The 57,671-nt window shown below is 67.2% G+C and carries 41 protein-coding genes, 1 tRNA gene and 1 pseudogene; 23 read left to right on the top strand and 20 right to left on the bottom strand.

Annotated elements, in window-relative coordinates:
* Positions 1-153, top strand: a 153-nt coding sequence (locus ACGVWT_RS12335; RefSeq protein WP_394426719.1) for an SDR family oxidoreductase, incomplete at its 5' end; no start/stop codon positions are given.
* 19 nt (positions 154-172) lie between these two features.
* Here the strand turns inward: ACGVWT_RS12335 and ACGVWT_RS12340 are convergent.
* Positions 173-2,245: a TonB-dependent siderophore receptor gene (locus ACGVWT_RS12340; protein WP_315462695.1), complete on the bottom strand. Its 2,073-nt coding sequence runs from the start codon at positions 2,243-2,245 to the stop codon at positions 173-175.
* Between the two features lie 187 nt (positions 2,246-2,432).
* Between ACGVWT_RS12340 and ACGVWT_RS12345 the strand changes: the two genes are divergently transcribed.
* From ACGVWT_RS12345 to ACGVWT_RS12365, 5 genes are all read left to right on the top strand, one after another.
* Positions 2,433-4,910 (top strand): glycoside hydrolase family 3 protein, encoded by a 2,478-nt coding sequence (locus ACGVWT_RS12345; RefSeq protein WP_315462696.1) that lies wholly within the window; start codon positions 2,433-2,435, stop codon positions 4,908-4,910.
* A 107-nt stretch (positions 4,911-5,017) separates the two neighbouring features.
* Positions 5,018-5,884 (top strand): cytochrome ubiquinol oxidase subunit II, encoded by an 867-nt coding sequence (locus tag ACGVWT_RS12350; RefSeq protein ID WP_315462697.1) that lies wholly within the window; start codon positions 5,018-5,020, stop codon positions 5,882-5,884.
* On the top strand, positions 5,881-7,980 hold the full coding sequence (locus tag ACGVWT_RS12355; protein ID WP_315462698.1) for a cbb3-type cytochrome c oxidase subunit I: 2,100 nt from the start codon (positions 5,881-5,883) through the stop codon (positions 7,978-7,980). Before ACGVWT_RS12350 ends, ACGVWT_RS12355 begins: the two co-directional genes overlap by 4 nt.
* Positions 7,977-8,603 (top strand): cytochrome c oxidase subunit 3, encoded by a 627-nt coding sequence (locus tag ACGVWT_RS12360; RefSeq protein WP_315462699.1) that lies wholly within the window; start codon positions 7,977-7,979, stop codon positions 8,601-8,603. The genes ACGVWT_RS12355 and ACGVWT_RS12360 overlap by 4 nt, the downstream gene beginning before the upstream one ends.
* Positions 8,600-8,914, top strand: coding sequence for a cytochrome C oxidase subunit IV family protein (locus ACGVWT_RS12365; protein WP_315462700.1), 315 nt, complete (start codon positions 8,600-8,602; stop codon positions 8,912-8,914). Before ACGVWT_RS12360 ends, ACGVWT_RS12365 begins: the two co-directional genes overlap by 4 nt.
* Positions 8,915-9,043: 129 nt before the next feature.
* Here the strand turns inward: ACGVWT_RS12365 and rpoD are convergent, their stop codons facing one another.
* The 3 genes from rpoD to ACGVWT_RS12380 form a co-directional block, all read right to left on the bottom strand.
* Positions 9,044-11,080, bottom strand: coding sequence for an RNA polymerase sigma factor RpoD (rpoD, locus tag ACGVWT_RS12370; RefSeq protein ID WP_063688196.1), 2,037 nt, complete (start codon positions 11,078-11,080; stop codon positions 9,044-9,046).
* Positions 11,080-12,960 (bottom strand): DNA primase, encoded by a 1,881-nt coding sequence (gene dnaG / locus ACGVWT_RS12375; protein WP_315462701.1) that lies wholly within the window; start codon positions 12,958-12,960, stop codon positions 11,080-11,082. Before dnaG ends, rpoD begins: the two co-directional genes overlap by 1 nt.
* 381 nt (positions 12,961-13,341) lie before the next feature.
* Positions 13,342-13,794, bottom strand: coding sequence for a GatB/YqeY domain-containing protein (locus ACGVWT_RS12380; protein ID WP_315462702.1), 453 nt, complete (start codon positions 13,792-13,794; stop codon positions 13,342-13,344).
* 142 nt (positions 13,795-13,936) lie between these two features.
* Between ACGVWT_RS12380 and carA the strand changes: the two genes are divergently transcribed.
* The 4 genes from carA (at position 13,937) to greA (ending at position 19,378) form a co-directional block, all read left to right on the top strand.
* Entirely contained in the window at positions 13,937-15,118 is a 1,182-nt protein-coding gene (gene carA, locus ACGVWT_RS12385) for a glutamine-hydrolyzing carbamoyl-phosphate synthase small subunit (RefSeq protein WP_315462703.1), read from the top strand.
* The gene (locus ACGVWT_RS12390; protein ID WP_394426594.1) at positions 15,115-15,498 is read left to right on the top strand and encodes a hypothetical protein; all 384 of its coding nucleotides are present in this window, start codon (positions 15,115-15,117) and stop codon (positions 15,496-15,498) included. Before carA ends, ACGVWT_RS12390 begins: the two co-directional genes overlap by 4 nt.
* Positions 15,498-18,821 carry a carbamoyl-phosphate synthase large subunit gene (gene carB / locus ACGVWT_RS12395; RefSeq protein WP_315462704.1) on the top strand — a complete coding sequence of 1,108 codons (3,324 nt, stop codon included), beginning with the start codon at positions 15,498-15,500 and terminating at the stop codon, positions 18,819-18,821. Before ACGVWT_RS12390 ends, carB begins: the two co-directional genes overlap by 1 nt.
* 80 nt (positions 18,822-18,901) lie before the next feature.
* Positions 18,902-19,378, top strand: a complete 477-nt coding sequence (gene greA, locus ACGVWT_RS12400; protein ID WP_017978083.1) for a transcription elongation factor GreA — start codon at positions 18,902-18,904, stop codon at positions 19,376-19,378.
* A gap of 465 nt (positions 19,379-19,843) precedes the next feature.
* On the opposite strand, the gene ACGVWT_RS12405 is transcribed toward greA, so the two are convergent.
* The 5 genes from ACGVWT_RS12405 to ACGVWT_RS12425 form a co-directional block, all read right to left on the bottom strand.
* Positions 19,844-20,074 (bottom strand): DUF4170 domain-containing protein, encoded by a 231-nt coding sequence (locus ACGVWT_RS12405; RefSeq protein ID WP_017978084.1) that lies wholly within the window; start codon positions 20,072-20,074, stop codon positions 19,844-19,846.
* A gap of 299 nt (positions 20,075-20,373) precedes the next feature.
* Positions 20,374-20,799 (bottom strand): hypothetical protein, encoded by a 426-nt coding sequence (locus ACGVWT_RS12410; protein WP_116460663.1) that lies wholly within the window; start codon positions 20,797-20,799, stop codon positions 20,374-20,376.
* A gap of 36 nt (positions 20,800-20,835) precedes the next feature.
* Positions 20,836-21,165, bottom strand: coding sequence for a DUF3618 domain-containing protein (locus tag ACGVWT_RS12415; RefSeq protein WP_315462705.1), 330 nt, complete (start codon positions 21,163-21,165; stop codon positions 20,836-20,838).
* On the bottom strand, positions 21,162-21,533 hold the full coding sequence (locus tag ACGVWT_RS12420) for a phage holin family protein (protein ID WP_315462706.1): 372 nt from the start codon (positions 21,531-21,533) through the stop codon (positions 21,162-21,164). The genes ACGVWT_RS12415 and ACGVWT_RS12420 overlap by 4 nt, the downstream gene beginning before the upstream one ends.
* 7 nt (positions 21,534-21,540) lie before the next feature.
* Positions 21,541-22,002, bottom strand: coding sequence for a hypothetical protein (locus tag ACGVWT_RS12425; RefSeq protein ID WP_116460665.1), 462 nt, complete (start codon positions 22,000-22,002; stop codon positions 21,541-21,543).
* A 145-nt stretch (positions 22,003-22,147) separates the two neighbouring features.
* Between ACGVWT_RS12425 and eno the strand changes: the two genes are divergently transcribed.
* Both eno and ACGVWT_RS12435 read left to right on the top strand, forming a co-directional pair.
* On the top strand, positions 22,148-23,425 hold the full coding sequence (gene eno / locus ACGVWT_RS12430) for a phosphopyruvate hydratase (protein WP_315462707.1): 1,278 nt from the start codon (positions 22,148-22,150) through the stop codon (positions 23,423-23,425).
* Positions 23,426-23,457: 32 nt separating this feature from the next.
* Positions 23,458-23,814, top strand: a complete 357-nt coding sequence (locus ACGVWT_RS12435) for a septum formation initiator family protein (protein ID WP_116460667.1) — start codon at positions 23,458-23,460, stop codon at positions 23,812-23,814.
* 289 nt (positions 23,815-24,103) lie between these two features.
* On the opposite strand, the gene ACGVWT_RS12440 is transcribed toward ACGVWT_RS12435, so the two are convergent.
* Positions 24,104-24,487 carry a hypothetical protein gene (locus ACGVWT_RS12440; protein ID WP_315462708.1) on the bottom strand — a complete coding sequence of 128 codons (384 nt, stop codon included), beginning with the start codon at positions 24,485-24,487 and terminating at the stop codon, positions 24,104-24,106.
* A 342-nt stretch (positions 24,488-24,829) separates the two neighbouring features.
* Between ACGVWT_RS12440 and ACGVWT_RS12445 the strand changes: the two genes are divergently transcribed.
* Positions 24,830-25,243 carry a hypothetical protein gene (locus tag ACGVWT_RS12445; protein WP_315462709.1) on the top strand — a complete coding sequence of 138 codons (414 nt, stop codon included), beginning with the start codon at positions 24,830-24,832 and terminating at the stop codon, positions 25,241-25,243.
* 95 nt (positions 25,244-25,338) lie between these two features.
* Positions 25,339-26,916 carry an alpha-N-arabinofuranosidase gene (locus ACGVWT_RS12450; RefSeq protein ID WP_315462710.1) on the top strand — a complete coding sequence of 526 codons (1,578 nt, stop codon included), beginning with the start codon at positions 25,339-25,341 and terminating at the stop codon, positions 26,914-26,916.
* 125 nt (positions 26,917-27,041) lie between these two features.
* Here ACGVWT_RS12450 and map read toward each other — a convergent pair whose 3' ends face one another.
* Entirely contained in the window at positions 27,042-27,869 is an 828-nt protein-coding gene (gene map, locus ACGVWT_RS12455; RefSeq protein ID WP_043059971.1) for a type I methionyl aminopeptidase, read from the bottom strand.
* A 50-nt stretch (positions 27,870-27,919) separates the two neighbouring features.
* On the opposite strand from map, the gene ACGVWT_RS12460 reads away from it, so the two are divergent.
* Positions 27,920-28,678 (top strand): molybdopterin-binding protein, encoded by a 759-nt coding sequence (locus tag ACGVWT_RS12460; protein ID WP_315462711.1) that lies wholly within the window; start codon positions 27,920-27,922, stop codon positions 28,676-28,678.
* 72 nt (positions 28,679-28,750) lie between these two features.
* On the opposite strand, the gene ACGVWT_RS12465 is transcribed toward ACGVWT_RS12460, so the two are convergent.
* The 7 genes and pseudogenes from ACGVWT_RS12465 to ACGVWT_RS12495 all read right to left on the bottom strand — a co-directional run bounded on the left by ACGVWT_RS12465 (position 28,751) and on the right by ACGVWT_RS12495 (position 45,291).
* Positions 28,751-30,664 carry an alpha-L-fucosidase gene (locus ACGVWT_RS12465; protein WP_315462712.1) on the bottom strand — a complete coding sequence of 638 codons (1,914 nt, stop codon included), beginning with the start codon at positions 30,662-30,664 and terminating at the stop codon, positions 28,751-28,753.
* 172 nt (positions 30,665-30,836) lie between these two features.
* Positions 30,837-33,173, bottom strand: a complete 2,337-nt coding sequence (locus ACGVWT_RS12470) for a GH92 family glycosyl hydrolase (RefSeq protein ID WP_315462713.1) — start codon at positions 33,171-33,173, stop codon at positions 30,837-30,839.
* Positions 33,170-34,543: pseudogene (locus ACGVWT_RS12475) on the bottom strand (glycoside hydrolase family 125 protein). The gene ACGVWT_RS12470 and the pseudogene ACGVWT_RS12475 overlap by 4 nt, the downstream one beginning before the upstream one ends.
* 206 nt (positions 34,544-34,749) lie before the next feature.
* Positions 34,750-37,293, bottom strand: a complete 2,544-nt coding sequence (locus tag ACGVWT_RS12480) for a glycoside hydrolase family 3 C-terminal domain-containing protein (RefSeq protein ID WP_315462715.1) — start codon at positions 37,291-37,293, stop codon at positions 34,750-34,752.
* Positions 37,294-37,478: 185 nt separating this feature from the next.
* Positions 37,479-40,016 (bottom strand): glycoside hydrolase family 2 protein, encoded by a 2,538-nt coding sequence (locus ACGVWT_RS12485; RefSeq protein ID WP_315462716.1) that lies wholly within the window; start codon positions 40,014-40,016, stop codon positions 37,479-37,481.
* The gene (locus ACGVWT_RS12490) at positions 40,013-42,394 is read right to left on the bottom strand and encodes a beta-N-acetylhexosaminidase (protein WP_315462717.1); all 2,382 of its coding nucleotides are present in this window, start codon (positions 42,392-42,394) and stop codon (positions 40,013-40,015) included. The genes ACGVWT_RS12485 and ACGVWT_RS12490 overlap by 4 nt, the downstream gene beginning before the upstream one ends.
* Before the next feature lie 170 nt (positions 42,395-42,564).
* Positions 42,565-45,291 (bottom strand): TonB-dependent receptor, encoded by a 2,727-nt coding sequence (locus ACGVWT_RS12495; protein ID WP_315462718.1) that lies wholly within the window; start codon positions 45,289-45,291, stop codon positions 42,565-42,567.
* 266 nt (positions 45,292-45,557) lie between these two features.
* Here ACGVWT_RS12495 and ACGVWT_RS12500 point away from each other — a divergent pair, with 266 nt between their 5' ends.
* The 8 genes from ACGVWT_RS12500 (at position 45,558) to ACGVWT_RS12535 (ending at position 56,713) form a co-directional block, all read left to right on the top strand.
* On the top strand, positions 45,558-46,328 hold the full coding sequence (locus ACGVWT_RS12500; protein WP_315462719.1) for a copper homeostasis protein CutC: 771 nt from the start codon (positions 45,558-45,560) through the stop codon (positions 46,326-46,328).
* Between the two features lie 78 nt (positions 46,329-46,406).
* Positions 46,407-47,144, top strand: a complete 738-nt coding sequence (locus ACGVWT_RS12505; RefSeq protein WP_020486424.1) for a GntR family transcriptional regulator — start codon at positions 46,407-46,409, stop codon at positions 47,142-47,144.
* A 38-nt stretch (positions 47,145-47,182) separates the two neighbouring features.
* A complete protein-coding gene (locus ACGVWT_RS12510; RefSeq protein WP_315462720.1) occupies positions 47,183-48,217 on the top strand; it encodes an SIS domain-containing protein in 1,035 nt (344 codons plus the stop codon).
* A complete protein-coding gene (gene nagA / locus ACGVWT_RS12515; RefSeq protein ID WP_315462721.1) occupies positions 48,214-49,389 on the top strand; it encodes an N-acetylglucosamine-6-phosphate deacetylase in 1,176 nt (391 codons plus the stop codon). Before ACGVWT_RS12510 ends, nagA begins: the two co-directional genes overlap by 4 nt.
* On the top strand, positions 49,386-52,298 hold the full coding sequence (gene galA / locus ACGVWT_RS12520) for a beta-galactosidase GalA (RefSeq protein WP_315462722.1): 2,913 nt from the start codon (positions 49,386-49,388) through the stop codon (positions 52,296-52,298). Before nagA ends, galA begins: the two co-directional genes overlap by 4 nt.
* 96 nt (positions 52,299-52,394) lie before the next feature.
* Positions 52,395-54,893 (top strand): phosphoenolpyruvate--protein phosphotransferase, encoded by a 2,499-nt coding sequence (gene ptsP, locus ACGVWT_RS12525; RefSeq protein ID WP_315462723.1) that lies wholly within the window; start codon positions 52,395-52,397, stop codon positions 54,891-54,893.
* Positions 54,894-54,913: 20 nt separating this feature from the next.
* Entirely contained in the window at positions 54,914-56,593 is a 1,680-nt protein-coding gene (gene nagE, locus ACGVWT_RS12530) for an N-acetylglucosamine-specific PTS transporter subunit IIBC (protein ID WP_315462804.1), read from the top strand.
* A gap of 46 nt (positions 56,594-56,639) precedes the next feature.
* Positions 56,640-56,713: transfer RNA gene (locus tag ACGVWT_RS12535), tRNA-Gly, on the top strand.
* A 113-nt stretch (positions 56,714-56,826) separates the two neighbouring features.
* Here the strand turns inward: ACGVWT_RS12535 and ACGVWT_RS12540 are convergent.
* A complete protein-coding gene (locus ACGVWT_RS12540) occupies positions 56,827-57,168 on the bottom strand; it encodes a hypothetical protein (protein ID WP_394426617.1) in 342 nt (113 codons plus the stop codon).
* 113 nt (positions 57,169-57,281) lie between these two features.
* Positions 57,282-57,551, bottom strand: a complete 270-nt coding sequence (locus ACGVWT_RS12545) for a hypothetical protein (protein ID WP_315462724.1) — start codon at positions 57,549-57,551, stop codon at positions 57,282-57,284.
* Positions 57,552-57,671: the final 120 nt, after the last annotated feature.

Below are 57,671 nucleotides of genomic sequence, written 5' to 3' on the forward strand. Positions count from 1 at the left end.
GCCCGCAACGCCGCGATCCTCGATCGCATCCCGGCGGGGCGCTGGGGCGACGCCGCCGACCTCGGCGGCGCGGCGGTGTTCCTCGCCTCCGACGCCGCGGCCTATGTCCAGGGCCATATCCTCGCCGTCGATGGCGGGTGGCTGGCGCGCTAGGTCGCGCCAGCCGATACCGTCAGATGCCGTAGCGCAGCGACAGCATCACGTTGCGCGGCGCGTTGGCGAAACAGTCGCCGCGGACCAGGCACGATGCATAGCCCCGCCGGTCGAACAGATTGGTCGCGTTGAGCGACAGCCGCCAGCGTTCGCGCGTGATTTCGGCAAGGGCATCGACCATCGCACGGGCCGGCGTCACGATCGACCAATTGGCGTCGCTCGTCACCTGCCGGCCGGCATAGCGCACGCCCGCGCCCAGCCGCAGCGTGCCGAGCGGCGCGTCGAAGCTCTTCGTCGTCCACGCCGATGCGGTGGTGCGCGGAAAATATCCCGCCGCTTCCTCGTCGCCGGTAATCGTGTTGTGGCCATAAGCGAGCGACAGGTCGAACCGGCCGGGCAGGCTATGCGTCGCCTCGACCTCGAACCCCTTGGTCATCAGTTCGCCGGTCTGCGTGATGCGCATGCCGGGGCCGGTGATCGGGCGGCCGTTTTCCTTTATGCGGAAGGCGGTGGCGGTGACCATCGTATTCGGGCCGGGCTGCCATTTGGCGCCCGCTTCGAATTGCGTGCCGGTCTGCGGACGGAACGGCGTGCCGTCGCTGGTGGTCCCGGCGATCGGCTGGAAGCTTTCGGTATAACTGAAGAAGGGCGAGATGTTCGCCGCGACCTCGCCGATGATGCCGGCGCGGAAGGTGGTGGCGCTGTCCGAGGTGCGGGTTGCGCCGCTGTGGCCGATCACATGATCGCGGCGGACGCCGAGGACGAGCGACACGCGATCGTAGAAGCGCAGCTGATCCTGCGCATACAGGCCCAGCTGAGACTGGGTATCGCGCGAATAGGGGCCGGTGGCGACCGGCGTCGCGAGGTTGGCATAGTCGATATTGTACAAATCGATCGTCTGGTAATCATAGGCGGACGTGGTGCCGACCTTGTTCCAGCTATAGTCGACCCCCGCGAGCAACGTGTGTTCGACATGCGCGCCGGTGTTAAAGCGGGCCTGCACGTTATTGTCCGTGGACAACACGTTCAGTCGTCCGAGCTGCGACCCGGCATATACGCCAATCAGACGGCCATCGCTGCCGAGGACGTAGGGATCCGTCGGATTCGAATAACTGTCGGGATAATGGGTGTTATAGGTGAGGTGGCTGTCGATGTAGCGCGCCTTCAGGCTGAGCTTCACCGCATCGCTGAACCGGTGGGTGAGCAGCGCCGACCCCTGCCACATGCGCCCGTCATACCGGTCCCAGCCGGGCTTCCCGACGAAGAGATAGGGATCAAGTGGCGGTCGGCCGCGATTGTCGCGCACCGTGCCGACGATCGGCAGGAAGTTGAGTGTCGATCCGGTCTTGTCCTGCTGGTACAGGCCGAGCAGCGTGACGTCGGTGCGCGCGTCCGGGCGCCAGGTGACCGAAGGGGCAATCATGATCCGATCGTCGGGAACGTGATCGACATAGGTGCCGGCATCGCGCACCCGCGCGACGATGCGCCCCGCCAGCTTATCCCCGGCCGCAAGATTTAGGTCGGCCAGCACTTCTTTGCGGTCGAAGCTGCCATAGGTCAGCTGCACCTCGCCCGTATTCGTGAACACCGGCGTCTTCGACACGAGATTGACGAGCCCGCCGATCGATCCCTGTCCGAACAATACCGAGGCGGGACCCCGCACCACCTCGACCCGTGAGAAGTTGTACGGGTCCGACGCGATGTTGACGTAATAGCTGTAGATGTCGCGCATGCCGTCACGAAACTGCAGCGCACTGACGCCGCGGATGGTGAACGTGTCGACGCGCGTGTCGCGGCCATAGCTGTCGGTGAGCACGCCCGCTGCATAGCGCATCGTATCGGCAACGCTGATCGCCCCCTGCGCCAGATAGGTCTCGCTTGCGATGACCGTGACTGGCTGCGGCACCTCGATCGCCGGCGTGTCGGTCTTGGTCGTCGCCTGCGCCTCGGTGAGGCGGCCCTGGACCAGAATGTCCGCGCCCGTCTGTCCCTCTGCAATCTTGCGCTGGGCGTCGGTGGTATCGTCGGTGACGGCGGCACCCGGTGTCAGGGCGACGAGCGCGGTCCCGGCGAGCAATGCAAAAGCTGACATGAAATCCCCTTTGATAATAGGGCGCCAATATCGCTATTGCGAATCGTATGCAATTATCTCGAAGGGTAGCTGGGTGCCATCATGCGGAGCCGTTTTATGATAGCGAAACCATAAAGCGTGGCCCTAAGCGGTTGACGGCGCTCGCCTCTGCCCGGCAAGTCAGCCCGACAGGATCAGGAGAGGATGAATGGCGTTTTCCCGCAGCGTGGCGATGATCGTCGCCGCCAGCGCTCTGGCGGCCGGCACGGTGACAGGAGAGGGGCTGGCGCAGCAGGGGGCTTCTGCCGGCGTCGCGCATCCCGAGCTGTGGCCGACGCTGCCGATGAAGCTGAAACGCGATCCGAAAGTCGAGGCGCGGGTCGACGCGATCCTCAAGCGGATGAGCGTGGAGGATAAGGTCGGCCAGATGATCCAGGTCGATATCGCCTCGATCACGCCCAAAGACCTCGAGACGTACAAAATCGGCTCGGTTCTGAACGGGGGCAATTCGGCGCCCAACAGCGACGAATTCGCCCCTGCTGCGGAATGGCTGAAGCTGTTCGACGCGTTCTACGACGCCTCGGTGAAGCGCAGCGACGGGCGGCCGGTGGTGCCGATCATCTGGGGCACCGACGCGGTGCATGGCGATAACAATATCGTCGGTGCGACGCTGTTCCCGCACAATATCGGCCTTGGCGCGACGCGTGATCCGGCGCTGATCCGGCGGATCGGTGCCGCGACCGCGGCGGAAACGGCGGCGACGGGCATCGACTGGAGCTTCGCGCCGACGGTGGCGGTGGTGCAGGACGACCGCTGGGGGCGGACCTACGAAAGCTATTCGGAAGAGCCGGAGATCGTCCAGGCCTATGCCGGGCAGATGGTCGAAGGGTTGCAGGGCACGGTCGGCCAAGACTTCATGACGCCCGGCCATGTCATTTCCTCGGTGAAGCATTTCCTGGGCGACGGCGGCACGGGTGGCCGCGATCAGGGCGACACACGTGTCAGCGAACAGGTGCTGCGCGACGTGCATGCCGCAGGCTACAAAAGTGGCCTCGCCGCGGGCGCGCTGACCGTGATGCCGAGCTTTTCCAGCTGGAACGGCGTCAAGATGACCGGCAACAAAAGTCTGCTGACCGGCGTGCTGAAGCAGCGGATGGGCTTCGACGGCTTTGCGATCGGCGACTGGAACGCGCATGGCCAAGTGCCGGGATGCAGCAACGAAGATTGCCCGGCAGCGATCAATGCGGGCCTCGACATGTTCATGTATTCCGGCTCGAAGTGGAAGGAGCTGTACGCGAACACGCTGCGCGAGGCGAAGGACGGGACGATTCCGGCCGCGCGGCTGGACGATGCGGTACGGCGGATCCTGCGGGTGAAGATGTTGGCAGGCACGTTTGATGCCGGGCGGCCGTCCTCGCGCCCGATGGCGGGGAAGTTCGACCTGCTCGGCGCTCCGGCGCATCGCGCGATCGCGCGGCAGGCGGTGCGCGAATCGCTAGTGCTGCTCAAGAACAACGGCGGCGTGCTGCCGCTGAAGCCTAGTGCCAATATCCTCGTCGCCGGGCGCGGCGCGGACAACATCGGCCAGCAGTCGGGCGGTTGGTCGATCACCTGGCAGGGCACGGGCGTCACCAACGCGGCCTTTCCGAACGGTCAGTCGATCTGGAGTGGCATCGATCAGGCGGTGCGGGCGGGCGGCGGCAAGGCGACGCTGGCGGTCGATGGCGCCTATACGACCAAGCCCGATGCTGCGATCGTCGTGTTCGGCGAAACGCCTTATGCGGAATTTACCGGTGACCGACCGACGCTGGAATACAGCCCCGAAGACAAAAGCGACCTTGCGCTGCTCAAGAAGCTGAAGGCCGCGGGTATCCCGGTCGTCGCGGTGTTCCTGTCGGGGCGGCCGCTGTGGGTGAACCCGGAGTTGAACGCGGCCGATGCGTTCGTTGCGGCCTTCCTTCCCGGCACGGAGGGCGGCGGCGTCGCCGACGTGCTGATTGCGGGGCGCGACGGCAAGCCGCGCAACGACTTCCATGGCACGCTCAGCGTTTCGTGGCCCAAGCGGCTCGACCAATATGTGCTCAACCGGCGCGATCCCAATTACGACCCGCTGTTCCCGTTCGGCTATGGCCTGACCTATGCGAAGGGCGCCGTGGTGCCGCAACTGAGCGAGGCGAGGCCCGCGGGCGGTGCGGCCGATCAGAACGCCTTGTTCGTGCGCGGGCGCATCGTCCCCGGCGCGCGGCTGGAGACGCAGGGACCGGTGCAGCTCAGCCGGGTCGACCGCAATTCGCAGGAGGATAGTCTGCGCCTCGTGTTCGCCGGTACGGGTGCGGCGAACGCCTATCTGGACGAAGCGACGCCGATCGATCTGACGCGGGAGACGAACGGCGATCTCAGCCTGATTGTCGACTATCGTGTGACGCAGGGGCCCACTGCGGAGGTGACGCTGGGGGTGCTGGGCAAAGCGGCCGGCGCGGTGCCGATCACCGGTGCGCTGAAAGGCGAAGTCGGCGAATGGCGGCAGATCGCCGTGCCGCTGCGCTGCTTTGCGCAGGGTGGCGCGACGATGGGGTCGGTGCAGCGTCCCTGGGTGATCGCGACCACCGGGCGGCTCGGCATGGATGTCTCGGGCGTCCGCATCGCCAGCGCGCCGCCGGGGCCGGTGAGCTGCGGCACGCGCTGAATCTGGTAAGCCGGTCCTCGCCTTGATCGCGCGGGAACCGGCCTGCCGGGCATTCGTCTGACGACATGGGACGCCGGCGATGGGGACCGGATCGAGAAGGGGACGACGTGGGCGCAAAGGGTCTCGTGCGGCTGGTGGTCGGCGGTGCGCTGGTGCTGGCGTCGAGTGGCTGCGCCGCGCTGTCGCACGGGTTCGTCAACGCCGCCGGGCCGGTCGCGGCGGATCAGCGTCATCTGTTCGTCGTGCTCGCCTGTGTGCTCGTGTTCGTCGCCGGGCCGGTGCTGCTGCTCGTGCCGCTGTTCGCCTGGCATTACCGGCTGTCGAATACCCGCCACGCCTATCGCCCCAACTGGTCCTTCTCCTGGCCGGTCGAGGCGCTGATCTGGATCCCGCCGACCGCGATCGTCATCGGCCTTGCGGTGCTACTGTGGCACCACACGATCCGCGACGACCCCTATCGGCCGCTGCCCGGCGGACCGCCGGTCGAGGTCCAGGCGATCGCACTCGATTGGAAATGGGTGTTCGTCTATCCGGGGGAGGGGATCGCCGCGGTCGATCGCCTGACCATTCCCGCGGGGCGTCCGGTGCGTATCCGGCTGACCAGCGGGACGGTGATGCAGTCGCTGATGATCCCTCAACTCGCGGGGCAGGTCTATGCGATGGCGGGCATGACGACGCAGCTCCACATCATGGCGTCGCGCCCCGGGCGCTATCGCGGCGCCAATACGCAATACAATGGCGATGGCTTTGCGCATCAGCGCTTCGACGTGGTGGCGCTTCCGGCCGGCGCGTACGATCGCTGGCGGGATAAGGCGCATGAGGCGCATCGGCCGCTCGATGCCGCGGCATGGCGCCGGTTGTCTGCCCGTTCGGTGATCGCGCGACCGGTCGTCTTCTCCAGCGTGACGCCGCAGCTCTTCGATCGGGTCGTCGCGCAGGGGGGCGATCACGGCCACAGGAAGGACCATCGATGACCGCCGTGTCCCCCGTTTTTCCGGCGCTGCTCGGGCGGTTCTCCTGGAGCGATCTGCCGTTCGTGCGGGCTTGGCAGAATCCGAATGCGAGCGAGATAGTCGGTGCCGCGGCCGGCGGGCTGGTGGTGATCGGCGCCATTGCGGTCGTGGTGTTGCTGACCCGGTATCGGCTGTGGGGTCGGCTGTGGACGGAATGGCTGACCAGCCTCGACCACAAGAAGATCGGCATCATGTATATCGTCACGGCATTCGTGATGCTGAGCCGCGCGCTGGTCGAGGCGGTGCTGATGCGGGTGCAGCAGGCGGTGGCGATCGGCGATCCGGGCTTCCTGTCGCCCGACCATTTCGGCCAGCTGTTCTCGACGCACGGATCGATCATGATCTTCTTCATGGCGATGCCGTTCCTCACCGGCCTGATCAATTACGTCATGCCGCTGCAGATCGGTGCGCGCGACATGGCCTTCCCATGGGCCAATTCGATCGCGCTGTGGCTGACGATCGGCGCGGCTGGGCTGATGATGGCGAGCCTCGTCGTCGGCCAATTCTCGACCGGCGGGTGGAGCGGCTATCCACCCTATACCGAGCGAGCGTTCAGCCCCGGCGTCGGCGTCGATTACTGGATATGGGCGGTGACCCTGTCGTCGATCAGCTCGACGATGGCGGGGATCAACATCGCCTGCACGCTCTACAAGTTGCGGTGTCCGGGCATGACCATGATGCGCATGCCGATGTTCTGCTGGACGTCGCTCTGCACGGCGATCCTGATGATCTTCGCGCTGCCGCCGCTGACCGTCGCGACGGGCCTGCTCGCGCTCGACCGGTATCTGGGCTTCCACATGTTCACCAACGACCTCGGCGGGAACATGATGAACTATGCCAACCTCTTCTGGCTGTTCGGCCACCCGGAGGTGTACATCCTGATCCTGCCGGCGTTCGGCGTCTATTCGGAAGTCGTGTCGACCTTTTCCGGCAAGGATCTGTACGGCTACACCTCGCTCGTCATCGCAACGATGGCGATTGCGGTGTTGAGCTTTACCGTCTGGGTCCACCACTTCTTCACCATGGGACAATCGGCTGAGATCAACGCGGTATTTGGCATCGCGACGATGACGATCGGCGTGCCGACGGGCGTGAAGATCTACGACTGGATCTGGACGATGTTTCGTGGCGAGGTGCGGTTCAGCGTGCCGATGCTGTATGCCATCGCCTTCATGATGACGTTCGTGCTGGGCGGCCTGACGGGCATCGTGCTGGCGATGCCGCCGCTCGATTACCTCGTCCACAACACGCTGTTCCTCGTCGCGCACTTCCACAACATGCTGATCCCCGGGCTGCTGTACGGGATGCTGGCCGGCTATACCTATTGGTTTCCCAAGGCGTTCGGCTTCCGCCTCGACGAGCGCTGGGGGCGGATTGCGGTGGCGTGCTGGGTAACGGGCTTCTACCTTGCGTTCATGCCGCTGTACGTGCTTGGCGCGAGCGGGATGGCGCGGCGGACGAGCGCGATCTTCGAACCCGATTTCCGGCCATGGCTGTATGTCGCCTGCTTTGGCGCATTCGTGCTGCTCGCCGCGCTCGTCTCGCTGGGCATGCAATTGTGGGTGAGTGTCCAAACCCGCGACGCGAGGCGGGTGCCGGCCGGCGATGCGTGGGACGGGCGGAGCCTGGAGTGGGCGATCCCGTCGCCGCCACCGGCGTACAACTTTGCCGTGCTGCCGCCGGTCGATCGGCGTGATTGGTTTTACGATCGCAAGCACGACGCGGCAAAGCCCGATCCGTACCAGCGGCCCGCAGGCTATGAAGCCATCGACATGCCGCGCAATGCCATCAGCGGTATGGCGATCGGCCTGTCCGCGGCGATGGCGGCGTTCGGGCTGGTGTGGGGCATGTGGTGGCTGGCGGTCGTTGGCGTCGAGCTTGTCGTCGCGGCGGTGGCGTTGCGCAGCTTTGGGCGGGGACAGCATCGGGCCATCCCGGCGCGGCAGGTCGCGGCGGAGCATCATGCCTGGCTCGCGTTGGTTCACGCGACGCCGCCGACGCCGCGGCAGACGGAGATGAGCGACGCCAATCGCGGTCGGGCGGAGATCAAGGCATGAGCGATCCCGAACTGGCGCATGTCGGCCTGCCGCTCGGCAAGAGCGAGGGGTTGGACAGGGAGCAGGCGGAGACGGCGATCTTCGGCTTCTGGCTGTTCCTGATGAGCGATGCCGTGCTCTTCGCTTTGCTGTTCGCGACCTATGGCACGATGGTGGCCAGCACGGTTGGCGGGCCGACGCCGGCGTCCGAGTTCAAGCTGCTGCCAACCTTCGTCGAAACGCTGTTGCTACTGACCAGCAGCGCGACCTTCGGCCGGGCGAGTGTCGCCATGACCTGGCGAGAGCCGCGGCGCGTGCTGATCGGCTGGCTGGTCGCGACGCTGGGGCTGGGGCTGAGCTTCCTGGCGCTGGAGGCGAACGACTTTGCGACGATGTTTGCTCATGGCGCCTTTCCGACGCGGAGCGGTTTCCTGTCGTCCTTCTTCGCCCTCGTCGGGCTGCATGGGCTGCATGTCGCGGTCGGCAGCTTCTGGCTGGTGGTGATGATCGGGCAGATCGTCGCTTACGGCTGCGATGCCAGGGTGCGGGTCAATCTGCTGCGGCTGGGGCTGTTCTGGCATCTGATCGACATCGTCTGGATCGCGATCTTTAGCCTCGTCTATCTGCCGGGGGCGATCCGATGAGCGATCCGGCCAGGGAGCGGGCTGCGGCGCTACGGACCTATGCGGTCGGCTATGCGGGTTCGCTGGCGCTGACCGCAGCGGCATTCGTGGCGGTGCGCTGGCCGAGCTTTGCCAGCCGGACGACGTTCGGGATCGTGCTGGCGCTGGGGTTCGTGCAGATGGTGGTGCAGTTCCGCTGCTTCCTCCACATCGGGCTGAAGCGGTCCTCACGGCATGACCTTCAGCTGATCCTGTTCACCGCGCTGATCATCGCGCTGATGGCGAGTGGGACGCTGGTGATCCTGTTCAACCTGAGGGGGCGGATGGGGTAGGTCATCCGTCTTCGAAAGTAGCAACCAAGTCCCGCCTGTCGTCATTGCAAGCGGAGCGAAGCAATCCAGGGCGTCCTGGTTCGGCTCTGGATTGCGTCGCTACGCTCGCAATGACGAATAACTGCGGGCTTACTGATCGAGGAACGAGCGCATCTTGCGGCTGCGGCTGGGGTGCTTGAGCTTGCGCAGCGCCTTCGCCTCGATCTGGCGGATACGTTCGCGCGTCACCGAGAACTGCTGGCCGACCTCTTCCAGCGTATGGTCGGTGTTCATGCCGATGCCGAAGCGCATGCGCAGCACGCGTTCTTCGCGCGGGGTGAGCGAGGCAAGGACGCGGGTAACCGTTTCCTTGAGGTTCGCCTGGATCGCGGCATCGACCGGGATGACGGCGTTCTTGTCCTCGATGAAGTCGCCCAGGTGGCTGTCTTCCTCGTCGCCGATCGGCGTTTCGAGGGAGATCGGTTCCTTGGCAATCTTCATAACCTTGCGCACCTTTTCGAGCGGCATGCTCAGGCGCTCCGCCATCTCCTCGGGCGTGGGCTCGCGGCCCTGCTCGTGGAGGAACTGGCGGCTGGTGCGGACCAGCTTGTTGATCGTCTCGATCATATGGACCGGGATGCGGATCGTACGCGCCTGATCGGCGATCGAGCGTGTGATCGCCTGACGGATCCACCAGGTCGCATAGGTCGAGAACTTATAGCCGCGGCGGTATTCGAACTTATCGACCGCCTTCATCAGGCCGATGTTGCCCTCCTGGATCAGATCCAGGAACTGAAGTCCGCGGTTCGTGTACTTCTTGGCGATCGAGATCACGAGGCGCAGGTTCGCCTCGACCATCTCCTTCTTGGCGATGCGTGCCTCGCGCTCCGCCTTCTGCACCATGTTGACGATGCGGCGGAATTCGCCAAGCGCCATGCCGGTCTGCTGCGAAATCTCGCTGATCTCACCACGGATGCGATCGACTGCCGCTTCCTCGTTGGCGGCGAAATTGCCCCACTTCTTGTCGAGCTTCGCGACCGATTGCAGCCACGTGTCGTCGGTCTCGTGGCCGACATAGCGGTCGAGGAAGTCCTTGCGGCTGACCTTGTGGCGTTCGGCGAGGCGCAGCATCTGGCCGCCCAGCGCGGTGAGGCGCCGGTTGAAGGCATAGAGCTGGTCGACGAGATATTCGATCTTCGCGTTGTGGAACTGGACGCTCTCGACCTCGGCGGTCAGCTCTTCGCGGAGCTTCTGATACTTGCGCTCGTCCGCCGCGGACAACTCGCCACCCGCCTGCATCGCATCGAGGCGCGCCTGCTGGATCTTGCTGAACTTCTTGTACAGCGCGGTGATGTTGGCGAACCGCTCCAGCGCCTGCGGCTTGAGCGTTTCTTCCATCTGCGCGAGGCTGAGGGTGTTGTCCTCTTCCTCGTCGTCGCTGGGACGCGGCGGGCGCGGGCTGCCGTCCTCATCCTCGTCATCCGCGGACGCTTCTTCCGGCTCGGCCTCTTCCTTGAAGCTGGCGCCGGCGGTCTTTTCGCTGATTTCGCCGGTGTCGTCGTCCTCGGCGCCCTCGACCTGCTCGGCCGACGGGCCCTTCGAGAGCATCGCGTCGAGATCGAGGATCTCGCGCAGCTGCATCGTGCCTTCGTTGAGCTGCGTCGACCAGTCGATGATGGCGTTGAAGGTGATCGGCGATTCGCACAGGCCCAGGATCATCGTGTCCCGGCCGGCCTCGATCCGCTTGGCGATGGCGATTTCGCCCTCGCGGCTGAGCAGTTCGACCGCGCCCATTTCGCGCAGGTACATGCGGACCGGATCGTCGGTCCGGTCGACGGTTTCCTTCTTCTTGGTCTCGAGCGCGGGCGCGGCGGTACCGTCGCCGTCGACCTCGGTGACCTCGGCCTCGTCCTCTTCGGACGCCTCCTTTTCGTCACCGTCCTCGCCGGCTTCCTCATTCTCGACGATATTGACGCCCATTTCGTTGAGGGCCGCCATGATATCTTCGAGCTGATCGGAGGACATCTGGTCCTGCGGCAGCGCCTCGTTCAGCTGGTCGTAGGTGATGTAGCCGCGCTTCTTGGCGCGCGCGATCAGCTTTTTGATGTCGGCATCGTTCAGGTCGATCAGCGGTGCATCGGCCCCATCGCTACCGTCGTCACCACCGTTACCGTTAAGCTTCGCCATCAATTGTCCTCGGAACCAAACGCTCGGGCGTCTTCGTTCGCTTGCACGAGATTTGCAAGTCGAAGCTCCAACGCCTGTTTCTCTTTCACCAATGCCACCTGCCGTTCGAACGCCGCATCGGTGAAATGCGCCTGCATCGAGACGGTCGCCTCGTGCAGGGCCAGGTCGACTTCGGGGCGGGCCACCAGAATGGCGATCGCCTCGTCAAGATCGGCCCGGGCGCGGCTGACGTCGCCGCCGCTTTGCGTGAACGAATAGGGCATCGTGTCGGCCCTCAACAGATCGCTGGCGATCGCATCGAACCCACTCCGCGCCAATATGGTGCGCAGACGCGCGCTATCAAGCGCCTGATCCTCGAGCGCGACATCGACAACCGCCTCGAACAATCGGCCGAGCGCGCCGTCGACCAGCTTGAGGCTGCCGAGCACCTCCATATGCCGGGCGATCTCCACCGGATGGCGGATCAGGCCGGCGAGTACCGCCTTGGCCAGCACGCGATCGATGCCGGCGGCGTGGAAGGCCTTCACATCCTCGGTCGGCGGGGCGATCGGCTGTTTCCATTGGCCGTCCGGCCCGCGCTTGCCCTGGGCGCGCGGTGCGTTGGGGGTGAAGGCGCGGCGTTTCGGGGCAAAATGTTCGTAGAAGCGATTGCGGAAGTCGCTTTCATATTCCTTGCGGACCGACACATCGGCGATCGTCGCGGCGAGGTCGGCGAGCCGCTGCTTCAGGCCGGCGCGCTGTTCGGGCGTGTCGAGCGGACCGGCGGCGACCTCGCTTTGCCACAGACGGTCGACCAGCGGCTGGGGCTGGCCGAGCAGCGCCTCCATCGCGGCGGCGCCGCCGGCCTTTACCAGATCGTCGGGGTCCTGCCCCTGGGGCAGCGTGACGAAGGACAGGCTGCGGCCGGGCGCGAGCATGGGGAGGGCACGGTTCGCAGCGCGGAGCGCGGCCTTCTGTCCGGCGCTGTCGCCGTCGAAGCAGAGGATCGGCACGTCGACCATCCGCCACAGCCGTTCGAGCTGCGCTTCGGTGAGCGCGGTCCCGAGCGGGGCGACGGCTTCGTGAATGCCCGCCTGGCTCAGCGCGATGACGTCCATATAGCCTTCGACCACCAGCACACGGTTCGCCTTGCGCGCAGCGGGGGCGGCGCGGTCGAGGTTGTAGAGCGTGCGGCCCTTGTCGAAGAGCGGCGTGTCGGGGGAATTGAGATATTTGGGCTCGCCGTCGCCGATCACGCGGCCGCCGAAGGCGATCGTCCGGCCGCGGGCGTCGCGGATCGGGATCATCAGCCGGCCGCGGAAGCGATCGTAGGGGTCCTTCCCCTCGACCTGGATCAGCAGGCCGCATTCGACGAGCGCGGGGTCGCCATAGTCCTTCAGCGCGGTCTTCAGCTTGCCGCGGCTGTCGGGGGAAAAGCCCATGCCGAAGGTGCGGGCGGTATCGGGGGCGATGCCGCGCTTGGCGAGGACGGCGCGGGCTTCGGCGCCGCCGATGCCGTTCAGCTGTTCGGTGAACCAGCTGGCGGCGTCGGCCATCGCGTCGTGCAGGCCCTTGGCGCGTTCGGCCTTGGCGGCGGCGCGGCGATCCTGCGCGGGCATGTCCATGCCGGCGGCCTGGGCCAGTTCCTTCACCGCATCGATGAAGGGCAGCCCGCGCTGATCGGTCATCCACCGAATCGCATCGCCATGCGCCGAGCAGCCGAAGCAGTGATAGAAGCCCTTGTCGTCGTTGACGTAGAAGCTGGGCGTCTTTTCGTTGTGGAACGGGCAGCAGCCACGCATCTCACGACCCGCCTTGGTGAGCTTGGTCGTCTTGCCGATCAGCGCCGACAGCGAGGTGCGGGCGCGGAGCTCGTCGAGGAACTGCGGTGACAGGCTCATGCGTGCGATTCTACTATGCCCGATGGGGGGCGGTTAGGCAATGCGCCGATGCCGGATGCGCGCGGAAGTGGACGAAGTGGACGATACGTAACGTCCCGGATGCGGCCCTGTGCGAGCGGGCCATAGGGTGGCCGTTGGCGCCCATGAGCGCGGGTCGTGTGGACGATGGCAAAGAGCTAGGCGCTCTATACATGGTTTGTTCCGTGTAGGACAGGGCTTCCTTTATTTTGTCATCCCGGCGAAGGCCGGGATCCATGGACGCGCGAGGCTGGCGGTGGCGCGATCCGGCGCGGTCATCCTCTCCATGGATCCCGGCGTGCGCCGGGATGACGAATGGAGGGCGGCGTTTGTCGGGATGACGGAGGACGGCGGGGCAGGGGCTTACGACAGCGCCGCCTTCACCAGGCCGCTCGCCTTGCTCATGTCGAGGTTGGCGGCGTGGCGCGCCTTCAGTTCTGCCATGACGCGGCCCATGTCCTTCATGCCGGCCGCGCCCAGTTCTGCCTTGATCGCCTCGATCGCGGCGGTGGTTTCTGCGTCGCTCATCTGGGCGGGGAGGAAGCGTTCGATTACCGCGACCTCGGCCTTTTCGGCGTCGGCGAGTTCCTGGCGGCCGCCGGTTTCGTACATCTGGATCGATTCGCGGCGCTGCTTCACCATCTTCTGCAACACCTCGACCACCACGGCGTCGTCGTCGGTCGGGGCGGTGCCAGTGCGCAATTCGATGTCGCGGTTCTTGATCGCCGCCTGGATCAGGCCGATCGCGGCGCGCGCTTCCTTGTCGCCGGCCTTCATGGCGGTGACCTGGGCGGCCTTGATGTCGTCGCGAATCATGGAAGAAAGCCTCGAATACGGGAAAGCCGGGGACCCTAGCGGAAAGCGGCGGGCCCGTGAACCGGTTGACCTAGGCCAAGCTGGGGGGTAGCGGGCGCCACTTAGCGACATAGACGAAACCTTCAGGAGTGCCCGCCAAGCCATGGCCGACGCCAAGCCCATTGCCATGCCCGCAAAGCCTGACGGCGCGACGGGCGTTCTGGTTCTCGCGAACGGCGAGGTGGCCTGGGGCCGCGGCTTCGGCGCGGAAGGCGCGGCGGTGGGCGAGGTGTGTTTCCACACCGCGATGACCGGATACCAGGAGATCATGACTGACCCGTCGTTCGCGGGCCAGATCATCACGTTCACCTTTCCGCACATCGGCAACGTCGGCGCCAACCCCGACGATATCGAGGCGGACGCACCGCATGCGCTGGGCATGATCGTGCGGCAGGACGTGACCGAGCCGTCGAACTTCCGCGCGGTCGAGCGGCTGGACGGCTGGATGAAGCGCCATGCGCGCATCGGCCTGTCGGGCATCGACACGCGGGCGCTGACCCGCCGCATCCGCGCGGGCGGTGCGCCGAATGGCGTGGTCGCGCATTCGGCGACCGGCGAGTTCGATCTCGATGCGCTGCTGGAGATGGCACGCGCCTGGCCGGGGCTGGAGGGCATGGACCTCGCCAAGACGGTGTCGACCGAGACGCATTATGCCTGGGGCGAGGCGCGCGAGGGCGACGTGTGGCGGCTGGGCTTCGGCTATGGTGCGGCGGGCGAGGGGGAACGCCCGCACGTCGTCGCGATCGATTACGGCAGCAAGCACAACATCTTCCGCAATCTGGTGAAGGCCGGCGCGAAGGTGACGGTGCTGCCGGCGCAGGCGACGTTCGACGACGTGATGGCGCAGAACCCGGACGGCATCTTCCTGTCCAACGGCCCCGGCGATCCCGCCGCGACCGGCGACTATGCGGTGCCGGTGATCCGGCAGCTGCTCGATACGGGGAAGCCGCTGTTCGGCATCTGCCTCGGCCATCAGCTGCTCGGGCTGGCGGTCGGCGCGACGACCACCAAGATGTTCCAGGGCCACCGCGGTGCCAACCATCCGGTCAAGCGCCTGAGCGACGGTGCGGTCGAGATCACCAGCATGAACCACGGCTTCGCGGTGGAACGGGAGTCGCTGCCGGCCAACGTGCGCGAGACGCATGTGTCGCTGTTCGACGGGTCGAATGCAGGGCTGGAGCTGACAGATCGTCCGGCGTTCAGTGTGCAGTATCATCCAGAAGCGAGCCCGGGGCCGCAGGACAGTCTGTATCTGTTCGAGAAGTTCGTGGGGAGTCTGCGATGAGGAGGCTGGCCGGCGTCGCCATTGGCGCTGGCCTCGTTTCCGCATCGGCTGTCGCGGCCATGCTGTGGAACCAAACGCATGTCCGACAGACCGTGGTCAACCTTACCTATACAAAGCCGGGATCGCCTCAAAGCTATACTGCCGAACGTCTCGCCGGAGATCCAAGAAGCATCTCCGAGCCAGTGACGGATTATCCGGTCAGGATCGCTACTCGGTGCCGGATCCGGCAATGGACTTTGACGACGAATGCCGGGGATACCGATGTCGATAACTGGGCAACCCTAAGCTTTCCGGAAAATAGCGCCGACAATTCGGCACTGACGTGCATCGCGAAGTTCGTAAAGCCCTTCTACGTTACTCTCTCTTGGACGAGCCAATAATGCCCAAGCGCACCGACATCTCCTCCATCCTCGTCATCGGCGCGGGGCCGATCGTTATCGGTCAGGCGTGCGAGTTCGATTATTCGGGCACGCAGGCGATCAAGGCGCTGAAGGAAGAGGGCTATCGCATCGTCCTGGTCAATTCGAACCCGGCGACGATCATGACCGATCCCGAGCTGGCCGACGCGACCTATGTCGAGCCGATCACGCCCGCGGTGGTCGCGAAGATCATCGAGAAGGAGCGGCCCGACGCGGTCCTGCCGACGATGGGCGGGCAGACCGCGCTGAACACCGCGCTGGCGCTGTTCCATGACGGCACGCTGGAAAAGTTCGGCGTCCAGATGATCGGCGCGGATGCCGAGGCGATCGACAAGGCCGAGGACCGCCAGAAGTTCAAGGTGGCGATGGACAAGATCGGGCTGGAAAGTGCCCGCTCGGCGATCGCGCATACCGTCGAGGAGGCGCTGGCGGGGCTGGAGATCACCGGGCTGCCGGCGATCATCCGCCCGAGCTTCACCATGGGCGGATCGGGCGGCGGCATCGTCTACAACCGGTCCGAATTCGTCGACATGGTCCGCAAGGGCCTGGACGCGTCGCCGACCACCGAGGTGCTGATCGAGGAATCGCTGCTCGGCTGGAAGGAATATGAGATGGAGGTCGTGCGGGATCGCAACGACAATGCCATCATCATCTGTTCGATCGAGAACGTCGATCCGATGGGCGTCCACACGGGCGATTCCATCACCGTCGCGCCGGCGCTGACGCTGACCGACAAGGAATATCAGATCATGCGCAACGCCAGCATCGCGGTGCTGCGCGAGATTGGCGTCGAGACGGGCGGGTCGAACGTCCAGTTCGCAGTGAACCCCAAGGACGGCCGCCTGGTCGTCATCGAAATGAACCCGCGCGTGTCGCGCTCGTCGGCGCTCGCCTCCAAGGCAACGGGCTTCCCGATCGCCAAGGTCGCGGCGAAGCTGGCGGTGGGCTATACGCTCGACGAGATCGACAATGACATCACCGGCGCGACGCCGGCGTCGTTCGAGCCGACGATCGACTATGTCGTCACCAAGATTCCGCGCTTCGCCTTCGAAAAGTTCAAGGGCGCCGAGCCGGTGCTGGGCACGGCGATGAAGTCGGTCGGCGAGGTGATGGCGATCGGCCGCAACATCCAGGAATCGATGCAGAAGGCGCTGCGGGGCCTGGAGACGGGCCTGTCGGGCTTCAATGCGGTCGACCATCTGGTCGGCGCACCGCGTGCGGAGATCGAGGCGGCGCTCGCCAACCCGACGCCGGACCGGCTGCTGGTCGCCGCCCAGGCGCTGCGCGAGGGCTTCACCGTCGCCGAAGTGCATGCGATCGCCAAGTTCGATCCGTGGTTCCTCGAGCGCATCGCCGAGATCGTCGAAGCGGAAGAGGAAGTGTGCCGCAACGGCCTGCCGATCGAAGCGGCGGGCATGCGCCGCCTGAAGTCGATGGGCTTCAGCGACAAGCGGCTCGCCTATCTGGCGCTGAAGTCCGCCAATCTGCGCGGCATGGAGCGGGGCATCGCGCGCGGATCGGGCCTGATCCACGAGGCGGTCGTGGCGATGACCGGCGGCGTGACCGAGGACGAGGTGCGCGCGCTGCGCCATCGGCTGGGGGTGCGCCCGGTCTTCAAGCGGATCGACACCTGCGCCGCCGAGTTCGACGCCAAGACGCCCTATATGTATTCGACCTATGAGGCGCCGTCGTTCGGCGAGCCCGAGGACGAGAGCATGCCGTCCGACCGCCGCAAGGTGGTGATCCTGGGCGGTGGCCCGAACCGGATCGGACAGGGGATCGAATTCGACTATTGCTGCTGCCACGCCTGCTTCGCGCTGGCGGATGCGGGCTATGAGACGATCATGGTCAACTGCAATCCGGAGACGGTGAGCACCGACTATGACACGTCGGACCGCCTGTATTTCGAGCCACTCACGGCAGAGGACGTGCTCGAAATCCTCCACGTCGAACAGTCGAAGGGCGAGCTGGCCGGCGTGATCGTGCAGTTCGGCGGGCAGACGCCGCTGAACCTGGCGCGGGCGCTGGAGAAGGCGGGGATTCCGATCCTGGGCACCAGCCCCGACGCGATCGACCTGGCCGAGGACCGCGAGCGGTTCGCGGCGCTGGTCAACAAGCTGCGCCTGAAGCAGCCGGCGAACGGCCTGGCGCGCAGCCGCGACGAGGCGGTCGCGGCGGCGGAGCGGATCGGCTATCCGGTGCTGATGCGCCCCAGCTATGTGCTGGGCGGCCGGGCGATGGAAATCGTCGACAGCCTGCAGCAGCTCGACGATTACATCCAGACCGCGGTGCAGGTGTCGGGCGAGAGCCCGGTGCTGATCGACCAGTATCTGCGCGACGCGATCGAGGTCGATGTCGATGCGGTGTGCGACGGCGACGAGGTCGTGGTCGCGGGCCTGCTGCAGCATATTGAGGAAGCCGGCGTCCATTCGGGCGACAGCGCCTGTTCGATCCCGCCCTATTCGCTCACTCCCGAGACGATCGCCGAGATCGAGCGGCAGACGGTGGCGCTGGCGCATGCGCTGGGCGTCAAGGGGCTGATGAACATCCAGTTCGCGGTGAAGGATGGCGAAGTTTACCTGATCGAGGTGAACCCGCGCGCCAGCCGCACCGTGCCCTTCGTCGCCAAGGCGATCGGCGCGCCCATCGCCAAGATCGCCAGCCGCGTGATGGCGGGCGAGAAGCTCGCCGACATGCCGCCGATCGACCGCCACATCGATTATTATGCGGTCAAGGAAGCCGTCTTCCCGTTCAACCGCTTCCCCGGCATCGACCCCGTGCTGTCGCCGGAAATGAAGAGCACGGGCGAAGTCATAGGGATCGACCCCGACTTCACCACCGCCTTCATGAAGTCGCAGCTGGGTGCGGGCACCGTGCTGCCGACCGGCGGCACCGCCTTCGTCAGCGTGAAGGACGGCGACAAGCCGCATATCGTACCGGCGGTGAAGGCGCTGCTGGCGCGCGGCTTCAAGGTGCTGGCGACCGGCGGCACGGCCGATTACCTGGAGACCGCAGGGCTGGCGGTGGAGAAGGTCAACAAGGTCGCGCAGGGGCGGCCGCACATCCTCGACCGGATCATGGACGGCGAGGTGACGCTGATCTTCAACACGACCGAGGGCTGGCAGAGCCTGAAGGATTCCAAGCCGATCCGGCAGGCGGCGCTGGCGCAGAAGATCCCGTATTTCACCACGGCCCCCGCCAGCGTGCAGGCGGCTGCGGCAATCGGCGTCGCCTCCCTTGAAGTCCGCCCCCTGCAATCCTACTATTCGCAGTCGCACAACTGATCCCGACATAATGACGTGATGTGCGGGGGCGGGCCGGAAAACGGCCCGCCCGCGGGGATGAAGCAATTGGGGACTGACACATGGCGACCGTCGAAAAGATGCCGATGCTGCAGGAGGGCTATGAGAAGCTCACCGCGGATCTGAAGCGTCTGAAAGCCGAACGCCCCCTGATCGTCGACGCGATCGAGGAAGCCCGCGCGCACGGCGACCTGTCGGAAAACGCCGAATATCACGCCGCCAAGGAGCAGCAGGGCCAGAACGAGGCGACGATCGCCGATATCGAGAGCAAGCTGTCGCGCGCACAGATCATCGATCCGCGCGAACTGTCGGGCGACAAGGTGGTGTTTGGCGCGACCGTGACGCTGCTCGACGACGACGACAAGCCGGTGAAGTACCAGATCGTCGGCGAGACCGAGGCGAATGCCAAGACGGGCCGGATTTCGTACAATTCACCTCTGGGCCGCGCGCTGATCGGCCGCAAGGTGGACGACGAGGTCGAGGTGTCGGTACCGGCGGGCGACCGCTATTATGTGGTGTCGAAGGTCGAGTTTATCTGAGGGTTTGCGGGTTCGCCCGCCCCTTTGTCATCCGGGCGCACGCCGGGATCTGTGGATACGGCGCCATTCGCGTTGGCGCGCCACAGCGGCCTTTCCGTCTTCATGGATCCCGGCGTTCGCCGGGATGACGAGGGGGGGGCGGTGTCGGGCCTTTAGCCGAAGCGCGGCGGCCCTTACGTCGTGGTTAGTCGTCTACGTCCTGGCTCGTCGGCTGTTGGTCTCACGACGCGACCCCACTCACATCGTCATTCCCGCGGAGGCGGGAATCCATATGCCGTAGCGTCTCGGCTCTATCGCTGCCGTTAGCGTGTCTGGATTCCCGCCTTCGCGGGAATGACGAGGGTGGGGCGGGACGGAACATCCCATAAGTGGTTCAACCTGCGGCGTTTCGCACGCCTCACCCACAGGCTTTGCGGCCCCGGACCCGGTCCGGGGCGCAGTGGGGGCGAAGCGCCCCCGGTCCGCTTACGCTTCGGGCGTGGTGACCAGATCGGGTTCGAGCAGGCGGTGGAGGTGGACGACGACGAACTTCATCTCGGCATCGTCGACGGTGCGCTGTGCATTGGCGCGCCAGGCCTTTTCGGCGCTCGCATAGTCGGGGAAGATGCCGACGACATCGAGCTTCGACGGATCGGCCCAGTCGAGCGTGCGGGGATCGGTGACGCGGCCGCCGAAGACGAGGTGGAGCTTGCTCATGCGCTGAGATTCCTGGGGTGGTGATTTTACCCCGCCGTCCCTAGCGTGTTGCGGCGCAATATTGAACCCCGGATGGCCGCGAGAGGACGATCCTTGTCTCCACATCTCGTACCGCCGGACGGAGCCCCGGTGGCGAAAGGGATGAAGTGCGTGGGCATACCCGAAAGGCGGCAAGCGCCAAGGTCATCCGTCTGCGTCATCGCGAGGGACGCGCGGCACTCCAGGGCCTCTTGATCCGGCTCTGGATTGCTTCGCTCCGCTCGCAATGACGTCCGACGTTCGAGGGGGTCGGCCCCGACCTAGTCCTTGGCGCGTGCCGACTGCGCCGCGGCGGAGCCGGCGGTGGTCGCGGCCTTGGCGATGCCCTGGAACAGCGACTTCACCTGATCCTTGGCGGCGTCCTTCGACAGGCCGGCGTTCTGGAGTTCCGTGGCGCCGGCTTCGCGGGCGGCGGCGACGGCGCCGCGCGCGCGTTCACCGAGCGTGCGGCCGAGCGGGGCGAGCAACTGCTTTTCCTTGGCCGAGCGCGGGATCAGCGCGCCGGCGAGCGCGCCGATCGCGATGCCGCCGGCGACGATGGCGAGCGGGTTCGCCTCGATCGCGTCCGCGGTGCGGCGCGCGGCGTCGGTGGCGGCGTGCTTGGCATCGTCCAGGCGGTGGTGGACGTCGGCCTTGATGTCGGCGGTGGCGTCAGCGACGCGATCCTGGGTCTGGGTGTCGGTCATGGGTCTATCCTTTGCGTGGATGCGCGGGGAACGGGATCAGTCCTTGGGACCGAGGCCTGCTTCGTGATTGCGTTTGAAGCGGTGTGGCTTGTCCTTCTTGCGGAACAGGCCGGCGAGGCGGTGGCGGGCGAGGAACAGGCCGGCGACGGCAGTGACCCCGGCGACCGCGCCGGGATTGCGCACCGCCGTGTCGAGGCTGGCCTGCGCGGCGGCCTGCCCCTTGTCGGCGACGTCCCGCGCCGCCTGTTTGGCGAGGTCGCGCGGGTTGAGGCGGACCTGCAGCTTGCGGAGCGTGCCCGACAGGCGTTCGCGGGCTGCGGCAGCCTCCGCCTCGGCGTCGATCAGGCGGGTGGCGGGATCAGTCATGGCCGCTTCTCCGTGGCGGGGGCGAGGCGGCTCTTGCCGACGAGGGCGAGGCTGGCGGCGATCGCGAGCACCGCCATCACGACGGCGAGCGTCGCGAGGCCAGGGCCGAACAGCGTCGCGAGCGTCAGGACCGCACCGATCAGCGCCGTGATCAACGCGGCGAGCGCCAGCACCCCGGCGACGACGAAGAACACGATCGCGCTGCGATAGGCGCTGACGCGTTCGCCGATCCGCGCCTTGACCACCGCCACTTCGGCGCTGGCGAGCCCGCGGGCGTCCTCGACGAGCTGGCTGACGAGGTCGGTGATGCCTTCCTCGCCAGCGCCTACGGTTTCGCCCGCGGTTTCGATTGTCGGCAAGACCGCCACGAGCCCCTTACGCCTTGTCGTCGAGGCCGGACTGGACGACCCGGGCGAGCGCGAAGCCCAGCGCCGCGGCGACGCCGATCGCGACGCCTGGGCTCTTGCGGACGAAGGCGCGCGCGTCTTCCAGCAGTTCCTCGACGTCCTTGTCGCGGATCTGGCCGGAGAAGTTGGAGACGACGCCGGCCGCCGAGCGGGCGTAATCGCCGTATTGGGCGCCGAGCTTGTCGTCGACCTGGCCGGCGGCGTCCTGAATCATCTGCGACAGCTGGTCGAGGCCGCCGATCGCGCGTTCCTTACCGGTGTCGGCGAGGGTGCGGATCTTGTCGGTCGCCTGTGCGCCGTATTTCGCGGTATAGTCCTTGGCGGTCTGCTTCGCCTGATCGACGCGGCTGGTGGCGGCGTCAGCGGCATCGCCGGCAGTGTTGGAGACGGTGTCGCCGTCGATGACGGGGTTCAGATCGGTATCGGACATGGCGCGCCCTTTCGTGCAAATCGCGTTCGAAGGCCTCTAACCCCGGCCGGCGACGGCGGGTTCCCTTGCGTCAGGCAATTGCCGCCCGCGCCGGCAGCGGGTAGAGGCCGCGGCATCTGAGCCCCAGAGGTAGGAGCATCGTTACGTGACCGCAATCATCGACATCCATGGCCGGCAAATCCTCGACAGCCGCGGCAATCCGACGGTGGAAGTCGACGTGCTGCTGGAAGACGGCAGCTTCGGCCGCGCGGCGGTGCCCTCGGGCGCGTCGACCGGCGCGCATGAGGCGGTCGAAAAGCGCGACGGCGACAAGAGCCGCTGGGGCGGCAAGGGCGTCGATGACGCCGTCGAGGCAGTGAACGGCGAGCTGGTCGAAAAGCTGATCGGCTTGGATGCCGAGGATCAGGCCGACCTGGACGCGGCGATGATCGAGCTCGACGGCACCGAGAACAAGGGGCGCCTGGGCGCCAACGCGATCCTGGGCGTCAGCCTGGCGGCAGCGAAGGCGGCGGCGGAGGCGCGCGGCATGCCGCTGTACAAGTATGTCGGCGGCGTGTCGGCGCACGTGCTGCCGGTGCCGATGATGAACATCATCAACGGCGGCGAGCACGCGGACAATCCGATCGATTTCCAGGAATTCATGATCGTGCCGGTCGGCGCGGAAAACATCCTCGAGGCGGTGCGCTGCGGGTCGGAAATCTTCCACACGCTGAAGAAGGCACTGCACGACAAGGGTCTGGCGACCGGCGTGGGCGACGAGGGTGGCTTCGCGCCGAACATCGCCAGCACCGAAGAGGCGCTGGGCTTCATCATGCAGAGCATCGAGAAGGCGGGCTATACGCCGGGTGACGACGTGATGCTGGCGCTCGATTGCGCGGCGACCGAATTCTACAAGGACGGCCGCTACAATATCTCGGGCGAGGGCAAGGTGCTCGAGAGCGGCGCGATGGCCGAATATCTTGCCGACCTGACCCGCCGCTACCCGATCTTCTCGATCGAGGACGGCATGAGCGAGGACGATTGGGAGGGCTGGAAGGCGCTGACCGACCTGATCGGGGACAATGTGCAGCTGGTCGGCGACGATCTGTTCGTCACCAACCCCAAGCGCCTGAAGCGCGGCATCGAGGGCGGCTATGCCAATTCGCTGCTGGTGAAGGTCAACCAGATCGGCACGCTGACCGAGACGCTGGAAGCGGTGAACATGGCGCAGCGCAACCGCTACACCGCCGTCATGAGCCACCGGTCGGGCGAAACCGAGGATGCGACGATCGCCGATCTGGCGGTCGCGACCAACTGCGGCCAGATCAAGACTGGCAGCCTGGCGCGCAGCGACCGGCTCGCCAAGTACAACCAGCTGATTCGCATCGAAGAAGAATTGGGCGACTCGGCACGTTATGCGGGCCGGAGCGTTCTGAAGGCTTGATCCCGGACGGGATGCAAGCAAGGATGTAAACCATGGCGCGGGCGGTAACGGCACGGAAGGGCACGAACGGAGGGCGGTCGAACACATCGACCGCGTTCCGCAAGGTCATGCGTCGTGCCGCGCTGCCCGCGCTGGGCTTTACGATCATGGCGTTTTTCGGCGCCTACGCCGTGCTGGGGCCGAACGGCATCCTGGCCTATGGCGATTACAAGAAGCAGCTGGCGCGGCGTGAGGTGCAATATGCCTCGCTCGACCAGAAGCGGACGGTGCTGCAAAACCGCGTCGCCTTGCTGGACCCCGACCATGCCAATCCGGATATGGTCGACGAGATGGTGCGCAAGGAATTGAACGTCGCGCATCCGGACGAGGTGATCGTTCCGTTGAAGTAGGGGCGGTTGGCGCGGGGCCGCGCACGGTCGTTAGATCGGGCGCGTTTCGGCGTGATTGTGCCTTACCCAGCGTTTTCCTGCGTTTTAGATGCCTCACGCGATCCGTCACCCCGGACTTGTTCCGGGGTCCACTCTGAGGCGAGGGCGGCGGCTTGAAGTTCTGGCCACCCCCGTGCGGCCCGGTGGATGCCGGAACGGGTCCGGCATGACGGAGTGGGGTTTTGCGGAGGTCGGGCCTCTGCAAATGTGCTGTTTTCGCTGGTCGAGCGGCCAGATCAGTCCGCCGGTGTCATTCCTGGGAATGCGTCGGTCCCAGGTCGGTGTCGCCGTTCTTGTCCAGCCCTTCGCCGCCGGTCTGCCGATAGCCGTCGCCGGCCGCGGCATCGCTGCTGAAATCCTCGCCGGGATTGCCGCCGCCCGCGCCGCTGCCGCTGCCGTGGACCTCGCCGGTCTGCGGGTCGAACGAGGCACGCAGGCCGTTTTCGGGCGGGAGATTAGGGTCTTGCGGCGGGTGCGGATCGCCAGGACGGGCGGCGACGGTGCCGCTGGGGGCCTGGCGGCCGAGTTCGGCTTCGCGATCGCGGTGATAGTCCAGGCCATATTCGCCGGCATCGCGATCGAAGGGATTGCCGGTCGTATCGCGGCCGGGATCGACCTTGCTGGTGTCGGACATCGATGCCTCCTGTCGTGAGATGACAGATAACGCGTTGGGATCGTGGGCGTATCCCGTCGGACGTCCCTGACGGCGCTACTGGTTCAAAAATCGGCGCGATCCGTAGGGTCGGCAGCGATCGCGTTCTTTTAATACCGACCGGTACGAAAGCCATTGACGGCCCTGTAATCCGCTTTTATACCGCTTGGTATAGAAGATGACGAGGCATTCATGTTGCGAGGGACCGCAGCGCCGGATGAAGAGCCTTTGCCATCTCGATCGAACGACACTGACGATGCAGCGCGCACCGTGCCCCCTGGCACGGACGGGAGGCCTGCGGCTCGGACAAAAGGGAGTGACACCATGGCTTTTCTCGCTTTCGCCGAACCGGGCAATGCCGGCTATGCCCGCGTGAGCGCGCAGGGGCTGGCTGCGGACGCCCCGCGGGTGACGGCGCCGGCCGAAGACCGGCCGGTGCTGAGCGAGCTGGAGCGGTCGGTGATCGGCCTTGCGCGCGGCGATGGCTTGTCGACGCTGCGCCAGCCGGGGCGGCTGTCGCGCGGGCTGGAGCTGGTGTTCGGCGTGCGGATCAGCCCGATGCTCGCCGATCCCAAGCTGGAGGCGCTGCGCCGGGTTGCGGTGCTGAGCTGGAAGCGCGGCTATGCGATCGCCTCGGCCGAGGTGAAGGCCTTCTTGGCGGCCGGGTATTCGCCGGCGCATTACGAGCTGGTCGTGGATACGATCGCAGCGGCGCGACAGGCCGAAAGCCGGCGCTGACGGCGCTAAAACTCCTTTTGTCTAACAAATTGACGGGTCGGGTGTAGCCCGATAGTCATGGCCCCAGCGCGCAGGGACGCGTCGGGGAGAGATGCATGAAGACGATGCTCAGGCTGCTGCTATGCTCTGCGCTGGCGGCGGCGGTGCCTGTGGCGGCGGATGCGCAGGATGCGACGGCCACAGCGACGGAGCCGACCGATATCGTATCGGTGCGCGGCGACCATCCGGGGCCCAAATACGATCGCCGCCTGTTCGGCCAGTTCGCCGAGCATCTCGGCACCGGCATCTACGGTGGCATCTGGGTCGGGCCGGGCAGCAAAATTCCCAACGTTCGCGGCTATCGCACCGACGTGCTCGACGCGCTGAAGGCGATCCGCGTGCCCGTCGTCCGCTGGCCGGGTGGCTGCTTCGCCGACGAATATATCTGGCGCGAAGGCATCGGCCCGCGGAACAAGCGCCCGGTCAAGATCAACACCCATTGGGGTGGCGTGACCGAGGACAATGCGGTCGGCACGCACGAGTTCATGGACTATTCTGAGATGCTCGGAGCCGACGCTTATGTGTCGGGCAATGTCGGGTCCGGCTCGCCGCGCGAGATGGCCGAGTGGGTCGAATATATGACCTCGCCGACCGGATCGACGCTGGCCAAGGAGCGCGCCGCCAACGGCCGCAAGACGCCGTGGAAGTTGCCGATGTTCGGCATCGGCAACGAATTGTGGGGCTGCGGCGGCAACATGCTGCCCGAGTACGCCGCCGACGAGACGCGCAAGTTCGCGACCTTCGTCAAGACGCCCGAAGGCGTGCCGATCATGAAGATCGCCAGCGGTGCCAATTCGACCGACTATAACTGGACCGACGTCATGATGCGCAAGGCGGGCACCATGATCCAGGGCATCGGCGTCCATTATTACACCGTCCCCGGCAGCTGGGAGCATAAGGGCGCGGCCACCGGCTTCAGCGAAGACGAATGGGCGGTGACGATCTCCAAGGCGCTGAAGATGGACGAATTGCTTCAGGAGCATTCGCGCATCATGGACAAATACGATCCCAACAAGAAAGTCGCGCTGCTGGTCGACGAATGGGGTACCTGGTACGATCAGGAACCGGGATCGCATCCGGGGTTCCTGTATCAGCAGAACAGCTTGCGCGATGCGGTGGTGGCGAGCCTGAACCTCGACATCTTCGCCAAATATGCCGATCGCGTGCGCGGCGCGAACATCGCGCAGATGGTCAACGTGCTGCAGGCGATGATCCTGACCGACGGCAATCGCATGTTGAAGACGCCCACCTATTGGGTGTTCGACATGTACAAGGACTATCAGGACGGAACGGTGCTGCCGGTCGAGGTCGCCTCGCACTGGTATCAGTGCGGCAAATATGAGGTGCGCGCGGTCAGCGCGAGCGCGGTGCGGGGCACCGATGGCGTCGTCCATGTCGGGCTGACGAACGTCGATCCCAACCGGGCGACGACGGTGACCGTCCAGCTGGCCGGGCTGGCGGGCAAGAGCGTGACGGGGCGGATCCTGACGGCGCCGACGATGGACGCGCACAATACGTTCGATGCGCCCGATACGCTGAAGCCGGTGGCGTTCACCGGCGCAAGCCTGGGCGCGAACGGCCTGCTGTCGGTGGCGTTGCCGGCGAAGTCGGTGGTGATGCTCGACGTCAGGTGAGGGGCGGGGCGGCGCTGGTGTTTAACGGCGCCGCTTTCGTCACCCCGGGCTTGACCCGGGGTCCCGCTTTTTCAATCGAGGCCAGAAGAAGCGGGACCCCGGCTGTTCGGCCGGGGTGACGCGGATCAGGCGTAGGGCGGCTGGTGGAAGCCGGCGGGCGAGAGCGTGAAGATCTCGCAGCCCTCGTCCGTAATACCGATCGAATGTTCGAACTGCGCCGACAGCGAGCGGTCGCGCGTCACCGCCGTCCAGCCGTCGTCGAGCAGCTTCACGTCGGGGCGGCCGATGTTGATCATCGGTTCGATCGTGAAGATCATGCCGGGCTTGAGTTCAGGCCCGGTGCCGGGCTTGCCGACGTGCACCACTTCGGGCGCATCGTGAAACAGCAGCCCCAGGCCATGGCCGCAGAAATCGCGGACGACGCCGTAGCGATGCTTTTCGGCGTGGCGCTGGATCGCGTGGGCGACGTCGCCCATGTGATTGCCGGGCTTCGCCTGTTCGATACCCAGCATCAGGCATTCATAGGTCACTTCGACCAGGCGCTTCGCCTTCAGCGGTACGTCGCCGATCAGATACATGCGGCTGGTGTCGCCGTGCCAGCCGTCGACGATCGGCGTGACGTCGACGTTGACGATGTCGCCCGACTTCAGCGTCTTTTCGCTGGGGATGCCATGGCAGACGACGTGGTTGATCGAGATGCAGGTCGAATGCGTATAGCCGCGATAACCCAAAGTCGCGGGCACGCCGCCGTTCGCGGTGACGAAGTCGTAGATCAGCCGGTCGAGCTCGGCGGTCGTGACGCCAGGCACCATGTGCGGCACCAGCATGTCGAGCGTTTCGGCGGCGAGGCGCCCGGCCTTGTGCATGCCAGCGAAGGCGGCGGGGCCATGGAGCTTGATCGCGCCGGTGCGCCCTTCCGGCGCGTCGGAGGTGACGGTCACATATTCGGTCATCGCGCGTATATAGCGTGGCGAGCGTCATTTTGCGAGGTAAAGCGGGCGACATGGATCAGGAACGTATCTGGACCGCCGCGCTGGTCGTCATCGGCGATGAGATTTTGTCGGGGCGCACGCAAGACAAGAATGTCGCGCAATTGGCGAGCTGGCTGAACGTGCAGGGCATCCGGCTGGCCGAGGTGCGCGTGGTGGCGGACAGGACCGCGGCGATCGTCGAGGCGGTCAACACGCTGCGGGCGCGCAACGACTATCTGTTCACTACCGGCGGGATCGGACCGACGCACGACGACATCACCGTCGATGCGATCGCGGAGGCGCTGGGCGTCGGCGTCGAGCACCATCCCGACGCTATGGCGACGCTGGAGCGATATTATGCGACGCGCGGCGGGCTGACCGAGGCGCGGGCGCGGATGGCGCGGGTGCCGGCGGGGGCGGGGCTGATCCCCAATCGCGTGTCGGGCGCACCGGGGATACAGGTCGAGAATATCTACATCATGGCGGGCGTGCCGCATATCACCGCGGGCATGCTGGATGCGCTGACCGGAACGCTGGAAGGCGGGCGGCCGGTGGTGTCGGGGACGATCGGCTGCTGGGTCGCCGAGAGCGAGGTCGCCGATCTGTTGCGCAACGCCGAGAAGGCGCACGAGGGCGTGTCGATCGGCAGCTATCCGTTCTTCCGTGAGGGGCGGACGGGGGCGAATTTCGTCGTGCGCAGCGCGGATGCGGGGTTGGTCGAGCGGTGTCTCGCGGATTTGACGCGGGAGCTGGAGGCGACGGGGCGTGCGGTGGTGGCCGAGGGGATTTAGTCTTTCCGGTTTCACCTCCGTCACCCCGGCTCTTCGGCCGGGGTGACGGAGTGGATGGGGTAACGGAGGGGGTTAGCGGGTGAAGGCCCCCACGTCGGCGATCGCCAGCTTTTGCGCCGGGACTGCGGTCGCGGCGAAGGTCAGGCGCAGGTAGCGGACGGGGCGCGGGGTGGTGAACGGGATGCGCTGCGTCGAGAGGGCGTAGGCGATGTTCTGGAATTCGCCCTCTGCGGCCGGTGCCCAGGTCTTGCCGTCGATGCTGGTTTCGGCGCGATAGCCGCGGGGCGGCGCGCTGACCTTGTCGGGGTGGCGCCAGGGGGTGAGGCTGAAGCCGGCCACCGTCTGCGTCTTGCCCATGTCTAGCGTGACCGACGCCGGCGTCGTGGTGGGCGCGGGCTGGCTCCAGACGGTGGAGCCGTCGCCGTCGAGCAAGGCTTCGGCGCCGGGCGCGGTGGCGGCGACGACCTTCCAGTCCCGCGGCGACAGGACTGCGGCATCATGGCTGGGCGGTGCGGCCACCGGAACCGGCGCGACGGCGAGGAACAGCGACAGCTCGCTGATCGCCGGGCAGGCGGGCGCTTCGAGGATGACGAGGCGGACGCGGCGGGCGGCGATCGGCTGCGGCAGTCGAATGATCCGCTGCGCGCCAATGCATTCGTGGGTGGCGAGCCGCTGCCACGCTCCGCCGACCTCCGCCTCGACGGCGAAGCGCGTGACGCGGACGCCGAGGGGCAGGTATTCGCGGATGCGGATCAGGTCGAAGCGGCGGCCGGGCGGGAGGTCGAGCGTCAGCGTCGGCGTGGTAACGCCATCGGGTGTCGACCAATAGGTGTCGCGATCGGTGTCGAGAACCTTGGCGGGCGCGAAGGCGGGGCCGCGGGTTGCCGAGGCGCTGGCGACGGCGCCGGTCGCGAGATCGGTCGCGAAGCTGCCGCGGATCGCATCGCCGAAGCTCTTGAGCACCGCAACGTCATGATCGGGCAGGCGGCCGCGGCGGTCGGGCGGCAGGTTGAGGTGCATGTTAGTGCCGCGCGCGACCGATTCGTCGAAGAAGCGGATCAGGCGCGCGGGCGTCTTCACCTTCGAATCCTCGTCGGCGTGATAGAACCAGCCGGGGCGGATCGAGGTGTTGGTTTCCGCCGGCCACCACAGAGGCGCGCCGCGTACGCCGCTATTGCCCTCCGACTGGACATAGGGGTGGTCAGGCATGGTCGGCCAGCAGGGATCGCCGGCGATGCCGTCTTCATTGCCGACCCAGCGGATGTCCGCGCCCAGCGGATCGAAGGTGCAGGCCATCGGCTGATGCTGGTGAACGAGGGCGATGATCGAAGGCCAGTTATAGTATTTCGGCGCGTCGATCGTGCGCGTTTCGCGCGCGCCGCCATAATAGCCGTCGCCGCCATTGGCGCCGTCGAACCAGAATTCGAAAAGCTCTCCGTAGCGGGTGCAGAGTTCGACCACCTGCTTGCGATAATAGTCGATATATTCGGGGCGGCCGTAGCCGGCGTGGTTCCGATCCCAGGGCGAGAGGTACAGGCCGAACGACAGGCCGTGGCGGCGCGTCGCCTGCTCCATCTCGCGGACGATGTCGCCCTTGCCGTTCTTGTACGGGCTGTTGCGGATGCAATGTTCGGTCAGCATCGTCGGCCACAGGCAGAAGCCGTCGTGGTGCTTGGCGGTGAGGACGATGCCGGTCATGCCGCCCGCCTTCGCCGCGGCGACGATCTGGTCGGCGGAGAAATCGGTCGGATTGAACAGCTTCGGGCTCTCGTCGCCATAGCCCCATTCGCGATCGGTGAAGGTGTTGATCGAGAAATGGACGAAGGCGTAGCGTTCGCGCTTGTGCCAGGCGAGCTGGCGTTTGGAGGGCGTGGCACCCCACGGCTTGGGGGCGGCGACCGGCGTGGCGGCGAAGGTGGGGGCGGCGGTGGCGGCACTCGCGGCGAGGCCGGAGGCGATCAGGGTGCGGCGGGAAAGGTCGGTCACGGGGTGGCTCCGGGTACTTGGTCTGGCGGGCGTGTGCGGTATTCTCTTCGTCACCCCGGACTCGTTCCGGGGTCCACTCTGCGGCGAGGCGTGCGGCCGGAGCCTCTCGCCTTCCCCGTGCGGCCCGGTGGACCCCGGAACAAGTCCGGGGTGACGGGGTGGGGGGTGGCGGTCACGCCAACTGGCGGCCGTTGGACGGTGGGCGGTCGGCCTTGGCCTGGCCGAAGGTCTTCACCGGCGTCTTGCTCATCGTGAAGACCAGGCGGCCGCCCTTCATCAGGTCGGCGTGGCTGATCCAGTTGCGCGTCCAGGGGCGGCCGTTGAAGGTGATCGCGCGGACGTAGGGCGTATCGGTGGTGTTGCCCGGCGCCTCGATCGTCAGGCTTTTGCCACCGGGGAGCGCGATCTGCGCGCGTTCGAACAGCGGCGAGCCGAAGACGTAGACCGCCTCGACCGGATCGACCGGGTAGAAGCCGAGCGAAGACAGGACGAACCACGCGCTCATCTGGCCGCAATCGTCGTTGCCGATGATGCCGTCGGGGTCGTTCTTGTACATCTCTGTACACAGGCGGCGGACCATCGCCTGCGTCTTCCATGCGGCGCCGGTGTAGGCGTACATGTAAGCGGCGTGCTGGTCGGGTTCGTTGCCGTGTGCATACTGGCCGACGAGGCCGGCGATGTCGGGCGGGGCGTTGGCGGGCAATGTCGAGGGTGCGGTGAAGAAGGCGTCGAGTTGGCGTTCGAACTTCGCCTCGCCGCCCATATGCTCCATCAGGCCGTAGATGTCGTGCTGGTTGAGGAAGGTCGCCTGCCAGCCGTTCGCTTCGGTGTAATCGCGCCACCAAGGCTTGGGCATGTGGCCTAATTGGATGGGATCGTAGGGCGTCCACCAGCTGCCGTCGGCAAAGCGCGGTCGTGCGAAGCCGATGCGGCCGTCGATGACGTTGCGCCAGTTGCGCGAGCGCTTGAGCAGGCGGTCAGCCTCCGCCGTCTTGCCGGCAGCGCGGGCAAGATGCGACGAGGCCCAGTCGTCGTACGCATATTCCTGCGTACGGCTGACGCTTTCGAACAGCTTGTCGGCGGGCACGTAACCCATTGTGTCGTAGAGGTCGCGGCCCTTGCTGTTGTCGAGGTCAGGCGCCGAGAAATCGAAGCTGCGTTTGGCGATGCCGGGCCAGGCGGCGGCGTAATCGGCCTTGATGCCCTTCTTCTGCGCCTCGGCGAGGACGGAGACGGCGTGCCAGCCGATCATCGTGCCCGTCTCGACGCCCTGCAGCGGCCAACACGGCGGGCCGTAGGGGCTTTGCTGCGTCTGGCGGATGAGGTCGGCGACGAGGCTTTGCGCCTTGTCGGGCGCGACGATGGTGAGCAGCGGATGGAGCGCGCGATACGTGTCCCACAGAGAGAAGGTGCTGTAGGCGGCATTGCCCTGCGGGAGAGTGTGCGGCTTGCGGTCTAGGCCGATGTAGCGGCCGTCGACGTCGGAGAAGAGCGTCGGGGCGAGCAGGGCGTGGTATAGCGCGGAGGTGAAGATCGTGCGCTGATCCTCGGTGCCGCCTTCGACGCCGATCGCGCCGAGTTCGCGCGCCCAGCGACCTTGCGCAGCGCGGCGGACGGCGTCGAAGTCCCAAGTCTTGGCTTCTGCGGCGAGGTTGGCGCGGGCGCCGGCGACGTCGACACCGGAGATACCGCAGCGGATGACCAGCGGCGCGCGGCCGGCGTCGTCATAGTGCAGCACGGCCTTGACGCGGTTGCCCTTCACGCCGCGCGCGCCCTGGGGCTGCTCGGCATCGGCGTCGCCGTAGAAGGTGATGCGGTCGGGTTGCCGCGACAGTTGCATCGCGAAGTGGATGTGGCGGCCCTTGGCCCAGCGGTTGACGGTGCGGCTGCCGGTCAGCGTGCCGGCGGCGTCCATGTCGAGGCTGGCGTCGGTGACGAGCGGGGGATGATCGCTTTTGTCGAGGATCAGGTGCGACATGTCGATGAGGACGTGGGCCGAGCCGGCGGGGAAGGTGTAGCGGTGGTAGCCGGTCCGCTCGGTCACGGTCAGTTCGGCGCGGACGCCGGTTTCGAGGGCGACGCGGTAATAGCCGGGCTCGGCATGTTCGGCGGTAAAGCGCTGGCGGTAGCCCGCGTCGGGGTTGTCGAGCGGGCCGGGGAGCAGCTTTACCGGGGCGTCCTTGGTTTTCTGGGCGGTCGGCACGACCAGCACGTCGAGCATGTCGCCGATGCCGGTGCCCGACAGATGCGTATGGCTGAAGCCCATGATCGACGTGTCGGTGCGGTGATAGCCCGAGCATGCGTCCCAGCGCTCGACATCGGTATCGGGGGACAGCTGCACCATGCCGAACGGGACGGTCGCGCCGGGATAGGTATGGCCGTGGCCGCCGGTGCCGATGAAGAGGTTGGCGCGGGCGGGGGCGCTTGCGGCGGCGAAGGCCGGCAGCGGCAGGCCGATCGCGGCGGTGGAGGCGAGCAGGGTGCGGCGGGAAATCGAGCCAGGAATCATAGCGGAGCCTTGAGCAGCGCGGGCCGGGTGGCGGCGAGGTGGAGGATCAGTTCGGCGAACAGCCCGTTGGGCTAGGCGAACCAGCTACGCGTGAATTTGGCGGGGTCGTTCTGGTCGAAGCTTTCGTGGATGAAGCCGGTGCCGCCGTCGGTGTCGCGCAGCGTCTTCAGGCAGGCGCGGATCGTGGCGTCGTCGGTGGACGTCAGCGCGCGGATGGTGAGCGACATCGGCCAGATCTGGCCTTCGCCGACATGCGGGCCGCCGATGCCTTCGCCGGCCTTGCCCTTGAAGAACCAGGGGTTGGTGTCGCTCCAGCAGGCGTCGCGGGTGCGCTGCCACAGGGGATCGGCGGGATCGACGCAGCCGAGATAGGCTAGCCCTGAGAGGCTGGGCACGTTGGCGTCGTCCATGAACAACGCGTTGCCGAAGCCATCGACCTCATAGGCCCAGACTTCGCGCCCGTCGCGCAGGCGCATCGTGCCGAAGCGGCGCAGCGCGCTTTCGATCTCGAGCGCAAGCTGCGTGGCATCGCGGACGATGCCGCCGTCGGTACCGGTTTCCTGCGCGACCGTGGCGAGTTCGCGCAGTGCGGTCATCGCGAACAGGTTGCTGGGGATCAGCATCGGAAAGGTGCAGGAATCGTCAGACGGGCGGAAGCCCGAATGGATCAGGCCGTTGGGCTTGGTGGGGTTGCCGTAACCCCACAGCAACGTCTCGGTAGGCTGGGGGGCGGAGCGGCGGAAGCTATAGGGGCCGTGGCCGTCCATCCGCTGCTGTTCGCGGAAGGTCGCGATGCTGCGCTTCGCCGCGGCGGCCCAGGTCGCGTCGAACGGCGTCTTGTCACCGGTGGCGCGCCAATATTGGTGGGCGAGGCGCATCGGGTAGCAGAGCGAATCCACCTCCCACTTCCGCTCGGCGACGCCCGGCTTCATCACGGTGTCGTCGTGCAGCGACCATTCGAGGTTCGACTTAGCCGTCGGGTCTTCCATGAAGGCGTTGGCGTAGCTGTCGATCAGGATGCAGCGCGCCTGGCGGGCGATGAGACCCGTGAACAGGTGGCGCAGTTCGGGCGCTTGTCTGACGAGGTGGAGATAGGGTTTGAGCTGCGCGGAGCTGTCGCGCAGCCACAGGCAGGGGATGTCGCCGGTGATGACGAAGGCGTCGGGCTTGCCGTCGACCGTGCTCATGCGGACGGTGGTGTCGAGCGTGTTCGGGTAGCAATTGCCGAACATCCAGCGCAGCTTGGGGTCGCCGATCTGTTTCGCGACGCGGGTGAGGTCGCGCTCGACCGCGGGGCTGACGAAGCGGCGGTCGGCGGGGGCGGGGCGCTTGCTGGGGAAGGCGGGCGCGGCGAAGGCGGGGGTGGCCATCCCCACGCCTGCCAGCGCACCGGCGGTAAGCAGGCTTCGGCGGTTGAGGCTCGGGACGGTCGCCGCAATTCCACCGTCACCCCGGACTTGGTCCGGGGTCCACTCTGCGGCTGGTGGGATGGCTTGATCCCCTGGCCCGCCCCCCGCGGGGCGGTGGACCCCGGAACGAGTCCGGGGTGACGGGGCGTGTGGGGAGAGGTCACGGGTCATTTCGGCAGCTCCGTGTCGGTGCCGGTCACGGCGAAGTCGAACCACTGGCCGGCGCCGTCGCCGGGCTGGCCGCCGCCGACGTAGAGACGATACGCGCCCGGCGCGACGTGGCGGCGGCCGTCGTGGTCGACGATGCTCATGTCGCGGGGGGTGAGGGTGAAGGCGACGCTCATGCCCTTGCCGCGCTTCAGGTTCACGCGGCGATAGCCGACGAGCTGGCGTTGCAGCACCGCCTCCGTGCTGCCGAGCGGGCGGGTGGAGGCGGGGGGGACGAGATAGGCTTGCACGACCTCGTCACCGTCGCGGGGGCCGGTGTTGGTGACGGTGGTTTCCACCTTGAGCGGTTGGCCGGCGGTGACGCTCGCGGTGCCACGGGGGGCGGCATAGTCGAAGCGCGTGTAGCTGAGGCCGTGGCCAAAGCCCCACAAGGGCGTGCCGGTGAAGTAGCGATAGGTGCGCTCCTTCATCGCATAATCGATGAAGGCGGGCAGGTCGGTGGTCGAGCGGTAGAAGGTGACGGGTAGGCGGCCGCCGGGGTTGGTGACGCCCGACAGCACGTCGGCGAGCGCGGTACCGCCGGCCTCGCCCGGATACCAATTGGCGAGGATCGCGTCGGCGGAGGTGGGATCGACGCTGACCGCACTGCCGCTGCTGAGGACGAGGACGATCGGCTTGCCGGTCGCCTTCAACGCGGCGAGCAGGCGCTGTTGCGGCAGGGGAAGGGCGATGTCGGTACGGTCGCCACCGACGAAGCCGGGGACGGACACGGACAGCGCCTCGCCTTCCAGATCGGGCGACAGGCCGGCGACGACGACCGCGACGTCTGCGTCGCGTGCCGCTGCGACGGCCTGGTCGAGCAGCGGCTGCGCGGGCGGCATCCAGAGCAGGCGGAAGCTTTCGTCCTCCGACACATGGTCCAGCGTGATCGTGATGGGCTGCGGCGTGCCGTCGCTGTCCACCGTCATCTCGACGCGACCCTTGGGCAGCGGACCGTCGTGCAGCACCTTGCCGCCCAGCGACACGCGGGCGCTGTCGTGCGTGGTGCAATTCTTCCAGCATTGCGACTGGTCGATGATCAGGCGGTACTGGCCGGGGCCGGGCGGCACGAACTCGCCGGTCCAGTTCGCCTTGAACGGACCGATGGGCAGGCCGGGTGCGACTGGGGCGCGGTTGAAGTCGAGGTCGATGCGGCGGTCCTGCCGGGTGACGGAGGCGGTGCCGCTATAGTCGGCACGCAGGCCGGGCTTGCCGTTCGAGCGGAGCGCGGTTTCGGGTACGACGACCGCGGCGCCGTCGGCGAGGGCGGAGCCTTGCGCGTACACGACATTGGCGGCGCCGAAGCGGGTGCGGATGCCGTCGAGCGGGGTGACCGGGCGGATCGCGGTGCCGTGGTAATTGCCCTGCAAGACGCCGAGATCGTCGGCGTCGGCGCCGATGACGGCGATCTTCGCGCCGGGTTTCAGCGGCAGGCGGTCGGCATTGTTCTGGAGCAGCACGATTGATTTGCGTGCCGCTTCCAGCGCGACGGCGCGGTGCTGCGACGTGCCGACCTGATCGGGGCGGATGCGGCTGTAGGGGCTGGTGCCGCCGAACGCGATGCCCAGCGCCTGGCGCGCGCGGAAGGCCCGGGTGAGCGCAGTGTCGACTTCGGCCTGGGTGATCAGGCCCTGCTTCAACGCCTGAGGCAGCGCGGCATAGGCGCTGCCGCAATTGACGTCGGTGCCGCCGCGCACCGCCGCCGCCGCGCCGCTGGCGGTGTCGAGCCGGTAATGGTGATAGCTGCTGATGTTGCCGACCGCGTCGCAGTCCGACACGGTGAAGCCGGTAAAGCCCCAGTCGCGGCGCAGGCGCTCGTTCATCAGCGGCGACGAGGCGCAGGCGGGCACGCCGTGGATGCTGTTATAGGCGCACATCAGCGACATGGCCCGGCCTTCGGTGATCGTGCGGCGGAACGCGGGGAAATAGGTCGCTTCGAGATCGCGCGGGCTGGGATCGACGTCGAAGCTGTCGCGACCGGCTTCCGGGCCGCTGTGGACGGCGAAATGTTTGGGGGTCGCGACGACGCGGGGGTGGGCAGGGTCCGGCCCCTGCAACCCGCGCACGAAGGCGACGCCGAGCGTGCCGGTGAGATACGGGTCCTCGCCGTACGTCTCCTGCCCGCGGCCCCAGCGCGGATCGCGGAAGATGTTGATGTTGGGCGACCAGATGGTGAGGCCCTGGTAGATGCGGCGGTTCGCGGTGACCGGCTGCGCATTGAACTTGGCGCGCGCTTCGGTTGAGACGACGGTGCCGACTTGGCCGAGCAAGTCGGTGTCCCAGGTGGCGGCGAGGCCGATCGCCTGTGGGAAAACGGTCGCCTGACCATCGCGGGCGAGGCCGTGGAGGCCTTCGTTCCACCAATCGTACGCGGGCAGGCCGATCGCAGGGTCGGCCGGCGCGGTGCTTTGCAGCTGCGCGGCCTTTTGTTCGGGCGTCATCGTGGCGATGGCGGCGGAGATGGGGTCGGCCGCTTGCGCGAGCAGCAGGAGGGCGGGGATCATTCAGGCGCTCCGATGGGGGCGGTGGGGCGATCGGTTCGCCCAAAGGGGTTCGTCACCCCGGACTCGTTCCGGGGTCCACTTTGCGGCGAGGGGGGCGGCAAGAGGCTCGAACGTTGCCCCCGTGGCCCGGTGGACCCCGGAACGAGTCCGGGGTGACGGGGTGGGTGGGGTGAGCGTTCGGGCCATCAGCGGGCCAGCGTCCGCAGCACGGGCGTCTGCCTGCCGGTCAGCGTCACCGTTTTGCTCTCGCCGGGCAGCAGGTCGAAGCCGCTGTCGCTTGCCTGACCGGGCGTGTCGCCCATGTCGATCATCACCGCGCGGGCGAGGTTCTTTGCGGTGATCGTCAGGTCGTTGCCGGATCGGCGCATGGTCAGGCCCGGATCGGGATAGGCCATGTCCTTCGGCACGAGGCGTTCGACGATCGTGCGGCTGACCGGCTGGCCGCCGACGATCAGTTCGGCGACGGCGTAGCTCTTCGCCGGATCGGCGCTGCCGAACAGGTCGGCGTCGGGCAGCGTCGCGACGGTGGTCGACGACAACGGCGCGAGCGTCGCATCGGCTTCGCGCACGCCCAGCGTCGCGCCGGCCATGTCGCGCACCGTCACGCGCCAGTGCGCGGGGATGGCACCGGTCGCGTCGGACACCAGCACGACGCGGGTCGCGCCATTGCGATGCTCGGCGACGATCGCCTGCGGGGCGAAGAAGCGCTTCGCCTGATATTGCAGCAGCTTCCACTGGCCGAGATGATCGATGCTCGCCCAGCTGATCGATGGCCAGACGTCGTTCAACTGCCAGAACAACGATCCCATCGTCACCGGGCGGCAGGCGCGGTGGTGGCGTGCGGCGAGGTCGATCGCCTGCGCCTGGTTGACCTGCGTCAGGTAGACGAAATCGGCGAAGTCCTTGGCCGGGCGCAACCGCTGGTCGAGGTACAGCTTCAGGCGGGCATTGCCTTCGCCGGCCAGGAACTTCTGGTGCGCCTTCATCACCGGGCTTTCGGGATCCAATTTCCCCTTGCCGGCGAACAGGCGGATCGTCGCCATGGTCGGCATCGACTGGAAGCCATATTCGCTCATGAAGCGCGGGCAGCTGTCGAGGTAATTCTCGACCGGCTTCGACCCCGACCACACGTCCCAGAAATGGCGGTCGCCGTTGGCGTCGGTATCCACCGGGCCTTCGTAATCGGTCGAAGGCGAGCCGGGCATATACGGCGTGCCGGGGCTGTTGCGCGTCACCGCGTCGCGCAGCACGCGGTCGAACAGCACGGCCATGCCGGCGCCGATCCGCTCCTGCTCGTCGGCGCCCACAGCCTTTTTGAACGCCTTGCGATCGCCCCAGTTTTCCCAGCCGGACAGCACTTCGTTGCCGCCGGCCCAGATCACGACCGAGGGATGGTCGCCGATCCGGGCGACCTGTTCGTCGGCTTCGGCGGCGACGCTGGCGCGGAAGGCGGCGTCGGGGGGCGTCACCGATCCGCCGAACATGAAGTCCTGCCACACCATGATGCCCATCCGATCGGCGGCGGCATAGAAGGCGTCGTCGAGATAATAGCCGCCGCCCCAGATGCGGACCATGTTCATGTTCGCGTCGCGCGCGGCCTTAAGTAGCGCTTCCGGTTCGGCCGGGTCGACGCGCGCTGGGAAGCTGTCGAACGGGATGACGTTCGCGCCCTTGGCGAAGATCGGCGTTCCGTTGACGACGAAGCCGAACGCGCCTTGCTTGCGGTCGAGCGTGACGGTGCGCAGGCCGATGGTGCGCGTCTGCGTCTCGCCGTCGAAGCTGGTCGCGACGGTATAGAGCGGCTGCGCGCCATAGCCGACCGGCTGCCAGCGCTGCGGGCGCGCAATGGTCAGCGGAATCGCGACCGGGTTCGTGCCGGGAGCGAGCGTGACGGTCGCCTGGCCGGTCTGGCGGCTGCCGTCGGGGCCGGTGACGGTGGCGGTGAGCGTGACCTGCTTCGTTGTGTCGGCGATGACGGTGGCATGCGCGGTCAGGCGCGCCTCGGCATCGTTCAACGCGTCCTGCGCGACGCGGACATGATCGAGGCGGGCGTCGTCCCATGCCTCCAGCTTGACCGAGCGCCAGATGCCGTTCGCGACGAGGCGGGGACCCCAGTCCCAGCCGTACTGATATTTGGGTTTGCGGATATAGGGACTGGTCTGCACGCCCTTGGGTTCGTCGCCGAACGCGCTGTCATATTCGCCGGGCAGCGGATGCGCTTCCTTCAGCACCATCGGCTGCAGCGTCTTGATCGGGCTGGCGATGCTGACGAGGATTTCGTTATCGCCGGTCTTCAGCAGCGGCTTCGCATCGGCGCGCCAGCGGCGGTGGGCGTTGTCCGCGGTGAGCAGCGGCTGGCCGTTGACGGTGACGGTCGCAAATGTGTCGAGCCCGTCGAACACCAGGTCGAGGTGCCGGTGCGCGAGCATCGCGGGCGTGACGGTCAGCGTCTTACGATATTGCCACGCGGACAGGCCCGCCCATTGGATCGCGCCCTCGTTGGTGCTGATGAAGGGATCGGGCACGCGTTTCAGGCGGATCAGATCTTCCTGGACGCTGCCCGGCACGCGCGCGGCGAACCAGCGCGCTTCTTTCGGATGTGCCTTGGCGGCGGCGGTGTCGGCGGGGTCGAGCCGCGCCTGCCATGCGCCATCCAGCGGCACCACCTCCCGCGCGGCGAGCGGCGAGGTGGCGAGCAGCAGGGTAAGGAGGGCGCGCTTCACTTCGAACCTTCCGTCAGCTGGACCTTGCCGACCGTATAGAAGGGGTCGGTTAGCGGGGAGGTGAACTGGAAGCAGACGTCCCGATCGCCCGTCATCGTCGGCAGCGTGCCCGACAGCGTGAAGCGCTGCGGCGCCGTCTTCGGATCGGGCAGCGGGAAGGCGCCGACCGCGATCGGGTGGGCAGTCTTGTCGCCGGCCTTTTGCGCGGCGGCGGCGGCGATGCAGCCGATCTGGACGAGGAGCTCGCCATGCGCCGACACATTGTAGTGTTCGCGCACCATCCGCTGTTCGTGCGCGAGGCCGTAATGGCGGGCGAGGCGCACGACCTCGACGCTATAGCCGCGCGCGACGTCGAGCGGCGCGTCGGGGTAGAGCGTGCAGGTGTCGAACAGGTTGATGTTGTAGACGGGCGCGTCGGCGGTCGCTTCCGAGGTCAGCGGCACGCGCAGGCCGAGTGCACCGGCGGGGCAGGCCGCCATGTCCGAGCTGGAACGCGCGAGAAGCGCGGCGCGCGACGTGTCGAAGCTGCGCACCGCGGCCGTCGGGGCGCCGTTCGCGTCGAAGGCCACGGCCTTCACCATGATGCCGGGCTTCAGCGTCAACGGCGTGGTGTAGGCGGGTGAGCGCAGCGTCGGCGCGCTGCCGTCGATGGTGTAGCGGATCGTGCCATAGGGGACCTGCGTCGACAGCGTGAGCGCCACGCTGTTCTTGCGTAGCGCATCGCCGCGCATGCCGGTGAGGTCGAAGCCGACCGCAAAGGCGCTGTCGGCGACGCGCATACCGGCGCGCGACCAGCGATCGTCCTGACGCTGCAGGCGGGGGAGGAAGGCGGCGAGGTCCGCCGGCCGGTCGCGCTGGACCTTGGGCGACCAGGTGATTTCGGCGAGCGCGCCCGCGCGCGGGAAGATCAGATGCTGGAGCTGCCCCGGCGTGACGATATATTCGCTCCACAGATTGCCCTGCGCGCCGAGGACGTGATGCGCCTTGTCCGCGGCGATGCCCTTGGGCAGCGGGTCGTAGGCATAGACCTGTTGCAGCGTGGTGATGTCGAGCCGGCCGGGCGGCTCGTCGCTGCGGCGGCTCTGCAAGCCGTTGAGATAGAGCGGGTTGCCCGGCGACATGACGACGTCATGGCCCATGTTGGCGGCGTCGATCCCGCCCTGTTCGCCGCGCCACGACATGACCGAGGCAGAGGCGGGCAGGCCGCCCTCCAGGATCTCGTCCCAGCCGATCAGGCGGCGACCCTTGGACTGGAGGTAGGTGCCGAACTGTTCGATCATCCAGCTTTGCAGGGCGTTTTCGGTCTTGATGCCCAGCGCCTTCATCTGCGCCTGCACCTCAGGGCTGCGTTCCCACTGGTCCTTGACAGCCTCGTCACCGCCCAAATGGATGTAGGTGCCGGGGAAGATCGTCATCAGCTCGTCGAGCACGTCCTTGACGAAGGCGATGCCCTTCGGCCCCGGATTGAACAGATAGGGCATGATGCCCCAATTGTTGCTGACCAGCGGCCGGTCGCCGAGGATGCCGAGTTCGGGATAGGCGGCTACGAGTGCATTGGCGTGGCCGGGCAGGTCGATCTCCGGCACGATGGTGATGCCGCGCACGCCGGCATAGGCGACCAGCTCCTTCAGCTCCGCCTGGGTGTAGAAGCCGCCGACGCGATCCTTTTCCGTCGGCTGAGCGCCGCCCGTCCAGGGTGGCAGGCGCCAGCCGCCGATGCTGGTGAGCTTGGGGTATTTCTTGATCTCGACGCGCCAGCCCTGGTCGTCCGTCAGGTGGAGGTGGAGCGTGTTGAGCTTCACCGCCGCCATCTGGTCGACGATCGCGCGCAGCGCCGGCATGGGCAGGAAATGGCGCGCGGGGTCGATCATCAGCCCGCGCCAGCCGAACCGCGGGGCGTCGGTGATGGTGAGCGCCGGCACGACGACCGGCTTGCCGAAGGCGGCATCGGGGCTGAGCAATTGCGCGAGCGTCATCGCGCCATGGACGAGGCCGCGGTTCCCGGAGGCGGCGACGGTGATGCCCTGCGGCGTGACGGTCAGGCGATAGGCTTCGTCGCCGGTGACGCTCGCGTCGCGGACGAGGCGGATCGTGCCGGTGGCGCCGGGGGTGAGTGTGAGGCCGCGGGTGGTGCGTACGTGGTCCGCGAGCAGGCGGGCGGCGGCGGTGGCGCCAGCGTCGGTCGCGGCGATGCTCGCGCCGTTGGCGACGGTGAAGCTGCCCGTGCCGCGGACCACCGATTGCGGCATCGGCAGCAGCGCGAGCCCGGGCTGCGCGCCCGTTTGGGCGCCTGTCTGGGCGATGGCGGGGGTGGCGGAGGCGAGCAGGGCCAGCGCCGCTCCCCCGACGATGGTTGCGATACCGACGTGCTGCGTCATGCCTGCCCCTTGGTCATGTTTTGGTATTGCACGTATCTTGAAGCAGCATCGCCGCCCCGTCCATGCCCGCGCATCAAAAAGTCACAAAAAAGACCCCGGCGTCGCTGGATAGCGCGCCGGGGTCCGAGGGCCGGAGCGCGCAGGGGAGCGCGCTCGCCGGGGAGGAAGGGTTAGAAGCGGGCGGTGCCTGCAATCGAGAACACGCGGCCGTTCTTGTAGATCGACGTCGGTGCGTCCGGCGTGCTGCTGTACTGATAGTAGGTTTCGTCGAGCAGGTTCGCCGCCTGAGCGGTGATCTGCAGGTTCTTGTTGATCGAATAGCTGATCGACGCATCCAACTGACGATAGGCGTCCGTGTAGTCCGAGCTCTGCTGGCGGCCGAAGCGATAGAAGTACTTCGAGCGACGGTTGTAGCTGACGCGCGCCTCGATCGGGCCGTTCTGGTAATAGGGCACGATCGTCACGACGTTGCGCGACAGATAGGGCAGGCCGTTCGCGAACGGCGTTTCTGCGTCCGAGAAGGTGTAGTTGGCCTGGATGCCGAAGCCCCACAGGATGTTGGCGTTGCCCGAGAGCGAGAAGCCCGTAACCTTCGCCTTGCCGCCGTTGACCGGACGCGAGATCGAATAGGTGAGCGTACGGCCGGTCGCAGTGTTGGTGATGGTGACGTTGTCGTCCACCTGGTTGCCGACATAGTTCGAAATGTCGCGGTAGAAGACTTCACCCGACAGGAAGCTGCCCGGCGCGAAATACCACTCTGCCGACAGGCCGAAGTTGGTCGCCGCGTAGGGTTTCAGATCAGGATTGCCACCACCGCCGGTGCGGGTCGTGTCGTCGAGTGACAGCGATCCCGCCAGATCGCTATAGCGTGCGCGGGCGATGACCTTGGCCGCCGAACCGCGGAGAACGACGTTCTCGCCGGCTTGGAAGATGAGGTTGGCGGCCGGCAGGAAGCGGCTGTCGTCGTTGGTGACGCGGGTCGGAGCGTAGATGCCGCCGCTCTGCGTGAAGAAGTTCGACGTGTCGCGGGTGAAGACGTAGCGGCCGCCGACGTTGCCGCGGAAGGCACCGCTCTCGAAGTTCGCTTGGACATAACCCGAGACGATCTTCTCGTTCACCAGCCAATAGTCGCCCTTCGACAGGCCACGATCGACGTTGAAGTTGCCGTACTTCTGCAGCGCGGCGATGATGCCGTCGCGGCCCAACGTCGCGTAGGGCGTGCCGTTGCCGGTCGTGCCCAGACCATCATACAGGTCGCTCGGCAGGACATACGACTGGAGATCGGCCAGCGTGTAGTTCTGGTTGGTGTAGATCGCGTTGCTGTAGGTCGTGTTGCTGTTGTCGTGATCGGCATAGCGCGCGCCGAACAGGATCGCGTTGACCGGGCCCCAGGCGACCGGGTGCTTGAAGTTCAGCTCCCCGAAAATCTCCTTGTCGAGCGTGAAGCCCGACTGGGTGGGAATACCACCGATCTGGCGGCCGAAGAACTTGCGGCCGTCGGGTGCGGTGATGTTTTCACCACCGGCGGCGGTGTAGTTGCTCAGCCACTTGCTGGCGTCGCTGGCGGGATACTGCCAGTCCACGATCGTGTTGCGGCCGTTGGCGCCCGCGGTGAAGCCCTGCTGCGTACGGAAATCGAGCAGATATTCGGGGTTCTTGCCGCCGCTGGCGCGGGTGCCGCCGACATTGCCGGTAACTTCCCACTCGCCCGGCTTCCAGTCGATCAGCAGCGCGACGCTGTCGTTCTTGACGCGGGTGCGGCGGTAATTGGTGTCGAGCTGGCCGGTCGCACCCGTCTGGCCGGCGGGGATGCCGGTGAAGGTTGCCGAACTCACGACGCCGGGCGAATTGCCGGTGCCGGGCACATAGGTCGCGGCGGTCAGGCGCGACCCTTCATAGCCGTACGTGTATTCGGAGTTGGAGACGTTGTCGTAATTGCCGCGGATGATGAGCGCGGTCGCCGTCACCGTCAGGTTATCGGTCGCCTTCGCCTCGATCGCGCCCGAGAAGCCGATGCGCTGGCGTTCCTGGCGGAAGAATTCGCGGGCGAGGAACGAGGCGTAACGCGCGTTGCTGAACGCGGTGCGTTCGGCGGTGGTCAGCGCGCTGATCGCCTTGCCGTTGACGGTGGCCGTGGTGGGCGCGTTGTCGAGCAGCGCCTGGCCGGTGCGATACCAATAGCTGGCGACGCCCGCGCGGCTGAGCTGTTCCTTGTCGTAGTTGACCGCACCGAGGAAACCGATCGTCTCGTCGGCGTTCTTCCAGCTGTACAAGGCAGAGCCGCGGAAGCTGCCGCGGTTGGCGCGGTCATTATATTCGTAGCCGCCGTTCGCGGCGATCGTGCCCGACTTCAGGTCGAGCGGCTTGCGCGTGACGACGTCCACGGTCGCACCGATCGCGCCTTCCTGCAGGCGTGCTTCGGGCGTCTTGTAGACGATCGCCGAGCTGATGATCGTTGGCGACAGCAGCGAATAGTTGAAGGTGCGGCTCGAACGATCCGAGGGATTGCCGCCCCAATCGGCCGAGGCGACCGAGTGTCCGTCGATCAGCAGACGGTTGAGGGCGGGCTCGACACCGGCGATCGAGAGCTGTTCGCCTTCGCCGAACTGGCGGTCGACGGTGACGCCGGGCAGGCGGGCAAGCGAGTCGGCTACGTTGCTGTCGGGCAGCTTGCCGACGTCTTCGGCGCTGATGACGTCAACGATCGAGTCGGCGCGGCGCTTGATCGCGATCGCGTCCTGGAGGCTCTTGCGGTAGCCGGTGACGACGATGTCGTCGGACGAGCCGGTCGTGGTAGCGCTGCTGCTCTGGGCGGCGGCGGTCACATCCTGTGCGTGGGCGGTGCCAGCGACGCTGACGAGCGCGGTGGTCACAAAGATCATGTGGCGAAGGCGCATGTTTATTGTCCTTGTCGGAACACGCCCGGCCGCATGCCCCCCCCATTCCCAGCTGCCGCAAAGCCGGCGACAGTGCAGCCACGGCGAAACAGTTACGCGTTTCCTGCTCGTTGCTGCTGCATTGCTACATATCCAATAAAGCCCAAATGGTATATATAAAAACTGTCACATTTATTTTGGTAGGGTAGCTGACCTATTGTGCCGTTTCGCTCTCGTGCGATCAGTCGGTTAGGGTGAAATGTCGTTCCCATGGAGATTTCGGGGTGATGGTATCGCAAACAATCGAGCGTCCCCGAGTCGCGCTGGAAATCTGCGTCGAGTCGGCAGCCGGAGCGGCGGCGGCGATCGCAGGGGGATGTGACCGGATCGAGCTGTGCAGCGCGCTCGCGCTCGGTGGGCTGACGCCGTCGGCCGGGCTGGTCGAACAGGTGCTGGCGCTGGCGGCCCCGGCTGGCGTGCCGGTGCGGGCGATGGTGCGGCCGCGGGCGGGTGGGTTCGACTATAACGCCAAGGATATGGCGCTGGCGTTGGCCGAGGCACGTACCCTCGTCGCGGCTGGGGTGCAGGGGCTAGTGTTCGGCGTGACGGCGGGAGGAAAGCTTGCGGAGCAGGAGCTGCGGGGTTGGATCGCGGGGCTCGGCGAGCATCGTCCGCCGCTTACCTTGCACCGGGCGATCGACGTCGTGGCGGACCCGGTGGCGGCGATCGATGTAGCGGTCGCCTTGGGCTTCGACCATGCGCTGACCTCCGGCGGCGCACGTACCGCGATGGAGGGGGCGGCGACGATCGCGGCGATGGTCGCGCGTGCAGCGGGGCGCTGCACGATCATGGCGGGGGCGGGGGTAGCGGCCGACACGGCGGGCGCGCTGTTGGATGCGACCAATGCGGGCGCCCTGCATGGTTCGGCGAGCGATCCGGCGCCGGCAGAGGAGCAGGACCGCTTTGGCTTCGGTCCGCTGCCACGCCAGACCAATGCCAATAGAGTCGCAGCACTGCGACAGGTGATTGACGACAAGTCCAATCTAAGACAATTGTAGCGCAAGGTGCCACTGGCGCCGGTCCGCGTAGCGTGGCACGCCTGATGCCGAAGACGCTTGCGGAAAAGGGGATCGACGATGAGTTTCATGAGCAAGGTGGGGCGGTTTCGCGCTGAAAATCCCTCGCCGCTCTATCTCCAGCTGCAACAGCTGATCCGTGACGCGATCGCCACGGACGTCATCACGCGCGGCGATGCGATCCCCGCGGAGCGCGATCTGGCGGTCGAATATGGCGTATCGCGCATCACCGTCCGCAAGGCGATCGAGGGGCTGGTCGAGGAAGGCCTGCTGACCCGCCGCCGCGGCGCGGGGACGTTCGTCGCGGGGCGCGTCGAGAAGAACTTCAGCAAATTGTCGTCCTTCTCGGAAGATATGGTGGCGCGCGGGCGCGTGCCGTCGAGCGCGTGGATTTCGCGTGCGGCCGGCATCGTGTCGCCTGAGGAATCGATGGCGCTGGCGCTGTCGCCCAGTGCGCCGGTCTATCGCTTCCAGCGCCTGCGCTTTGCCGACGAGGTGCCGATGGCGCTGGAGCTGTCGACGATCGCCGGCTTCTGCCTGCCGTCGGTCGATGCGGTCGATGCTTCGCTGTACACGGCGCTGACCGAGGCGGGGCATCGCCCGGTGCGTGCGTTGCAGCGGCTGCGCGCGGTGCCGTTCGGCGGCGATCATGCCCGCATGCTGGGCGTCGATCCCGGCTCGCCCGGGCTGCTGATCGAGCGGCGCGCCTTTCTGCGTGACGGCCGTGCGGTCGAATTCACCCGATCCTATTACCGCGGCGACAGCTACGATTTCGTGGCCGAGCTCGCCGACACCTGATCCTTAGCGAAGGGCGCCTTGCTGTGACGACGGATACGATGACGGACACGACGATCGGCACGACGCTGATGCGCGCCGAGACGCTGGAGGCGGGGGCGACCGTCGCGCGGCTGGTGGCGCGCAATGCCGAGGCGCTGAGCGCGCTGGGCGAGCGCCTGCGTGCGAACGCGCCCGACGTCGTCGTCACCTGCGCCCGCGGGTCGTCGGATCATGCCGCGACCTATGGCAAATATCTGATCGAGACGATGGTCGGCGTGCCGGTCGCGTCGGCGGCGCCGTCGGTCGTGTCGCTGTTCGATGCGCCCGTGTCGACGCGTCGGGCGCTGTGCATCGCGATCTCGCAGTCGGGCCGCAGCCCGGACCTGCTCGCGACCGTCGAGGCGCATGCCAAGGCGGGGGCGGAGGTCGTCGCGCTGGTGAACGACGAAACGTCGCCGCTCTCCGAGATGGCGGATACGCTGCTCGCGCTGTCGGCGGGGTCGGAGAAGTCGGTCGCGGCCACCAAATCGTGCATCGCGGCGATGGCGGGGCTGGCGGCGCTGGTCGCGGCTTGGTCGGGCGACGAGGCGCTGAAGGCGGCGGTCGCGGCGCTGCCCGAACAGCTCGATGCGGCGGTGAAGCTCGACTGGAGCGCGGGCGTGGACGTGCTCGCCGAGGCCAAGCAGATGTTCGTGATCGGTCGGGGCTATGGCTTCGGTGTGGCGCAGGAATGCGCGCTGAAGCTAAAGGAAACCTGCCAGTTGCAGGCCGAACCGTTCAGCGCCGCCGAGGTCCGCCATGGGCCGATGGCGATCGTCGGCGAAGGCTATCCGGTGCTGGCGCTCGCAACATCCGATGCGGCGGGCGACGACGTGATGGCGGTGGTCGAGACGTTCCGCGAGCGCGGTGCCGCAGTGCTGGCGGCGCATGCGGGTGACGCGTCCGCCAACCTGCCGGCGCTCGACGCGCATCCGGCGGTGCAGCCGATCCTGATGCTGGCGAGCTTCTATGGGCTGGCGGAGGCGCTGTCGCGGCATCGTGGGCTCGATCCCGACTCGCCGCCGCATCTCGCCAAGGTGACGCGCACGCTATGAGCACCGCCCATCGTTTCACCAACGGCCACGTCGTGGTCGGCGATGCCGTGTGGCGCGGCGCCGAGATCGTCGTCACCGGCGATCGGATCGCAAGCATCCGCCCGCTCGACGGCGCGGCGGCGGATGCTGTTGACCTGGAGGGGGGCTGGGTGATGCCCGGCTTCATCGATACGCAGGTCAACGGCGGCGGCGGCGTGCTGCTGAACGACGAGCCGACCGTCGAGGGCGTGCGCGCCATCGCCGCGGCGCATGCGCGCTATGGCACCACTGCGCTGATGCCAACGCTGATCAGCGACACGCCCGACCGGATCGCGCTGGCGCTGGATGCCGTCGATCAGGCGATCGGCGCGGGCGTACCGGGCGTCGTCGGCGTGCATATCGAGGGGCCGTTCCTGAACGTCGCGCGCAAGGGCATCCATGATGCCGGGCGTTTCCGCCTGCTCGACGAGGAGATGGTCGCGCTGCTCGCCAAGCCGCGGCGCGGCGTGACGATGGTGACGATCGCGCCCGAACTCGCGAACATCGAGGATATCCGCCGGTTGGCGGAAGCTGGCGTGCGCGTCAGCGCAGGCCATACGGAGGTCCCCTATGACACGGCGCTCGCGGCGTTCGATGCGGGGCTGACGGGAATCACGCATCTGTTCAACGCGATGCCGGCGATGGTGCAGCGGACGCCCGGTCTGGTCGGCGCGGCGCTCGACGATCCGCGGCCGTGGTGCGGGCTGATCGTCGATGGCGTGCATGTCGCGCCCGCGGTGCTGCGCATCGCGATCCGCGCGCGCGGGCCGGAACGGATGATGCTCGTTACCGACGCCATGTCGTCGGTCGGTGCGGAGCATAAGGACTTCGTGCTGCAAGGGCGCCAGATCCGCGTGGCGGATGGCATCTGCGCGTATGAGGACGGCACGCTCGCCGGATCGGACCTCGACATGGCGACCGCGGTGGCCAATGCGATGGGCATGCTGGGGCTGGAGCCGGCGGTCGCGGCGCGCATGGCGGCGGGCAATCCCGCAGCCTTCCTGGGGCTGGAGGCGGAGCGGGGCACGCTTGCCGCCGGACTGCGGGCGGACTGGGCGCGACTGACCGCGGCGATGGCGCCAGTCGAGACGGTGATCGGCGGTGTCGCGGTGCCGGGCGCCGCGGCGAAAGAGCATGAGGTAGTGGACGCATGACGATCGACCGGCGGCAGCTTCTCGGATCCGCCGCCGGTGCCGGCCTGACATTGGGGTTGTCGGCGGGAGTGCCCACCATCGCCTTCGCGAGAAGCGCGACGGATTATGGCGCGCTGCCGATGCCGCTGCCGACCGACCGGCTGCCCGATCCGCTGCCGGTGATCGATCCGTCGCGGATCGGCTTCGACACGGGCTGGCTGTTCCATGAGGGCGACGTGATCGTGCCGCCCGCGACGACGCACGAAGAGACCTATCTGCGCGCCAAGGCGGGCAATGCCCGCGGGGCCGCGGCGATGGACTATGACGACAGCGAATGGCGCCCCGTCACGCTGCCGCATGATTGGGCGAGCTTCCAGCCGTTCGTCGAGAGCGCCAATCCGTCGCAGGGCTATCGCCCGCGCGGCATCGGCTGGTATCGCCGCGCCTTCCGCCTCGATGCCGCCGACGAGGGGCGGTACCTGGAATTGCAGTTCGACGGCATCGCGACCAACGCGACCGTCTGGGTGAACGGCAGTCCTGTCGCGCACAATTGGTCGGGCTATAACAGCCTCTACCTCGACATCACGCCGTTCGCGCGGTTCGGGGATGCGCTGAACGTCGTGGCGATCCGCGTCGATGCCGATGCGATGGAGGGCTGGTGGTACGAAGGTGCCGGCCTGTACCGCCATGCGTGGCTCGCACGCCGCGCGCCGGTGTCGATCGAAACCGATGGCGTCCATTGCGATCCCCGCCATGATGGCGGCGACGCCTGGCGCGTGCCGGTGACCGTCACCGCCCGCTCGACCGAGGCGGTACCGGTGAGCGTGCGCGCGGTGGCGAGCCTGGTCGATCCCGACGGGCGGGTCGTGGCGACTGCCACGAGCGCGCCCATGGTGGTGCCACCGCTCGACACTGCGGAGCTGACGACGACGCTGAACATCGCGCGCCCGCAGCGCTGGTCGGTCGAGACGCCAACGCTCTACACGGTGGCTGTGGCTCTGGAGCGGGATGGCAAGAGCGTCGACACGCGGCGGGTGCAGGTCGGCTTCCGCACGATCCGCTTCGACGCCGACCAAGGGCTGTTCATCAACGACCAGCACGTCAAGCTTAAGGGCGTGTGCCTGCACCTCGACCATGCCGGCGTCGGCACGGCGGTGCCCGACACGCTGCTGATGTGGCGGCTGGAACGGATGAAGGAGCTGGGCTGCAACGCGATCCGTTGTTCGCACAACGCGCCTGCCACCGCCTTCCTGCAACTCTGCGATCGGATGGGGTTCCTCGTCATGGACGAGAACCGCAACTTCAATCCCTCGCCCGATTATATGGCGCAGCTGGAATGGCTCGTGCGGCGCGACCGCAACCACCCCAGCGTCATCCTGTGGTCGGTGTTCAACGAAGAACCGATGCAGGGCACCGCAGCGGGTGTCGAGATGGTCCGGCGGATGGAAGCCGCGGTGCGCCGCCTGGACGACAGCCGGCCAGTGACCGCGGCAATGAACGGGTCGTTCTTCAACCCGCACAATGTGTCGGGCGTCGTCGATGTCGTCGGGTTCAATTATTATCCGGGCGACTACGACAAGTTCCATGCCCTCAACCCCGCCAAGCCGATCACCAGTTCGGAAGACACCAGCGCGTTCATGACGCGCGGCGCCTTTGCCGACGATGCCGCCGCGCATGTCCTGTCATCGATGGACGATCATGCCGCCGCCTGGGGCGAGACGCATCGCGCCGGCTGGGCGAAGATCGCGACGCGGCCGTTCGTGGCGGGTGGCTTCGTGTGGACGGGCTTCGACTATCATGGCGAGCCGACCCCCTACGCCTGGCCGACGATCGCCAGCTTCTTCGGCATCCTCGACCTCTGCGGCTTTCGCAAGACCGCCTATGACATCCACCGCGCCGGCTGGATCGACGATACGCCCGTCGTCGGCATCGCGCCGCACTGGACGTGGCCGGGCAAGGAAGGCCAGCCGATCAAGCTGCTCGTCATGTCCAATGCCGAACGGATCGTCGTAAAGCTGAACGGCCGGGTCGTCGGCGAGGGCGCGGTCGACCGGTTGATGGGGAACAGCTTTACATTGCCCTATGCGCCAGGAACGCTGGAGGCGATCGCGTATCGCGGCGGGCGCGAGGTCGCGCGGGCGGGGCATGAGACGGTCGGCGCGCCGGTCGCGCTGCGGCTGACCCCGGCGCGGAGCGTGATGGCCGGCGATGGCGAGGACGTGCAGCCTGTCACCGTCGATGCGGTGGATGCGAAGGGCCGGCATGTGCCGACCGCGAACCTGCCGGTCGGCTTCGCCATCGACGGCGCGGCGATCATCGGGCTGGGCAATGGCGACCCCAACAGCCACGAGCCCGAAAAGGGCGATGCCCGATCGCTGTTCAACGGACTGGCGCAGGTGATCGTGCAGTCGGATGCGGGCGCGCGCGGGCGGATCGTGTTGCGCGCGACGGCCCCCGGTATGAAGCCGGCGACGATGCGGATCGACCGGCTGGCGGCGACGCCGCGGGCGCAGGTGCCGACGGCGGCGATGGTGCGCACGATCGATTCGTGGCGTCGCTCGCCGCGACTGAGCGCGAAGCCCGACGCCAGCTTGGCGCCGGCGGACGGTGACAACAACAGCTGGAGCTTCGTCCGCAGCGGGACCGCGACCCCGCCCGAACCACAGGGCGGCTGGCAGGTCTATCGGGCACGCGTGACGCCGCCAAAGGCGATCGCCGCCAAGGGGGGGCGCATCGCCTTTGCCGCGGTTGCCGGGCGGGCGGAGCTGTGGGTCGACGGCATGCGCCTCGCGGACAAGCCCGATGCGGCGACCGGACCAATTGCAGCCGTCCTGCCGGCTGGCGCTGGCGAGCGCACTATCGTGCTGATCGTGCAGGCGGATGCGCAGGCGCCGTCGGGAATCGTCGGGCCCGTTGCACTCTCCCGTTGATGTTACAGATTTACTTTGCGATTGGTATGCAATCGGTATGATCGCCCCGACAGGGAGCGGTAGCGTGACGGCGGCAACGGCCGAAGGGGTGACGGGATGATCGACGTGCAGCTGAAGGCGCCGCTGGCAGGATGGGTGCTGCCGCTCGGCGGGATTCCCGATCCGGTGTTCGCCGACGGCATGATGGGGCCGGGGCTGGGCATCGATCCCACCGGCGATACGCTGCATGCCCCCTGCGACGCGACCGTGCTGACCGTCCATGCCGCCGGCCATGCCGTGACGCTGGGACTGGGCGAGGGCGTTGCGCTGCTGATGCATATCGGCATCGACACCGTCGCGATGGCCGGCAAGGGCTTCACGCCGCTGGTCGCTCCTGGCGACACGGTGCGCAGCGGCGATCCGCTGATCCGCTTCGATCTCGATGCCGTGGTGCTCGGCGCCGCGTCCGCGGTCACGCCGGTGATCGTCGTCGAAGGCGCAGCGGTATCGTTGGTCGATATGGCGGGCGAGGGGCTGGTTTCGGTCGGCGATCCGCTGGTTCGTATCGTCAGCGGCGCAGTCGATGCCGCGACCGCCACCGCGTCCGGCGAGACGGTGCGCCACGAGACGATCGTTCGCCTGCCGCACGGGCTGCACGCGCGCCCGGCCGCGCGGATCGTCGCGGCGGTGCGCGAGAGCGGCGCCGACGTCCAGCTCATCGCCGCGGGCCAGACGGCTGCGGCGTCGAGCCCGATCGCCTTGCTGTCACTGGGCCTCGCAACGGGCAGTCCGGTGACGATCGTCGCGCGCGGGAGCGGCGCCGAGGCGGTGATCGCCGCGATCGAGGCGTTGTTGACGCATGAGGTGGAGGATGCCGCGGCGCCGGCCCCCGCCGTCAGGCCGGTGGTGCGCGCGACCCCGGCGACGCTGCCGCCGGGCGTGCTGGGCGGTGTGTCCGCGGCGCCGGGCCTCGCGATCGGCCCCGCCTTCTGGCTGCGCGCCGAACTGCCCGATGTCCCCAGCGCCGGCGAGGGTGTCGTCGTCGAGCGCGAACGGCTCGCCGCCGCCATCGCTAGCGTCGATGTGGCGCTGGATGCGGAGGCGGCGCGCCCCGGTCATCTCGGTGGCGTGCTGAAGGCGCATCGCGCGATCCTGGCCGATCCGGATCTGCGCGCGCGGGCCGATGCGGCGGTGGCCAATGGCCTGTCCGCCGCCGCGGCGATGCTGAGCGCGGCGGAGACGCAGGGCGCGGCCCTGCGCGCCTCCGGCAACGCGCGCATCGCCGAGCGGGCGGACGACATTCGCGACGTAGCGCTGCGGGTGGTGCATGCGATCCTGGGCACGCAGCCGGCCTTGGCCGGCGTGCCCGCGGGGGCGATCGTGCTCGCCGACGAATTGCTGCCGTCGCAGCTGGGCGCCCTGTCGGCGGCGCAGGTGGCGGGCTTCGCCTTGGCGGGCGGCGGCCCGACGTCGCACGTCGCGATCCTTGCGGCGGGCATGGGCGTGCCGATGGTGGTGGCGCTCGGCACGGCGATCGACACGATCGGCGATGGCGCGATGCTGATGCTCGACGCCGATGCCGCGATCCTGATCCCCAATCCGACCGAGGAATGCCTCGCCGCCGCGCGCGAGACGATCGCGCAGCGCGCCGCGGACGAAGCGGCGGCGCTGGCTGCTGGCGACCGCCCGGCCACGACCGCGGACGGACAGGCGATCCATGTCTATGCCAACCTCGGCAGCCTCGCCGATGCGCAAGCCGCCGCGGCGCAGGGGGCGGAGGGCTGCGGCCTGTTGCGCACCGAATTCCTGTTCCTCGACCGGGCGACCCCGCCCGACGTCGCCGAACAGGCGGCGGATTATCGCGGCATCGTCGCGGCGCTGCCCGACCGGCCCGTCGTCATCCGCCTGCTCGACGTCGGCGGCGACAAGCCGGCGCCCTATCTGGATATCCCCACGGAAGAGAATCCCGCACTGGGGCTGCGCGGCATCCGCGTCGCGCTTGCCCGGCCCGAGGTGCTCGATGCGCAGCTGCGCGCGATCCTGTCCGTTCCCGATGTCGCGCGCTGCCGCATCATGGTGCCGATGGTGGCGAGCGTCGATGAGATGATCGCGGTGCGCGCCGCGCTGGATGCCTTGCGCGACGAACTCGGCGTCGGCCCAGTGCAACTCGGCGCGATGGTCGAAACCCCCGCCGCTGCCGCGACCGCGGACCTGATCGCGGCGCACAGCGACTTTCTGTCGGTCGGCAGCAACGACCTTACGCAATATGTGCTGGCGATGGACCGCGGCAATCCGGCGCTCGCCGCCGGGATCGACGGCTTGCACCCCGCGGTGCTGCGCCTGATCGAGATGACGTGCCGCGGCGCGGCGACGCGCGGCGTGCCGGTCAGTGTCTGCGGGGGACTTGCCGCCGATCCGCTCGCCGCGCCCATCCTCGTCGGCCTCGGCGTCCGCACGCTGTCGGTGCCGCCGGCGCGCGTACCCGCGGTCAAGGCGCTCGTCGCGCGACTGACGCTGCCCGCGGTGCAGGACCTTGCCGCCGCCGCCCTCTCTGCCGCCAGTGCCGCCGAGGTCCGCGGTCTAGCCCGACGTTTCGCCGAGGAGGCCGCCCGATGAGCCAGTCCCGCTTTTCCGTGATGAGCTTCCTCCAGCCGCTCGGCCGTGCGCTGATGCTGCCGATCGCCGTGCTGCCCGTCGCCGGCCTGTTGCTGCGACTGGGGCAGCCGGACCTGCTAAACATCGCGTTCGTCAGCGCGGCCGGGGATGCGATCTTCGCGCACCTCGGTCTGCTGTTCGCGGTCGGCGTCGCCACCGGTTTCGCCCGCGACGGCAATGGTGCCGCGGTGATGGCGGGCATCGTCTGCTATCTGACCATCGGTAACACCGCGCAGGTGTTCCTCGTGCCGCCCCCGGGCACGGTGCCGCCCGGAACCGCGGACGCGATCGCCGCCACGCTGAACGCGGCGTGGAAGGCGGCGGCGATCGACAAACTGCAGGTGCCGATCGGCATCATCGCAGGCCTGGTCGGCGGCGTGTTCTACAATCGCTTCGCCACGGTGAAGCTGCCCGAATATCTCGCCTTCTTTGGTGGCCGCCGCCTCGTGCCGATCCTTGCCGGTTTCGCCGGTCTGGCGATCGGCGCGCTGCTGGGGCCGAGCTATGCGGGCATCAACGCGGGCGTCGATGCGCTGAGCCGCGGCGTCGTTGCCGCAGGCGGGTTCGGCCTGTTTGCCTTCGGTCTGCTCAACCGGCTGCTGCTGGTGACGGGGCTGCACCACATCCTCAACAACGTCGCCTATTTCGTCGTCGGCGATTATCACGGCAAAACGGGCGACCTGACGCGCTTCTTCGCCGGCGATCCGACCGCGGGCGGCTTCATGAGCGGGTTCTTCCCGGTCATGATGTTCGGCCTGCCCGCGGCCTGCCTCGCCATGTACCATGCCGCCGCGCCCGATCGGCGCAAGGCCGTGGGCGGCATGCTGTTCAGTCTGGCGCTCACCTCGTTCCTGACCGGGGTGACCGAGCCGATCGAGTTCAGCTTCATGTTCCTCGCGCCCGTGCTGTACGCGATCCACGCGGTGCTGACCGGCCTGTCGGAAGCGATCATGAACGCGCTCGGGGTGCGCATGGGCTATGGCTTTTCGGCAGGTCTGTTCGATTACGTGCTGAACTACGGCAAGGCGACCAAGCCGCTGATGCTGCTGCCCGTCGGTGCGGTCTATGCGCTGGTCTATTACACGCTGTTCCGCTGGGCCATCGTGCGGTTCGACCTCAAGACGCCAGGCCGCGAGCCGGTGGAAGCCGGTGCCGCGCCGGCCGCCGTCGTCCCCGCGGATGCCAAGGCCGCGGCCTTCGTCGCTGCGCTCGGCGGGCGCGCCAATCTGCGCAGCATCGACGCCTGCGCCACCCGCCTGCGCCTGGGCGTAGCGGACGCCACCGCGATCGACGAAGCGCGCCTGCGCAGCCTCGGCGCGCGCGGCGTACTGCGTCCGTCCGGGACGTCGGTGCAGGTGATCGTCGGCGGCATCGCGGATGCGCTCGCGATGGACATGCGCGCGGCGCTGGATGCGGGGGATGCGGGGGATGGCGCCCCGCGTGTCGCGGCTGCGCCGACACCGGCTGCGGCGCCGGTAGAACTGCCGCCGACGCTGCAAGCGGCGCTCGGCGGTGGCGGCAATGTCGCGTCGGCCAGCCGCCACGGCACCCGTCTACGCATCGTCGTCACCGATCGGAACCGCGTCGATGCCGCAGCGCTCGCCACCCAGGGCCGCGCGCTGACCTGGGCCGCGCCCGACACGCTTCACCTGCTGACCTGACACGCCGCTTGCATCCCCGCGGCGGCCCGGCTAACCGGGCGCCTGCGCGGGTGTAGCTCAATGGTAGAGCAGCAGCTTCCCAAGCTGAATACGAGGGTTCGATTCCCTTCACCCGCTCCACCCCCCCCTCATACGATCCGGCTCGAAGCCTAGTGGGGGAGAGGGAATGTCCGCTTTTGGGGGGGGCAGACGGTCCGTTTTACAACCGGAACGCTGAAAAGCCGCTGGCTGTTTTAAGCCTCGCGCTCACATGCAGCGGTATCAAACGTAAAGTAGCGTCGGCCGGTAAGCATATGAGGCGTGTGTTCCCGCCACCAAGCAGCGGCACTTGGATGATTGTCGGCGAGTTGATCGACTGCTGCCTTAGCGTTGACCATATAGCCCCTCACCAAGAAGGTCTTTCCGGAGACCATCGCCCAAATTTGCGAAAGCCAGCCGGGCGGCCCCGTCAGTACGCCTAGACTACGCCACTCGCGCTCACGCTTCGATGCCAACGGCAACGACAAGCCAATCCAGGCGTCTCTGACCCAATCTGGAGCTTCACCGATGGGCCGCTGCACGATCCTGATGTTCATACCGCGATGCTGTCACGGTGAACGAACGTCCGCAACGGAGAAAGGCGTACCCAGCTCTGTGTGTCCGCAATTGGGCGAAGCGAGACTGGCGTTGAACGTCTGCAAGTGGGCGATCACCGCCGGTCGAACGCAATCGTCTCGGCTGTAGCGAGCGGCGGGCTGGCCACGGCTTCATACCAATCGGCACGGAAGCCCGGCAGTGTGGATAGATGCTCGATCAGGTCTGGCCAGCCAGCCGCTTCCTCGTGAAACGACCATACATGCCCAGCGACCTCAACATCGCAGCAGATCAGATCCGTCGTAATTTCATCCCGTTTGTAAAAGATCACCGCACGGACGTTGGGCAGCGGCAACTGAGCAAGGACGGCTGGCGTGATCGTCATTACGATATGATGCCTTGCTGAACGAAAGGCGGCAATCGGGAAGCACCAAGCCTGCCTCGAACGACCGGGTTTGGACGTTCGCCACCATTCGACTGATGTGCCGGAGAGCAGGTTAGGAAC

This window comes from Sphingomonas sp. S6 (genome assembly GCF_043498045.1).
Lineage (GTDB): Bacteria > Pseudomonadota > Alphaproteobacteria > Sphingomonadales > Sphingomonadaceae > Sphingomonas.

Excerpts from the sequence above, each read along its gene's own strand:
- ACGVWT_RS12460 (WP_315462711.1), top strand. The coding sequence starts at position 27,920 with ATGGATCAGGAACGTATCTGGACCGCCGCGCTGGTCGTCATCGGCGAT.
- ACGVWT_RS12505 (WP_020486424.1), top strand. The coding sequence starts at position 46,407 with ATGAGTTTCATGAGCAAGGTGGGGCGGTTTCGCGCTGAAAATCCCTCG.
- ACGVWT_RS12345 (WP_315462696.1), top strand. The coding sequence starts at position 2,433 with ATGGCGTTTTCCCGCAGCGTGGCGATGATCGTCGCCGCCAGCGCTCTG.
- ACGVWT_RS12365 (WP_315462700.1), top strand. The coding sequence starts at position 8,600 with ATGAGCGATCCGGCCAGGGAGCGGGCTGCGGCGCTACGGACCTATGCG.
- ptsP (WP_315462723.1), top strand. The coding sequence starts at position 52,395 with ATGATCGACGTGCAGCTGAAGGCGCCGCTGGCAGGATGGGTGCTGCCG.
- ACGVWT_RS12445 (WP_315462709.1), top strand. The coding sequence starts at position 24,830 with ATGGCTTTTCTCGCTTTCGCCGAACCGGGCAATGCCGGCTATGCCCGC.
- nagA (WP_315462721.1), top strand. The coding sequence starts at position 48,214 with ATGAGCACCGCCCATCGTTTCACCAACGGCCACGTCGTGGTCGGCGAT.
- ACGVWT_RS12410 (WP_116460663.1), bottom strand. The coding sequence starts at position 20,799 with ATGACCGACACCCAGACCCAGGATCGCGTCGCTGACGCCACCGCCGAC.
- map (WP_043059971.1), bottom strand. The coding sequence starts at position 27,869 with ATGACCGAATATGTGACCGTCACCTCCGACGCGCCGGAAGGGCGCACC.
- ACGVWT_RS12450 (WP_315462710.1), top strand. The coding sequence starts at position 25,339 with ATGAAGACGATGCTCAGGCTGCTGCTATGCTCTGCGCTGGCGGCGGCG.
- ACGVWT_RS12510 (WP_315462720.1), top strand. The coding sequence starts at position 47,183 with ATGACGGACACGACGATCGGCACGACGCTGATGCGCGCCGAGACGCTG.
- greA (WP_017978083.1), top strand. The coding sequence starts at position 18,902 with ATGGCGACCGTCGAAAAGATGCCGATGCTGCAGGAGGGCTATGAGAAG.
- dnaG (WP_315462701.1), bottom strand. The coding sequence starts at position 12,960 with ATGAGCCTGTCACCGCAGTTCCTCGACGAGCTCCGCGCCCGCACCTCG.
- rpoD (WP_063688196.1), bottom strand. The coding sequence starts at position 11,080 with ATGGCGAAGCTTAACGGTAACGGTGGTGACGACGGTAGCGATGGGGCC.
- carB (WP_315462704.1), top strand. The coding sequence starts at position 15,498 with ATGCCCAAGCGCACCGACATCTCCTCCATCCTCGTCATCGGCGCGGGG.
- ACGVWT_RS12390 (WP_394426594.1), top strand. The coding sequence starts at position 15,115 with ATGAGGAGGCTGGCCGGCGTCGCCATTGGCGCTGGCCTCGTTTCCGCA.
- ACGVWT_RS12355 (WP_315462698.1), top strand. The coding sequence starts at position 5,881 with ATGACCGCCGTGTCCCCCGTTTTTCCGGCGCTGCTCGGGCGGTTCTCC.
- ACGVWT_RS12380 (WP_315462702.1), bottom strand. The coding sequence starts at position 13,794 with ATGATTCGCGACGACATCAAGGCCGCCCAGGTCACCGCCATGAAGGCC.
- ACGVWT_RS12540 (WP_394426617.1), bottom strand. The coding sequence starts at position 57,168 with ATGAACATCAGGATCGTGCAGCGGCCCATCGGTGAAGCTCCAGATTGG.
- ACGVWT_RS12440 (WP_315462708.1), bottom strand. The coding sequence starts at position 24,487 with ATGTCCGACACCAGCAAGGTCGATCCCGGCCGCGATACGACCGGCAAT.
- nagE (WP_315462804.1), top strand. The coding sequence starts at position 54,914 with ATGAGCTTCCTCCAGCCGCTCGGCCGTGCGCTGATGCTGCCGATCGCC.
- ACGVWT_RS12340 (WP_315462695.1), bottom strand. The coding sequence starts at position 2,245 with ATGTCAGCTTTTGCATTGCTCGCCGGGACCGCGCTCGTCGCCCTGACA.
- ACGVWT_RS12495 (WP_315462718.1), bottom strand. The coding sequence starts at position 45,291 with ATGCGCCTTCGCCACATGATCTTTGTGACCACCGCGCTCGTCAGCGTC.
- galA (WP_315462722.1), top strand. The coding sequence starts at position 49,386 with ATGACGATCGACCGGCGGCAGCTTCTCGGATCCGCCGCCGGTGCCGGC.
- ACGVWT_RS12500 (WP_315462719.1), top strand. The coding sequence starts at position 45,558 with ATGGTATCGCAAACAATCGAGCGTCCCCGAGTCGCGCTGGAAATCTGC.
- ACGVWT_RS12435 (WP_116460667.1), top strand. The coding sequence starts at position 23,458 with ATGGCGCGGGCGGTAACGGCACGGAAGGGCACGAACGGAGGGCGGTCG.
- ACGVWT_RS12480 (WP_315462715.1), bottom strand. The coding sequence starts at position 37,293 with ATGATCCCCGCCCTCCTGCTGCTCGCGCAAGCGGCCGACCCCATCTCC.
- ACGVWT_RS12415 (WP_315462705.1), bottom strand. The coding sequence starts at position 21,165 with ATGACTGATCCCGCCACCCGCCTGATCGACGCCGAGGCGGAGGCTGCC.
- ACGVWT_RS12490 (WP_315462717.1), bottom strand. The coding sequence starts at position 42,394 with ATGACGCAGCACGTCGGTATCGCAACCATCGTCGGGGGAGCGGCGCTG.
- ACGVWT_RS12425 (WP_116460665.1), bottom strand. The coding sequence starts at position 22,002 with ATGTCCGATACCGATCTGAACCCCGTCATCGACGGCGACACCGTCTCC.
- ACGVWT_RS12470 (WP_315462713.1), bottom strand. The coding sequence starts at position 33,173 with ATGATTCCTGGCTCGATTTCCCGCCGCACCCTGCTCGCCTCCACCGCC.
- ACGVWT_RS12405 (WP_017978084.1), bottom strand. The coding sequence starts at position 20,074 with ATGAGCAAGCTCCACCTCGTCTTCGGCGGCCGCGTCACCGATCCCCGC.
- carA (WP_315462703.1), top strand. The coding sequence starts at position 13,937 with ATGGCCGACGCCAAGCCCATTGCCATGCCCGCAAAGCCTGACGGCGCG.
- ACGVWT_RS12360 (WP_315462699.1), top strand. The coding sequence starts at position 7,977 with ATGAGCGATCCCGAACTGGCGCATGTCGGCCTGCCGCTCGGCAAGAGC.
- ACGVWT_RS12545 (WP_315462724.1), bottom strand. The coding sequence starts at position 57,551 with ATGACGATCACGCCAGCCGTCCTTGCTCAGTTGCCGCTGCCCAACGTC.